Below are 57098 nucleotides of genomic sequence, written 5' to 3'. Positions count from 1 at the left end.
GTAAAACTAGACGAAATCGACCATCAGATATTGGATATGCTGATCGATAATACACGTACACCCTTTACCGATATTGCCAAAAAGCTTTTGATATCTGCTGGTACGGTACACGTTAGGGTGAAAAAAATGGAAGAATCCGGAATCATAAAAGGTTCCTCCCTTACTTTGGATTATGTCAAGCTGGGATATTCCTTCATTGCCTACGTAGGGATTTTTCTTGAAAAGACCCACCAGACCAAGTTTGTATTGGAGCGTCTTAACCAGATTCCGTATGTGACCGTGGCCCATATTACCACAGGAAAATTCAATATTTTCTGTAAGATCAGGGCCAAGGATACCACCCACGCCAAGAACATCATTTTTAAAATTGATGATATTGACGGCATCAGTAGAACAGAGACCATGATCTCGTTGGAAGAAAGTATCAACGATAAGAAACGTTTGATGCATACCATCTTCAACGAGCTGTAACCGGTTTAACATTTGGGCCATGCGAAGTTCAGAGTTACCTTCTTCTGAATACAATCCCTTTTACCATACCTATATCCTTGCTTTGGACAATGTGGGTCTCATGGAAGAATTGAACCATGGGAAAAAACTGTTTTTGTCCTTGTTGGATGACATCCCCAAAGAAAAACTTGGATATGCCTATGCCGAGGAGAAATGGACCTTGGCGGAAGTATTGTTGCACATCATTGATGCCGAAAGAGTTTTTCAGTACCGAGCCTTGCGATTTGCCCGAAATGATAAAACTCCATTGCCCGGTTTTGATCAGGACGATTATGTGCCCCACTCAAACGCCGCAAAGCGAACGGTAGAGGATTTAAGGGAAGAGTATGTGGCCGTGCGACAATCCACCATTTTATTGTTCAACTCCTTTGATGATGAAGCGTTGCAAAGATTGGGTGTTTCCAGTGGATCACCCTTGAGTGTCAGGGCCACCGGATTTATCATTAGTGGACATCAGGCGCATCATCTGAAAATTATCCGGGAGCGATATCTGTAACGTAAAAGTCTAGTATAGGCTGTCGTTTTCGTAATCCCCGTCGGAATCCGGTTCAAAATCAGCTTCGTTAAGGGAACTCTCATCGGTTTCCAAGACTTCTTCCTTGCCCAATTCTCTTTCAATGTTTTCTTCAAAGTTGGAAATGAAATTGGAAAGGCTCTTGCTGATTTTCACCAGATATATGGTGTCCTCAGTTCTTACCTCTACAGCTTCAATGACCTCGCCGTTTGTTTTTTTCAAGGAAATAATGTCGTCATCGCCATACCCATAAGGGTAGGAATCAATCAAAACAGCGGCCACCTTGTGGTCCAGCTTTTTGTAGTCAATGAGTATACGTTTCATAATGGATAGGTTTAATGCTATCCTAAACTATGAATTTTTAAAACCCATAAAACCAAAGAGTTGTGAACGGAATTATTTAGTATATGAAGTGATTATTCCTTGTAGTAAGCGAACGCTTTATAAAAGAGTTCCCCGGGTACTTTAACATCCGTAACGGCATCACCAATGGATTGGAGCAGCACAAAATTGATATCGCCATGGGAGTTCTTCTTGTCGTATTTGAGAAGCTTAAGGATGGCTTTAATATCGTCATCATCCAATTCAACGGGCTCAAAGTGCTGTGAGAATGTCTCTTTGATTTCTTGAACGGACAGTCTGGACAGGCCTTTCAATTCGTGGGAAAGGTAGCCTTCCAATATCATTCCTGCCGCAATGGCCTCACCATGAAGAAGGGTTTTCTTGTTGGGGTTCTCCAAACAATATGATTCTATGGCATGGCCCAAGGTATGACCAAAATTCAGGATTTTCCGAAGGCCTTGTTCTGTGGGATCCTGCAGGACCACATCATTCTTTAGGGCAATGGATCGCTGTATGCTCTTGGCATCGGTAAAATTGCCCTGCGTCTTGAGCTCGTCCCAGTATGGCGCATCTTTAATAAGTCCATGTTTCAGCATTTCGGCGTAGCCGCTGACCACTTGTCGGGGATCCAAGGTTTTTAAAAACTCAGTGAACACCAGTACCATTTGAGGCTGATTGATCACTCCAATTTGGTTTTTCAAGGCTCCAAGATCAACACCCGTTTTACCTCCTATGGAAGCGTCTACCATAGAAAGTAGGGTAGTGGGGATGTTGATAAAGTCGATTCCTCTTTTAAAGGTTGAGGCCACGAATCCTCCCAAATCGGTGATTACACCACCCCCCAAGTTGATCAATAGACTTTTTCGGTCGCCATCATGGCCGGACAATTTTTCCCAGATCTCCAAACAAGTCTGTATGTGCTTGTTTTCTTCTCCAGATTGAATTTCAAAAATGGAATCGATAGGGTGGTCCAGTATCTTTTTGAAGACAGGCAAACAATGCATTTTGGTGTTTTCATCCACCAAAAGAAATACCTTGGAATAGTTTTTCTTGGCAATATGCTGTCTTAGAGCAGCTTCTGCAAGCTCTCCTAAATGAACCTCGTACGATTGTGATTTAATGGATTCCATAATTCAAATTACACCGCTAAATAAAGATTATTTTTATTGATAATCTTCTAGATTGGCGACTTATATTTGGATCTTTAAAAGATTGCCAATAATGCGACCTAATTTTGAGAATACCGCAATAGCTTTCGAGCTAAAATCGGACTCCCAACTGGAGAGGGCTTATTTTTTATTCAGAATGATTGCCAACGAACCTTTGGTTCGGATTGGCTCTGCGGTGACCAATTTTGCCCTCAAGGCACATCTCCCGGTGGAAGGACTTATCAGGGCCACCGTTTTTGACCATTTTTGTGGAGGGGTCAATGAAAAGGACTGCCTGTCCGTAATTGACAATATGTACAGTAAAGGAGTGCATTCCATTTTGGATTATTCCGCCGAAGGCAAAGAAGTGGACAACCAGTTCGATTTTGCTGTGCAAAAGACCTTGGAAATCCTGGATTTTGTCAAGGAGAAAGACGCTATGCCTTTTGCCGTATTCAAACCAACAGGGTTTGGTCGTTTTAAGTTGTACGAGAAAAAAAGTGCCGGACAGCCATTGGATGAAAAGGAGACCGCGGAATGGGGTAGAATTGTAGATCGCTACGAAAAAGTCTGTAAAAAAGCCCATGCCTTAGGAGTTGCTTTGTTGATTGATGCCGAAGAAAGCTGGATGCAGGATGCCGCAGATGATCTAGCGTTGGACATGATGCGAAAATACAATAAGGAAAGTACCATCGTGTACAATACTTTCCAGATGTACCGCTGGGACCGAATGGACTATTTGAAAAAACTAAATGCCTTGGCCAAAGAAGAAGGTTTCAAGGTAGGGGCAAAAGTGGTTCGGGGTGCTTACATGGAAAAGGAAAATGACAGGGCCCACGAAAAAGGCTATGAAAGCCCCATTTGTAAATCCAAACAAGAAACAGACGAAAACTTTGATGCCGCCATCACTTTTGGCATGCAGCATTTGGACCGAATCACTTTATTTGCCGGGACCCATAATGAGAAAAGCTGCTTAATGCTGGTAGACTTAATGGAACAACACCAATTGGAACCTTCGAATACCAATATTTGGTTTGGGCAACTGTTTGGAATGAGTGACCATATTACCTACAACTTGGCCCAAGAGGGATACAATGTGGTAAAATATGTGCCTTATGGCCCCGTAAAGGATGTAATGCCCTATTTGATACGAAGGGCAGAGGAAAACACCTCAGTGGCCGGCCAAACCTCTAGAGAACTGGCATTGTTGCAAAAAGAACGAAAACGTAGAAAACTGGATTCCTAAAGGGCTTTTTCAATAGTTTTAATGACTACCTGTTCCGAGCAATTTTCAGCTTGCATCTGGTAGTCCTCACCATTTACTTCATGGAAAATAATATAAACCTTGCAAGGTTCTGCTTCGGTATCACTTTTTCCAAAATCCACATCACCATCGGTTAAAAAAGATGTGATCAATACCGTATCCTTGAACTGTTCAGGTAGATTTTCATCAAAGACCAAGGATTTGGACCGCATATCCTTAAGGACCCTGCAATTGGGGAAGTAACAAAACTCCAATCCTTCTTCCCCAGATTTTTTCTTTAAAAAGAAAACCAAAAAAACTATACCAATGGACAGCCCTACCAGGTACCATCCCAAACGCTGTAAAAAAGCCATTCGCCTTAAAAAATCAGAAAGTTAATATCACTATAGTTGAGTCCAAACCAGTCCCCAACCGATTTATTGGTCAAAATACCATGGTACATATAGAGCCCGTTTCGCAAACCTTTATCAAAATGCAGGGAATGTTCCAGTCCTCCATCTTCACCTATTTTGAGCAAATACGGTGTAAAGATATTACTTATTGAGATGGAAGAAGTCCTGGGGTAACGGGATGGAATATTGGGAACCCCATAGTGGATCACCCCAAACTTTTCCATAGTGGGTTTGTTGTGGCTCGTAATTTCGGAAGTTTCAAAACAGCCTCCCATATCAATGCTCACATCAATGATAACGGCACCTTTTTTCATGTTCTCCACCATGGAACTGGACACCACAACGGGGGAGCGGTTCTTTCCACGGGTTGCCCCAATGGCCACATCACAGCGTTTTAGGGCCTTGATAAGGTTTTTGGGTTGTATGGTAGAGGTGTATACCGTGCGGTTAAGATTGGTCTGCAGGGTTCGTAATTTTGTAATGGAATTGTCAAATACCTTAATGTTTGCACCCAATCCCAATGCGGACCTTGCGGCAAATTCACCTACTGTGCCCGCTCCAATGATGACTACTTCCACCGGGGGAACACCACTGATGCTTCCCAACATCAATCCATTGCCCTTGCTGGTCGCCGCCATCAGCTCCGAGGCAATCAAGATGGAGGAAATCCCTGCAATTTCACTCAATGAGCGTACGGCTGGGTAATTTCCGTCTTCGTCCCTAATATACTCGAATGCAATGGCCGTGAGTCGCTTTTTGGCCATGGCTTCAAAATATTCCTTACGCTGCGTTTTAATCTGCAATGCGGAAATCACAATGGTTTGGGGATTCAAAAGATCTATTTCCGACAGCGAGGGAGGCTCTACCTTGAGAATGATGGGACAAGAGAAAACTTTCTTGGTGTCCCGGGTTATTTCGGCCCCTGCATTGGTGTAATCGATATCGGTGAAATTGGAGGCTTCCCCGGCACCGGATTCCAATAAAACACGGTGGCCGTTAGCGGTAAGGGCATTCACGGCATCTGGGGTAAGACAGACACGTTTCTCTTGATACTGGTTCTCCTTTGGGATACCTATAAAGAGTTCACCCTTTTGTTTTAGCACTTCCAAGGTTTCTTCTTGGGGTAGGAGCTGTTGTTTGCTAAAGGGGGAGGATGGCTGGTTCATATATTGTAAATCTGAGTGTCATGCCATAGGCATTAAAACAAATTTACATTTTTTTTGAAAGGGTCTTCTGGCGTTGTTCCAGTTTCTCCCTTTCCTTTCGAAGTTCTTCTTTTTCCTTCAGTATGCGCAACTCGGCATCCATGGCATCCAAATCAATACCATGTACGTGTTTATCCACCAATTTCACCCTAATAAAGTATACTATGGGCGTTACCACCATGGTCACGGCCACCACATACATTACTTCGTTCTCATCAACAATATTGGAGTCAAAGGTGAGTACGGCAAACAGCTGGAAGCTGTACATGGAAATTGGAATAAGAATGGCATAATACCACCAATTCTTACAGGTCACGAACCATACCACCAGAAGCAATAAGGGCACAATTTTGTTGAAATAATAATAAAAAGCCTCCCCAACATCATCAAATCCATTGGCGCCAAACTCAATGCCCAAAAATGACCATGTTTCTGCACCTTCCGGCATGTATTTGTACCAGTAGAACAAGATGGGGGATACTGCGATCAGAAAGGCAAAAGCACCTTCCATGATCAGTTTCTTACGGATACTTTTTTTGTCACTCATCACTCATGATAACATAAAAAAGCTGATTTTATTGCAAAAAAAATGGCCCTATCATAAAATAGGACCATTTGTACTTCAGTTAAGATCGGAAAAAAATTACAGCTTTCTAATCTTAGACTTCTCGATACTAGTAGTTTGACTTTTGTCCAAATCTACTGTCGCAACCGCAACAGTCATAGCCAAAAAGGCAACACCTAGTAATCCAAAAAAAACTTTTTTAGTGTTCATCGTAAAAGAGTTTTTGGTTAATAAATGAATTCATCTACAGGACAAATGTAGGAAAATATTTCAACTCTACCTACGCTTCATCGATAAAATTGGCATTTTAACGTAAAAAAAATACACTTTATCGATTCATCGATGTCCTGCACAATAAACTGGTTTGAATATAGGAGGATTGGGCGTTAACAAACATTTAACTCGACTGAACGCGTATTTTCATCGATTAAATGCAGGAAAATGGGTACAGCATTGTCCGGAAGTAGGGAAGCAATTTTTTCGGGCCATTCAATGAAGACCCATACGCTTGGGTCCAAATAATCTTCAAAGCCCATACCCAAGGCTTCGCTCTCCTCGTTCAATCGATAAAAATCGAAATGATGGGCCAAAACCTTGCCTTGAACATCATGGTATTCGTTCACCAAACCAAAAGTTGGGCTACTGCCTGTGTCCACAGCTCCCAATTCTTTAAGCATGGCCTTCACAAGGGTGGTTTTTCCAGCTCCCATTTCGCCATAAAAACATAGTATTTTGTCCGGGGCGGCTTGCAGTACTTTTTGCGCTGCCAATTGAATCTCATCTAGGCTGAATGTAATCTTCAAGTCGGTATTATTTAGCGTCCAAAACTACAAAAGGAACAATCATTTCTTCCAAGGAGACCCCTCCATGTTGATAGGTATTTCTGTAATAACTTACATAATGGTTGAAATTGTTGGGGTAGGCAAAGAACAAATCGTTCTTGGCAAAGATATAGCTACTGCTCAAATTAATATTGGGCAAATGGATGTCCTGAGGCTTTTTTGAAGCCAATACATCCTTATCCTCATAAGTGAGGCTTTTTCCGGTCTTGTAGCGCAGATTAAGGCTGGTATCCCTGTCTCCGATCACTTTTGAAGGCTGCTTTACGTTGATGGTGCCATGGTCAGTGGTCAAAATCAGCTTCATACCCAGGCCTTGAGCCTGTTGGATAATCTCCAACAAGGGTGAATTCTTGAACCAACTGAGGGTAAGGGACCTGTAGGCCTTGTCATTGGACGCCAACTCTTTTACCACCTCCATTTCCGTTTTGGAGTGGGAGAGCATGTCCACAAAATTGTAGACCACCACGGTTAGGTCGTTGTCTTTTTGTGTCTTGAAATTTTGGGCCAACTGTTTCCCTTGTTTCAGGTTATTTATTTTATGGTACTCCCATTTTAGGTTTAGGCCCAAACGTTTTAATTGGGCTCCCAAAAAATCTGCTTCGAAAAGGTTCTTACCGCCTTCGTCCGTATCATTTTTCCACCAATTGGGATACTGCTTCTCCATGTCCAAGGGCATCAGGCCCGAAAAAATGGCATTCCGTGCATACTGCGTGGCCGTTGGTAAAATGCTGTAATAGGCAGATTCCTGTTTCTTTTTATAGTGGACAGCCAATGTTTCCTCAAAAGCCAACCATTGATCGTACCGAAGGTTGTCTATGACCACCAACAGGGTTTTGTTTCCTTCCAGTTCTGGTTGGATCTTATTCCTGAAAAGGGTATGCGACATAATGGGAGCATCCCCGTCCTGAAACCAACTCCGATAATTCTTGTCCACAAACTTTCCGAATTGTGAATTGGCCTCGGCCTTTTGTGATTCCAATATCTCAAACATCCCGGAATCCTCGATCTGTTCCAACTGAAGCTCCCAATAAATTAGTTTTTTATAGAGCTCCACCCATTCTTCAAACGAATTGATAGTGGACAGGTCCATTGCGATCTTTCTAAACTCTTGCTGATAATTTGCGGTGGTTTTCTCAGAGATCAACCGCGAGTTGTCCAAACTTTTTTTGAGGGACAGCAATATTTGGTTGGGATTTACCGGTTTGATGAGATAATCGGCAATTTTGGACCCAATGGCTTCATCCATGATATATTCCTCCTCACTCTTGGTGATCATTACCACAGGGATGGAAGCATCGTACTTCTTTATTTCATTCAAGGTCTCCAGACCGGATAGGCCGGGCATGTTCTCATCCAGGAACACGATGTCGAAAAAGGAATTTTTAAGCTCTTCAAGGGCATCTTGCCCACTTTGACTGGTAACTACTTTATAATTTTTGCCTTCCAGGAATAAAATGTGAGGTTTTAATAGATCGATCTCATCATCGACCCAAAGAATTGTTATCTTGTTCATATAGTAGTTATCTTTGTGGGATTAAAACAAAAATCCTTGGTAAAAACCAATAAGCTTAACGTTTTCAACGACCCAATTTACGGTTTTATTGGAACTCCAAACGAACTAATTTTTCAGTTGATCGCGCATCCTTACTTTCAAAGGCTGCGTAGGATTTCGCAAATGGGTATGTCCTTTTTGGTCTACCCTGGGGCACATCATACCCGATTTCACCATGCACTGGGTAGTATGCATCTTATGGATAGGGCTATTCAGGTCCTAAGGTTGAAAGGGGTGGATATCAATGAGAAAGAAGAGACCGGGCTGTTATGCGCCATTCTGTTGCATGATATTGGCCACGGCCCATTTTCACATGCCTTGGAAGGTTTTGTAGTGAAAGACCAAAGCCACGAAAAACTGTCCTTGCTGTTCATGGAAGAACTCAACCAGGAGTTCAATGGGGCTTTGGACACTGCCATAGCCATTTTTAAAAGGGATTATCCCAAGCCTTTCATGAATGAATTGGTATCAAGTCAATTGGACATGGACCGGTTGGACTACTTAAAGAGAGATAGTTTCTATGCCGGGGTTACGGAAGGGAATATCAATTCGGAACGGCTTATCTCCATGCTCAACGTGGTGGACGGAAGTTTAGTGTTGGAAGAAAAAGGGATTTACGCCGTGGAAAAGTTTTTAATGGCCCGAAGATTTATGTATTGGCAGGTGTATCTGCATAAAACAGGCTTGGTGGCAGAGCAGTTGTTGGTGCGCATCATGCAACGCGCCCGGGAGCTTTTGATCAAAGGAAGCCACTTGTCCGGTAGTGAGGCCCTCCTCTTCTTTTTGGGAGAGAACGAGCCCATGGAATTTAACCGTGAGGCATTGGCAAAGTTTGCCCAATTGGATGATGTGGACATTTTTGGGGCCATAAAATCATGGCAGTTCCATGAAGATTTTGTGCTTTCCAAAATGTGTGGCATGGTGCTCAATAGAAAATTGTTGCATATCAAAATAAAAAAACGCCCAGCCAACCCAGAAAAAATGCAATTAAAATTGGAAGAAGTCGTCCAGAAATACGATCTTTCAGAAGAAGACGCCTCCAACTTTGTTTTTCAGGGAGAAATTTCGAACAAGGCCTATAACAGTAATGGACAGGCCATACGCATTCTTAAAAAGAATGGAAGAATAACCGATGTGCTCAAAGAATCTGACCAACTCAGCCTTAAGGCACTTTCCAAGACCGTGACCAAATATTATAGCTGCTACCCTAAGGAAGCTGTTTAACAAATTTTGTTACTTTTGCACAAATGAAATTTACAGCTACCCAAATTGCCGGAATCTTAGAGGGGGAAGTTGAGGGAAATCCTCAAATCGCTGTACATAAATTATCCAAAATTGAAGAGGGCGAAAAAGGCTCCTTGACTTTTTTGGCGAATCCAAAGTATACCTCTTATATCTACTCCACAAAGGCATCCATAACCATTGTGAACAAGGATTTCATTCCAGAACAGTCCCTGTCCACCACATTGATAAAAGTAGAGGACGCCTACAAATCTTTTTCCAAGTTATTGGAATACTACAACCAAGTAAAGAACAATAAAGTGGGCGTGGAAAGCCCATCCTTTATTTCCGAAAGTTCCCGTTATGGGGAAGGATTTTATTTAGGAGCCTTTTCCTATCTGGGCGAAAATGTCAAGATTGGGGACAATGTAAAGGTCTACCCCAATGTATATATAGGAGATAATGTCACTATTGGTGACAACGTAATGATCTTTGCAGGTGCCAAAATATATTCCGAATCCATTATAGGTAACCATTGCACCATACATAGTGGTGTAATCATCGGTGCTGATGGTTTTGGATTTACCCCAAATGCCAACGGCGAGTATAGCAAAGTGCCACAGACCGGAAACGTTATCTTGGAAGATAATGTGGATGTAGGGGCAGGCACCACAATAGATCGGGCCACACTTGGATCTACCATTTTACGAAAAGGGGTAAAGTTGGACAACCAAATCCAGATTGCCCATAATGTTGAAATTGGTGAGCATACCGCCATTGCCGCACAAACGGGTATAGCAGGGTCTACTAAAATTGGAAAGCACTGCCTTATTGGTGGCCAAGTAGGCATCGTGGGGCATATTACCATAGGGGATAGGGTCAAGATACAAGCACAATCAGGGATTGGACGAAACGTGAAAGATGATGAAGTGCTGCAAGGATCACCCGCACTGAACTACGGCGACTTCAATAAATCATACGTACACTTCAAGAATTTACCAAAACTGGTGAATCAAATCTCCAACATAGAAAAAAAAGTTGAAGGTGAGCAAGACAAGTAATAAGCAACGCACCATTGAAAAGAAAGTAACCCTTGAGGGAGTGGGACTCCACACGGGGGAACATGTGACCATGAGCTTTTTACCTGCAAAGGAAAACCATGGTTTTGCATTCAAACGGGTAGATCTTGAGGGAGAACCCATTATTGAGGCCGATGCCAACTATGTGGTAAATACCCAAAGAGGCACCAATTTGGAAAAGAATGGCGTGAAAATCCAAACCTCGGAGCATGTTCTTGCTGCCCTGGTTGGGTTGGACATTGATAATGTGATGATCGAGTTGAATGCCCCAGAACCGCCTATCATGGATGGTTCTTCCAAGTTTTTTGTGAAAGCATTGGAAGAAGCTGGCATTGTGGAGCAGGATCAGGAGCGGGAGGAATACGTAGTAAAGGACGTTATTTCCTATAAAGATGAAGCTACTGGCAGTGAGATAACCGTAATCCCATCGGACCACTATCAGATTACCACCATGGTGGATTTTGGCACTAAAGTTTTGGGTACTCAAAATGCCACCTTGGAACATATTTCTGACTTTAAGGAGCAGATTGCCTCTGCCCGTACCTTTAGTTTCCTTCATGAACTGGAAATGCTGTTGGAACATGGCCTGATCAAAGGAGGAGACCTTAACAATGCCATTGTTTATGTGGACAAGGAAATTTCCGAGTCCACCATGAAAAAGTTGGAACAAGCTTTCAACAAAGAAAAACTATCGGTAAAACCCAATGGGATCTTGGACAATTTGACTTTACATTATCCCAATGAGGCCGCACGACATAAATTATTGGATGTAGTTGGGGATTTGGCTTTGGCCGGAACGCGGATTAGAGGAAAGGTCATTGCCAATAAGCCGGGCCATTTTGTGAACACCCAGTTTGCCAAAAAACTATCCAAAATCATCAAGATAGAGAAAAGGAACAAGGTTCCCACCTATGATTTGAACCAGACTCCTTTAATGGATGTGACCAAGATCATGGGGATGTTACCCCACCGTCCGCCCTTTTTGTTGGTGGATAAGATTCTGGAACTTTCCGACACCCATGTGGTAGGTGTAAAGAACGTGACCATGAACGAACCGTTCTTTGTGGGACACTTTCCTGGCGCACCGGTTATGCCCGGCGTACTTCAGGTAGAGGCCATGGCACAAACAGGAGGTATCCTGGTATTGAGCACTGTTCCGGACCCGGAAAACTATTTGACGTTCTTTATGAAAATAGACAACGTGAAGTTTAAACAACAGGTGGTACCCGGAGACACCTTAATCTTTAAATGCGATTTGATTTCTCCCATTCGCCGTGGCATTTGTCACATGCAGGCTTATGCCTATGCCAACGGCAGGTTGGTTTCGGAAGCCGAGCTTATGGCACAGATCGTTAAAACCAAAAACGCTGACGAATAGATGAACCAACCCTTAGCATATGTGCACCCAGGTGCCAAGATTGCCAAAAACGTGGTCATAGAGCCCTTCACCACCATTCACAATAATGTAACCATTGGTGAAGGCACTTGGATTGGCTCAAATGTAACTATCATGGAAGGGGCCCGTATTGGAAAAAACTGCAATATTTTTCCTGGGGCCATTATCTCCGCCATGCCCCAAGATTTAAAATATCAGGGGGAAGACACCACGGTCCATATTGGGGACAATACCACCATTAGGGAATGTGCCACTATCAACAAAGGGACCTCGGACCGTATGAAAACGGTTATCGGGAACAACTGCTTGATCATGGCTTATTGCCACGTAGCACACGATTGTGTTGTGGGCGATGGATGTATCTTCAGCAATAACTCCACTTTGGCCGGACACGTGACCATTGGTCAGAATGTAGTTTTGGCTGGAATGGTAGCCGTACACCAGTTTGTATCCATTGGAAACCATGCATTTGTGACAGGTGGTTCATTGGTACGAAAAGATGTACCACCCTTTGTGAAAGCGGCAAGGGAACCCTTGTCCTATGTAGGTATCAACTCCATAGGGCTTCGCAGAAGAGGGTTTGAAGCTGAAAAAATCAGGGAGATACAGAATATCTACAGAATATTATATCAAAAAAATTATAACAATTCCCAAGCGGCATCCATTATTGAAGCTGAAATGGAGGCAACTCCAGAACGTGATGAGATCCTTCAATTTATCAGGGATTCGCAACGCGGAATCATGAAAGGCTATTTTAGTTCAAATTAATCCTATGGCAAGTACTTCAGATATACGAAAAGGGTTGTGCATCCGATACAACCACGACATTTTTAAGATCATTGAATTCCTTCATGTAAAACCCGGAAAAGGCCCTGCCTTTGTCCGAACCAAATTAAAAAGTGTCACTACGGGAAAAGTAATAGACAATACCTTCTCCGCTGGGCATAAGATTGAAGATGTTAGGGTAGAGACCCGATCGTATCAATATCTTTATCCGGAAGGGGACACGTTCCACTTCATGAACACGGATGATTACAACCAGATTTCCCTGCAAAAAGACGCATTGGATGCTCCTGAGCTACTAAAAGAAGGTGAGGTAGTTACCATTATTTTCAACACCGAGGACAACATGCCACTTTCAGTGGAAATGCCCGCCAGTGTTATTTTGGAAGTAACCCATACCGAACCTGGGGTTAAGGGAAATACAGCCACCAACGCCACCAAACCGGCCACTGTGGAAACCGGTGCCCGTATCAATGTTCCTCTTTTTATCAATGAAGGCGACAAAATCAAAATCGATACGGAAAAAGGGGCCTACATGGAACGTGCTAAAGAATAACAAGCCATGAAATTCCCTAGGGCGTATACCTTAAAAGAAATTTCGGAGCTCATTGACTCGGAATTTGTGGGAGGGGAAACCTTTCCCATTTTTGGAATGAATGAAATCCATGTCGTGGAGGAAGGGGATATCGTATTTGTGGATCATCCCAAGTACTATGACAAAGCCCTTGAGTCCAAGGCATCCGTGGTACTCATCAATAAGGATGTGGAGTGCCCGGAAGGAAAAGCACTGTTGATTTCTGATGACCCTTTTAGGGATTTCAACAAGCTGACGAAGTTTTTCAGACCCTTCCAGAGTGCCAATACTTCCATAGCCGAAACAGCCGAAATAGGTGAGGGAACCATCATACAACCCAATGTTTTTATTGGCAACCATGTAAGAATTGGAAAACACTGTACCATCCATCCCAATGTGACCATTTATGACCATTGTGTTATTGGTGACCATGTTACCATACATTCCGGTACCGTGTTGGGTTCAGATGCCTTTTACTACAAGAATAGACCCGAAGGACTGGACAAATTGATATCTGGAGGTAGGGTAGTCGTTGAAGACCACGTAGATATTGGAGCAGCTTGTACCATTGATCGTGGGGTTACGGGAGACACCCTTATCAAAACAGGATCAAAACTGGACAATCAAATCCAAATTGGCCACGATACCGTGATTGGAAAAAAATGCATGATTGCTTCCCAAGTGGGCATCGCAGGATGCGTGGTAGTGGAAGACGAAGTTATCATGTGGGGGCAGGTAGGAGTGACCAGTGCAGCAACCATAGGAAAAAAGGCAATTATTTTGGCCCAAACAGGGGTTGCCAAATCCTTGGAAGGTGGTAAGACCTATTTTGGAAGCCCGGCAGAGGAAGCCCGTGATAAACTGAAGCAAATGGCTTTGGTAAAGAAAATCCCGGAAATCCTCGAAAAATTGAAAAAGATTTAATAAAACAATAGACAAAACGCATAGCATAGCCTATTTTTACACCTAATTAAGTTTAACATATGAGCGTCTTAGTAAACAAAGATTCAAAAATAATTGTACAAGGTTTTACCGGTAGCGAAGGAACATTCCACGCCGGACAAATGATTGAATACGGTACCAATGTAGTAGGAGGTGTGACCCCCGGAAAAGGTGGGCAGGAACACTTGGGAAAACCAGTTTTCAATACCGTTTTGGAAGCGGTTGAAAAAGTAGGTGCCGACACTACCATCATTTTTGTACCACCCGCCTTTGCTGCAGATGCCATTATGGAAGCCGCTGATGCCGGCATCAAGGTCATCATTACCATTACAGAAGGTATTCCTGTGGCCGATATGGTCAAGGCAAACGACTACATCAAGAATTTTGATTGTACTTTGATAGGCCCTAACTGTCCAGGTGTCATTACTCCCGGAGAGGCCAAAGTAGGTATCATGCCCGGTTTTGTATTCAAAAAAGGAAAAGTAGGGATTGTTTCCAAATCCGGAACACTTACCTATGAAGCTGCTGACCAAGTGGTACGTCAAGGATTGGGAATCACTACTGCCATTGGTATTGGTGGAGACCCCATCATTGGAACAACTACAAAAAAGGCAGTGGAACTATTGATCAATGATCCAGAAACCGAGTGTGTGGTCATGATTGGTGAGATTGGCGGACAATTGGAAGCCGAAGCGGCCAGGTGGTATAAAGAAAGTGGAAGCAAAAAGCCCATTATTGGGTTTATTGCCGGTGAAACGGCTCCTGCCGGACGTACCATGGGACACGCCGGTGCCATTGTAGGTGGTAGCGACGATACGGCCCAAGCCAAGAAAAGAATCATGCGCGAATGTGGCATCCACGTAGTGGATTCCCCAGCAGAAATTGGCGTAAAAGTAAAAGAAGTGGTTGGCTAAAACCAACCGTTAAAACTATTCTAAATCCCGTTTAAAGCGGGATTTTTTTTCGGCAAAACATAAAACAACAACTATATTTGGTTGATAACCATTCAAACACTATCAGCATATGAAACTTTTGGAAGGAAAAAACGTAATCATTACCGGGGCAAGCAGGGGAATTGGAAAAGGGATAGCCCAAATATTTGGACAACATGGTGCCAATGTGGCATTTACCTATAGCTCCAGTGAAGCTCCAGCTCTGGAATTGCAAAAAGAACTGGAAGACATGGGCGTAAAGGCCAAGGCTTACAAAAGCAATGCGGCCAGTTATGAGGATTCAGAAGCTTTGGTGGCCCAAGTCTTGGAAGATTTTGATGGAAGAATCGATGTATTGATCAACAATGCCGGAATCACCAAGGACAATTTATTGATGCGGATGGGAGAGGATGATTTTGATGCTGTGGTGGAAATCAACCTAAAATCCGTGTTCAACATGACCAAAGCGGTACAGCGCACCATGTTGAAACAACGAAAAGGTTCCATCATCAACATGAGCAGTGTGGTAGGAATCAAAGGAAATGCAGGACAGGCCAACTATGCCGCCTCAAAAGCTGGTATGATTGGATTCACAAAGTCCATAGCACTGGAATTGGGTTCACGGAATATCCGTTGCAATGCCATTGCACCAGGTTTCATTGAAACTGAAATGACCGATAAGTTGGATGAGAAAACCGTTCAGGGTTGGCGAGACGCCATTCCGTTGAAACGGGGAGGAAAACCTGAGGATGTGGCCAATGCCTGTCTATTTTTGGCCTCTGACCTTTCAGATTATGTTACCGGACAAGTGTTGAGCGTGGACGGTGGCATGCTAACATAAAATGCATGGAATTTAGCACGGTACTCCTTATTGTTCTTGCAGCGGTTGCCGCGCTATCCATGGTCCTTTATCAATACTTTTATAGAACCCCCAAAAAGGGTTCCTTGACAATAATACTGGCCACATTACGATTTTTCACCTTGTTCTGTGGCCTTTTGTTGTTGATCAATCCCAAGTTTATCAATAGGGACTATTTTTTGGAAAAGGCCAATCTCATACTGTTGGTAGACGATTCTTCATCCATTCAAGAGACCCAGTCCAAAAGCTCTATTTCAGAAATAACCCGGCGTCTCATGGAGAATCCTTCTCTTCAAGAACGCTTTTCCATTCATACCTATGCTTTTGGAAAAGATATCCGCCCCATGGACTCCCTTGGGTTCAATAAAAGAAACACCGATATTTCCAATGCGCTTTCCACGGTGGATGAGATTTTTGTGAACGGTACCAACGCTGTGGTTCTTTTATCGGACGGCAACCAAACTTTGGGTAGGGATTACGAGTATCTCAACTTGGGAAGCAATCTTTCCATAAATCCAGTTGTGGTAGGTGACACCACGAATTATGAGGATATTTCCATTGGCCTCATCAACACCAATACCTATGCATTTTTAAAGAATAGGTTTCCTGTGGAGGCCACTGTTCTGTACAACGGCCAGCAATCCGTTTCCAAGGACGTCACCATAGCCTTGGATGGCAAAGTGGTCCATAGGGAGCGGGTGGAACTCAATCAAACCCAAAACAGCCAGACCCTACATACCTTGGTTGAGGCCCAAAGCGTAGGCATGAAAACCATTGGCATTGAGGTGGAAACATTAGCCAACGAACGTAGTACCACTAACAATAGAAAGGAAACTGCCATTGAGGTCATTGATGAAAGAACCAATGTGGTAATAATTTCCGATATGCTCCATCCGGATATGGGGGCGTTAAAAAAAGCAATTGAATCCAATGAACAGCGTACCGTATCCATACATCCCCCAACCGTTTCCAACAACGTTTTGGAAGAGGCAGACTTGCTTATCCTGTACCAGCCCAACCGAAAGTTCAATGCTATATACGACCATATTTCAAAATCCGGTATAGGCGCCTTTACCATAACAGGCACCAAAACGGATTGGAATTTCCTGAACAGGGTGCAACAAAGTTTTCAGAAAGAGAACAATAATCAATCTGAAGATATTTTAGCCGTTCGCAACGCTACATTCCAGACTTTTGGTCTGGATGATTTCAATGTCAATGGATTTCCGCCATTAGAAGGTTATCTCGGGAATGTTGAATTGAAGAAAAGCGGGGAAATCATCCTCTACCAGCAGATTCGCGGTGTGGATTTGGGAAGTCCTCTATTTGCTGTTTTATCCGAAGGAAATCAAAAAGAAGCCGTTTTATTCGGGGAAAATCTCTGGAAATGGCGTGCCCAGACCTTCAGGAATGACCAAAGTTTCCAAAATTTTGATGCTTTTATAGGAAAGCTCATGGTGTATTTGAACAGTACAGGGCAACGAAATCGATTGGAACTCGACTACAACTTGGTCTTTGATAATGCCAGCTTGGCACAGATACGAGCCTCCTATTTCGATGAAAGTTATCAGTTTGACCCAAGTGCAAGCATAAACATCCAAGTAGAGGGGAAAGACAATGGTTTTACCCGTGAATCCCCCATGTTGTTGAAAGGCAATTTTTTTGAAGTGGATCTGGGTGATCTGGAAGCAGGGGAATACCAGTTCACAGTTACGGTAAAAGAAGCCAACCTAAAACAGTCTGGAAGCTTTAAAATTTTGGATTTTAACCCGGAAGATCAGTTCACTTCTTCCAATTATGGAAAATTGGGGCGATTGGCCGAGAAGACCGACGGGCACTTGTATTTCCCTAATAGTATTGACACCTTGTTCGAAGAACTGACCACTTCGCAACACTATGTCCCCACGCAAAAGAGCAAAGAGAATATTGTATCTTTAATAGATTTCCGTATCCTATTGGGATTGATGGTCCTTACCCTTGCTTTGGAGTGGTTCATCAGAAAGTACAACGGATTAATTTAAATGTTATAAAACCATGGATAGATTACCTAAGATTGCTTTACCGGCCTTAGCAGGCATTATTTTTCTGATCATATTTATTTCAAGATCTACAGTGACCATCGGTTCTGGGGAAGCCGGGGTTCTTTACAAATATTTTGGAGGAGGTGTGGTCACCGATGCTCCCCCCTTGGGCGAAGGATTCCACTTGGTTGCCCCTTGGAACAAAGTGTTTGTATATGAAGTTCGACAGCAAGAACAGCTTGAGAAAATGAACGTACTTTCCTCAAACGGTCTGGATATTAAACTCGAAGCCTCTGTTTGGTTCCAACCAAAATATGATGAGCTTGGTAAACTTCACCAAGAAAAAAGTGAACAATATATAGAACGAGTTTTGCTGCCGGCAATACGTTCTGCTGCCCGTAGCGTGGTAGGGCGATATACCCCGGAACAGTTGTATTCCAGCAAGCGGGATGCCATTCAACAGGAAATCTTTGAAGAAACCCAAAAAATTGTGGATGACCAATATATTCAATTGAATGAGGTTTTGGTACGTGATGTAACCCTGCCGCCTACTATCAAGGATGCTATCGAACGTAAGCTCAAGCAGGAACAAGAATCCTTGGAGTATGAATTTAGATTGGTCACTGCCCAAAAAGAAGCAGAAAAAGTTCGAATAGAAGCACAAGGAAAAGCTGATGCGAATAAGATTTTAAGTGCTTCCCTTACGGACAAGATATTGCAGGATAAAGGGATTGAAGCTACTTTAAAACTCGCCGAATCCCCCAATGCAAAAGTGGTAGTGGTAGGGTCTGGAGACGATGGTTTGCCCCTAATTTTGGGAAATAACTAAATAAGTCTTTTTTGATAAAAAAATATGTCCTACTTTTGATTCCATAATGAGAAACAAAAACGTACATCATCATTTTTACACTTGCTCTCAAGCGAGGTAGAGATGTATTGTTGTAATCAAAAATATATTCTAACCCGTTTGAGAAATCAAACGGGTTTTGTTTTTGTGCCCGTTTGGGTTGTCAAACACCAAAAAAAGAATAATGACAAAGATTAGGATTGCGGTTCAAAAAAGTGGCCGGTTAAATGAGGATTCCCTCGCAATTTTGAAGGATTGTGGTATTTCCATAGACAATGGAAAGGATCAGTTAAAAGCCACGGCCCGAAATTTCCCCTTGGAGGTGTTTTACCTTCGTAATGGGGATATTCCCCAGTACCTAAGGGATGGGGTAGTGGATATTGCCATCATTGGGGAAAATGTATTGGTGGAAAAAGGGCAGGACATTTCCGTGGTTGAAAAACTGAACTTTTCCAAATGCCGGGTCTCCTTGGCAGTTCCAAAGGGAGTAAAATACAACTCGGTAAAAGACTTGGAAGGAAAAAAAATAGCAACCTCGTATCCCAATACGGTAAATGGATATTTAAAATCCAAAGGCGTTACGGCAGATTTGCACATTATCAACGGTTCTGTGGAAATTGCCCCAAACATTGGATTGGCCGATGGTATCTGTGATATTGTTTCCAGTGGAAGTACCCTCTTCAAGAACAATTTAAAAGAGGTCGATGTGATCTTGACCAGTGAAGCCGTTTTGGCAGTATCGCCCACCATATCCGAAGAGCGCATGGAGATTTTGAAGAAAATCCAGTTTAGGATAAAGTCGGTGTTACAAGCCCGCCAAAACAAATATGTATTGCTGAACGCACCCAATGACAAGCTGGATGAGATCATTTCGCTTTTGCCTGGAATGCGTAGTCCAACGGTGCTCCCGCTTGCCGAGGAGGGGTGGAGTTCCGTACATTCAGTGATTACGAGAGATACCTTTTGGGAAGTCATCGATGCCCTCAAACAAGCTGGGGCCGAAGGAATTTTAGTATGTCCTATTGAAAAAATGGTACTGTAGTGAAGCGAATAGATTTTCCAGAAAGAGAAAATTGGGAAGGAATCTTAAAAAGACCCACCCAAACGGTATCCGATATTGAGGGTACGGTCAATGCCATCTTTGAAGAGGTGAAATCCGGAGGGGATGCCGTTGTCAAAAAATATACGGAACGCTTTGATGGGGTTGCCTTGAACAACTTTAAAGTGACTTCAGATGAAATACAAAAGGCATCCGAATCCGTTTCCGAGGATTTACAGCAAGCCATAAGCCTGGCACAAAGCAATATTGAAAAATTCCATGCGGCACAACGTACGGAAAGGGTAGAAGTGGAAACCATGCCCGGGGTATCCTGCTGGCAGGAAAAGCGTCCCATCCAAAAAGTTGGATTGTACATTCCGGGGGGGTCCGCGCCACTTTTTTCCACTATTTTGATGTTGGCCATTCCAGCCAAACTGGCGGGTTGTACAGAAATTGTACTTTGTACACCCCCAGACAAAAAAGGGGAAATCAACCCTGCCATTCTATATACCGCACAACTTTGCGGGGTAACCCAAATCTATAAGGTAGGTGGTATACAGGCCATTGCGGGAATGACCTTTGGAACGGAATCCATCCCTAAAGTCTATAAAATCTTTGGCCCAGGAAACCAATTTGTTACCGTGGCCAAGCAACTGGCCACCAAATATGGTGTGGCGATTGATATGCCTGCCGGACCAAGTGAACTTTTGGTGGTGGCAGATGATACAGCCAATCCAGCTTTTGTAGCGTCTGATTTGTTGAGTCAGGCCGAACATGGAGCCGATAGTCAGGTAATTTTGGTATCAACCTCAGAGAGTTTGATCAATGCCGTAGAGAATGAAATAGAAGCACAACTCAAGGTGTTGCCAAGGGCCTCCATTGCTGAGAAAGCTATTGCCAACAGCAAACTGATTCAGGTAAAGAATGACCAACAAGCCTTGGGTCTAATCAATGAATATGGCCCCGAACACTTTATCGTCTGTGTGGAAAATGAGGGTTTTTACCTTGAAGGTATCCAAAATGCCGGTTCGGTATTTATTGGAAACTATACCCCGGAAAGTGCTGGGGACTATGCTTCGGGGACCAATCACACCCTGCCCACCAATGGGTATGCCAAGCAGTACAGCGGAGTGAACCTGGATAGTTTTATGAAAAGCATGACCTTTCAAAAAATATCCGAAGAAGGCATAGATAGAATTGGAAGTGCCATAGAACTCATGGCCGAAGCGGAAGGCCTTCAAGCACACAAAAATGCAGTGACCCTAAGATTAAAACGTTCCAAGTGAAAGCTGTATTCAACATAAAAAATATGGTTAGGGAATCCGTAGACCAATTGAAACCCTATTCCTCCGCACGGGATGAGTATGTTTCGGACGGTTCTGAAATGATTTTCTTGGATGCCAACGAGAATCCATTTGAAAATGGTGTCAATCGCTATCCCGATCCCTCCCAACGAAGCCTAAAATCACTCTTGGCCGAACAAAAAGGAGTTTCTGAGAGCAACATGCTTCTGGGAAATGGCAGTGATGAAGTCTTGGATCTTATTTTTAGGGCATTTTGTGAACCCAATCGGGACAATATCATCACCTTGCCACCCACGTATGGCATGTACAAGGTTCTGGCAGGCATCAACGCGGTGGAGAACCGGGAAGTATTGCTGACGCCGGATTTTGAACCCAATGTTCCTGAAATCCTGAAAGCGGTGGATGACAAGACCAAACTGTTGTTCATTTGTTCCCCAAACAATCCCACGGGAAACACCTTTGCGGTGGATAAGGTGCAACAATTATTGGAATCTTTTCAAGGACTAGTGGTAATCGATGAAGCCTACATTGATTTTTCAGAAGAAGAGAGTTGGGTTGGCAAATTGACAGATTATCCCAATTTGATAGTGACCCAAACCCTTTCCAAAGCCTATGGTTTGGCGGGTATTAGACTGGGGATTTGTTATGCCTCGGAAGAAATTATTGCCATTTTAAACAAGATCAAACCACCCTATAATGTCAATCAGCTTACTCAGCAGCAAGCCTTGCAACGTTTGTTGAATCAAGATGCGGTTGCCACTGAAGTTGACCAGATATTGAGGGAACGGGCGTCATTGATTGAAGCCTTAAATACATTGGCTTTTGTACAGGAAATCTATCCCACCGATGCTAATTTTGTATTGGCCAAGGTGGATGATGCCAACAAGCGATATCAACAACTGTTGGAGCAAAAGGTAGTGGTGCGAAACAGAAGTACCCAACCCTTATGCGAAAATACCCTTCGGTTCACCGTTGGGACCCCAGAAGAGAACAAAACATTGATAGCCATTTTAAAACAACTACCATAATGGGCAAGAAAGTATTATTTATTGATCGTGACGGGACCATTATAAAGGAAACGGCAGACGAACAGATTGATGCATTTGAGAAGATGATTTTTTATCCCAAGGCGTTCACGTTTCTGGGGAAAATTGCCAAGGAATTGGATTATGAATTGGTCATGATCACCAACCAAGATGGTTTGGGTACGGATATTTTTCCAGAAGATACCTTTTGGCCGGTGCACAATTTTATCATGAAATCTTTTGAGAATGAAGGGGTGTTTTTTGACCAAGTGTTCATAGATCGTACCTTTCCCAAGGACAATGCCAACACCCGCAAACCCGGAACTGGCATGTTGACCTCATATTTTTCCGATGCATATGATTTGGGGAATTCCTTTGTGATCGGAGATCGATTGACCGATGTGGAATTGGCCAAAAACTTGGGTGCGAAGGGAATCTTCATCAATGACGATACCCATTTGGGAACAGGCGAGATTACGGTAAAGCGGGAAGAGCTGGACGAGTATATCGCCTTGGAGAGCAATGACTGGGAGAAAATCTATGAGTTTTTAAAACTCGAGAACCGTATTGGTGAAATTTCAAGAAAGACCAACGAAACGGATATCCAAATCAAATTGAACCTGGATGGAACTGGAAAAAGTGACATCCAAACCGGATTGGCCTTCTTTGATCATATGTTAGACCAATTGGCCCGGCACGGACAAATGGATTTGGACATCAAAGTAGATGGCGATTTGGAAGTGGACGAGCACCATACCATTGAGGATACAGCCATTGCTTTGGGGGAAGTTTTTTCAAAAGCCTTGGGCAATAAATTGGGCATAGAACGCTACGGTTTTTGCTTGCCCATGGACGATTGCTTGGCGCAGGTGGCCATAGATTTCGGCGGAAGGAATTGGCTGGTGTGGGATGCTGAGTTCAAAAGGGAAAAAGTAGGGGATATGCCTACCGAAATGTTCCTGCATTTCTTTAAATCCTTCACAGATGGAGCCAAGGCCAATTTGAACATCAAAGCCGAAGGTGACAATGAACACCACAAAATAGAGGCTATTTTCAAAGCTTTTGCCAAGTCCATTAAAATGGCCGTGAAGCGGGATGCAGAGAAGATGGTATTGCCCTCAACCAAGGGCATATTATAAACTAGGTCATTTCGAAGGAGTTTATGACTGAGAAATCTAGATTTCTCACCACGTTCGAAATGACAACATACACATTACTATAAATGAAGTTGGTGATAATCGATTACGGCGCAGGAAACATCCAAAGCATCAAGTTTGCCATACAACGCTTGGGGTTTGAAGCGGTCTTGAGCCATGATGCCGAAGAAATCCGGCAAGCGGACAAAGTTATTTTTCCCGGTGTGGGAGAGGCCAGTTCGGCGATGGCAAAGCTTCGGGACACTGGTTTGGACAAACTCATTCCCACGTTGAAGCAACCTGTTTTGGGCATTTGTCTTGGTATGCAACTCATGTGCAGCTCTTCGGAGGAAGGGAATACAACCGGTCTGGGCATTTTTGATTTGGACGTGGTTAAGTTTCCCAATAGCGTAAAAGTTCCCCAAATTGGGTGGAACCAGATTACAGAACTCCAATCCGATTTGTTCAAGGGAGTCCCTGAAAGGTCATATATCTACCTAGTGCATAGTTTTTATGCCCCAAAGGGTGAGGACACCATTGCAGAATCCGATTATGCATTGCCCTATAGTGCTGCATTGCAGAAAGATAATTTTTACGGGGTTCAATTCCACCCTGAGAAAAGTAGCGAGGTGGGCAGTACCATTTTGGAGAACTTTTTAACGGTGATTTGATCATGGAGTACTATATCTCATCGGACAAGGATAAATTGGATGTTCCCAAAATCCACCAAGAGGTGAAATCTACCTATTGGGGTGGCTATAGGACACCGGAAATAACTCAAAAGACCATTGATGCATGTTTGTGTTTCGGGGTATATTCCCATGAGGGTGAACAAGTGGGTTTTGCCCGTGTATTGACCGATAAAGTGGTTTTTGCCTACCTTATGGATGTCATCATTTTTGAACCACATAAAGGAAAAGGATTGGGTAAAAAGTTGGTAGCTACTATTCTGGAGCATCCAGATATCAAAGCGGTTCACACCGTTGGATTGAAGACCATGGATGCCCACGGACTTTATGAACCATTGGGATTTAAAAAGATAGGGGATTCCGCCATGTGGATGGCCATGGACAACGCTAAATATGATTACGAATGAGACTGATTCCAGCTATAGATATTATTGAAGGGAAATGTGTCCGTCTTTCCAAAGGCGACTACAATACCAAGAAAATTTACAATGAAGACCCCGTGGAAGTGGCCAAGGAATTCGAGGCCCATGGGATTCAAAACCTCCATTTGGTGGATTTGGATGGGGCGAAATCCAAGCATATCGTCAACCACAATGTATTGGAAAGCATTGCTTCCAAAACCAGCTTAAAGATTGACTTTGGGGGTGGTCTAAAAACCGATGAAGACCTTCACATCGCTTTTGAAAGTGGTGCCCATCAAATAACAGGAGGGAGCATTGCCGTTAAGAATTCGGACGTTTTTTTAGGTTGGTTGGAGAATTATGGTCCCAATAAAATCATTCTTGGAGCTGATGCCCAAGATGAAAAAGTGGCGGTTTCGGGCTGGCAGGAGGAATCCGATCAAGAATTGGTTCCTTTTATCCAGTCTTACCAAAAGCAGGGAATCCTATATGTGATCTGCACTGATATTGGCAAGGATGGCATGTTGGAAGGGCCTTCTTTCGAACTGTATAAAAAAATCATCTCCAAGACCATGAAACATGAAACCATGATTACAGGAAGTGGTGTAGAGGACAAAGAGGTAATCGGCATCAACCTTATTGCCAGTGGTGGTATTTCAACTTTTGACGAACTGCCCAAACTAGCTGAAATGGGCTGCGAGGGCACCATTATTGGCAAGGCCATCTATGAAAACCGAATCAGTTTAAAGCAATTGGAAGCTTATATTCTTCAAAATGGATAAGGAAAGACAACTTCAGGAAGAACTCATCTGGAATGCGGGCTATCGCATGGACGAAAGCCTTCGAATGATCACAATCTGTCTGGACCAACTTCCGGAGTCCGATATCTGGAAGAAGCCCAATGCATCGGCCAACAGCATAGGAAATCTTATCTTGCACCTTTGTGGCAACATTACCCAATACGGGATTGCCTCCATCCAGAATTTGGAGGATACCCGTTCACGTGATGAGGAGTTTTCTGTTTCGTCCGGGTTTACCAAGGCCGAGCTTATACAAAAGCTCAGTGATACCATTGATGAGGCCAAGAGGGCCTTTTATGAAGCTCCCTTGGAAGAATTGTTGCGAAGGAGGGCCGTACAGGGATTCCAATTTTCGGGAGTGGGCAATATCATCCATGTGACGGAACATTTATCCTATCATACCGGACAGATTGCCCTATGGACCAAATTGTTGAAGGATACCGATTTGGGGTTCTATAAGAATGTAGACTTGAATATTAAAAATGAATAGCGAAATCAAAGGTCATTCCGAACTTGTTTCGGAATCGCATAGCAATGCAGCAAAGCTTTGTTTACATAATGACAAATAAATATAGAACCTCATTCTATATTGGGGTTACTTCTGATTTGTACAAAAGGGTGATTGAACATTCTAAAGGAATTGGCTCAAAGCATACTAAAAGATATAATCTTACCGATTTGGTTTATTTTGAAACTTTTTCGGATATAAATAATGCCATTGCCCGCGAAAAACAATTGAAGAATTGACATCGAGACTGGAAAATTAATTTAATAAAAAATCTAAATCCAAAGTTGAAAACATTGGAGATTACTTAAATAATAAGACCCTGAAACAAGTTCAGGGTGACAGATAATTATGCTTACAAAACGTATCATACCCTGTTTGGACATCAAGGACGGAAGAACCGTAAAAGGCGTCAATTTTGTGGACTTGCGTGATGCAGGGGACCCTGTGGAACTGGCGGCCATCTACGCCCAAGAAGGAGCCGATGAGTTGGTGTTCTTGGACATTTCAGCCACCGAGGAGAAACGAAAGACCTTGGCGGAGCTGGTGTACCACGTTGCCGAAACCATCAACATTCCCTTTACCGTAGGTGGGGGCATCTCATCTGTTGAGGATGTGGACATCCTTCTGAAAAATGGCGCTGACAAGGTCTCCATCAATTCCTCTGCTGTAAAACGACCTGAACTAATCAATGAACTGGTGGCCAAATTTGGTTCCCAATGTATTGTGGTGGCCATAGACGCCAAACAAATTGATGGACAGTGGAAAGTACACTTGGTTGGCGGTAAAGTCCCCACGGAAATGGACCTTTTTGAATGGGCCAAGGAAGTGGAACAACGAGGTGCGGGGGAAATCCTGTTTACCTCCATGGACCACGATGGTACTAAAAATGGCTTTGCCAATGAGGCCCTGGCCAAATTATCCGAGTTGGTGAACATTCCTATCATTGCTTCGGGTGGAGCCGGGACCATTCTGCACTTTGCGGATACGTTTAAAGATGGAAAAGCGGATGCCGCTTTGGCTGCCAGTGTTTTTCACTTTAAGGAAATTGAAATAAAGGATTTAAAAAACGAACTGAAGGAAGAAGGAATTCCTGTTAGAATTTAGGATATGAAAATAGATTTCACCAAAAGCCCCGACGGACTGATACCAGCCATCATACAAGACGCAATTACCAAGAATGTCCTGATGTTGGGCTATATGGACCAAGAGGCCTTTGATACCACCCAAAAGACCCAAAAGGTGACTTTTTTCAGCCGCAGCAAGCAACGCTTATGGACCAAGGGGGAAGAAAGTGGTAATTTTTTGGAACTCGTCGATATAAAAAATGATTGCGACAACGATACCTTATTGGTATCCGTCAATCCGGTAGGGCCTACTTGCCACAAAGGAACCGATACCTGCTGGGCCGAGGAGAACACCCAAACCTATGGCTTTCTATCTACTTTGGAGCAAATCATTACCTCCAGAAAGAACGATCAGGAAAATCCGGATAGCTATGTGGCTTCCCTATTTCGAAAAGGCATCAACAAGATTGCCCAAAAGGTGGGTGAGGAAGCTGTGGAAACTGTGATCGAGGCCAAGGATAATGATGAAGAGTTGTTTTTGAATGAAAGTGCCGATTTGCTCTTCCACTATTTGATTCTGCTGCAGGCCAAGGGATATACTTTGGAAGATATTGTACAGACCCTTCAGAAACGGCACAGGTAAGTCATAGCGTTAAGTTTTCTTTAAACGCTGAGCCATTAGATCAAAATGCGTTAATTTTATGTAATGGCTATGAATACAAGAAAAGGGTTTCGTTTTACCACTTACGAAGCGCCGGACCAAACCCCGTTCGAAAAACTCTTTGAGATTTTTCAGGAACTCATTACACATACTTCGGGAGATGTGGAGGAAGCTTTGGACTGGCTCCGGGAGTTGGACAAGGAGTACGAACTTACCGATGACGACTATACCATTGATGATTTTATAGAGGACCTCAAGGCAAAGGGCTATATCCGAGAGGAATTTGATACGGATAACCCTGAAGGGGGACAAGGCGAGGAAGGTGATGAAGAAGGACCTAGAGGCGGTATCTTGTCCATCACTGCCAAATTGGAGCGTATGTTGCGCCAGCGGGCCTTGGACCAAATCTTCGGAAAACTCAAGCGTAGTGGTGCCGGGAACCATAGAACCGGAAAATCGGGAAGAGGCGATGAGCATACGGGAGAATTTCGGGAATATCGTTTTGGGGATGCCCTGGAACATATTTCCATGACCGAAAGTCTTAAAAATGCCCAAGTAAACCATGGACTGGACAGCTTCTCATTGAATGAGGATGACCTTGTAGTGGAAGACACCCAGCATAAGGCCCAGATGAGTACGGTCTTGATGATCGATATCAGCCATAGTATGATCCTCTACGGTGAAGACCGGATTACCCCGGCCAAGAAAGTGGCCATGGCCTTGGCGGAACTGATTACTACTCGATATCCAAAAGACACCTTGGATATTTTGGTATTTGGGAACGATGCTTGGCCCATTCCTATCAAGGATCTTCCCTACCTAAAGGTAGGACCTTACCATACGAATACCGTGGCTGGTCTGCAGTTGGCCATGGACATGCTCCGAAGAAAACGGAACACTAACAAACAGATTTTCATGATCACGGATGGAAAACCTTCCTGTCTAAGACTCCCCAATGGTGATTATTACAAAAACAGTGTTGGGCTGGATGATTATATTGTGGAAAAGTGCTATGCCATGGCACAGCAGGCCCGAAAGCTCCATATTCCCATCACCACATTCATGATTGCCCAAGACCCTTATTTGATGCAGTTTGTGAGGGAGTTTACCCAAGCCAACAGGGGCAAGGCGTTTTACACAGGTCTAAAAGGTCTGGGTGAAATGATTTTTGAGGACTACGAACAAAATCGGAAAAGACGAATCAAAGGATAACGATTTATATGAAATTAGATCATACCAAAATAAAGACCCTCGGGGAATTGAAAGCCGCTGGGTATCAGAGTAAGAGTATCAAAGATGAACTTCGAACCAACCTGTTGGGGAAAATTGCCAGAGGCGAGGAAACCTTTCAAGGGGTGTGGGGGTATGAAAACTCCGTGATCCCTGAATTGGAACGGGCCATATTGTCACGGCACAACATCAATCTATTGGGATTGCGCGGTCAGGCCAAAACCCGATTGGCCCGATTGATGGTGCAACTTTTGGACGAATGGATGCCTGTTGTGGCCGGTTCTGAAGTGCATGACGATCCTTTGCAGCCCATTTCCAGATATGCCACTGAACTCATCAAGGAAAAAGGAGATAAAACCCCAGTGGAATGGATTCACAGAGATGAGCGTTTCTATGAGAAGTTGGCTACTCCAGATGTTACTGTTGCGGACCTTATAGGTGATGTAGACCCCATAAAAGCGGCCAACCTCAAGCTTTCCTATGCGGATGATCGTGTAATCCATTTTGGAATGATTCCACGGGCCAACCGCTGTATTTTTGTAATCAATGAACTTCCAGATCTTCAAGCTAGGATTCAAGTGGCACTTTTCAATATCCTTCAAGAAGGGGATATCCAGATCAGGGGATTCAAGCTTCGACTTCCGTTAGACCTACAATTTGTTTTTACCGCCAATCCAGAGGATTATACCAATAGGGGCAGTATTGTTACCCCGCTAAAGGATAGGATAGGATCGCAGATTTTGACCCATTATCCGGAAACTATTGAAATCGCCAAAAAAATCACTCAGCAAGAAGCCCGTCTGGACCAACGACAATCCGAAGGAATCCATGTGCCCGATATCGCCATGGAAGTCCTGGAGCAAATCAGTTTTGAAGCGAGGAACAGTGAATATGTGGATGCCAAAAGTGGGGTAAGTGCCCGTATGAGCATTACCGCTTTTGAAAATTTGCTGAGTACCGCAGAACGTAGGGCCATAAAGTCCGGGAACGATAGGACCACAGTTCGTCTGAGTGATTTTATGGGAGTGATTCCTTCCATCACCGGGAAAATAGAACTGGTATACGAAGGTGAGCAGGAAGGGGCCGGCTTTGTGGCCGAAACCCTTGTGGAAGAAGCCATCAAATCCATATTCCCCCATTATTTTCCCAAGATTGACAAGCTACAGCGAAAAGATGCAGAAACAGAATATGATGAGCTTATCCATTGGTTTTTTGAAGGAGAAGGCTTTGACCTTTTGGATGAAGATACCGATGATGAGTATAGGTCCAAATTAGACTCTATTGCCCCATTGAAAACGCTTTTAAGGCAATATCAACCCGATATTTCAAAAGAAGACTCCTATTTTATAAAAGAGTTATTGCTCTGGGGCTTGGTGGCCCATAAAAAACTGAGCAAACACCGATTTGTCCAAGGGTACCAATTCAAGGATCTCTACGGAAGCTATATCCGGGGGCTATAGTCTATTGGCTATTGCCAGATGTTCAGGTTGTTATTGTAATCCTCAAAATTGTAGTGGCCTACATAGTTACGCCTATACCAAAACAGTGAAATCGTAAAAATGGGAAGCAAACTATACAGTACGAGCATGAGTAGGGCCATAGGTTTAAAGGTGGGTGGAATCACATGCCCAACAAGTTCTGGAAAAGAAGTCAGTGTCAGGACACTATCATATATCTTGAAGATATAAACAACCATGATGGCATAAAGCGCGTACTCTATGTTCCGCATCTTTGGATCGGGCAGTTCATCTTCCTTGATTTTGAACCAAATTACATAGAGGTATAGAAAATGTACTGTACTCAACAACGGGAAAATATAATTGTCAGGTTTCAGAAAATAGAATCTGTTGGTATAAACTCCGTAGAAGTTTAGGATGTTCAAAGCCAACAATATCACTAAGGTGATTAGGATATTGGTTTTCCAGGGTAAAATTTTGCTTACGTATTTCATAGGTCTTTTGAGATTGGGACACTCATTATGGTAACAAATAACGTGCATCCAAAACCAATATTTTAAACAAATCGATGAACCGTAAGCAATGTTGGATTATCATAATAATCTGACATAAAAAAGTCCAATTTTCGACCTTTCCCAGTCCTTAAATCCTTATCCAAGGGCACAACATATTGATACATAATCCCGTACCTAAAGAGTATTGCAATTTTTTGTACTTTGGATAAAACGCTTTTTTATGCAAAACTGGGTCTACATCACACTTATGATACTCGGGATATACGTTTTGCTGAGTGTCCTGTTGTATTACCTACAGGACTATTTTCTCTTTAAACCAGAAAAATTACCCAAGGATTTTCAGTTTTATTACGATAACCAAGAAATTGAGGAACACAACTTTGAGACCCGTGATGGAGCTACGATCAATGGTCTTCGATTTAAATCCAAAGACCCTAAAGGAGTGGTCTTCTATCTAAAAGGGAACTCCCGTAGCATTAAAGGCTGGGGGAAGTTTGCGGTGGATTTTACCCGCCATGGTTACGATGTGATCATGGTAGACTATCGTGGTTTCGGGAAGAGTACGGGACGTCGTACCCAAAAAGCCATTAAGCGTGATATGCAGGTAGTGTACAATAAGATCAAGGAGAAGGTGTCCGAAAAATATATAATTCTCTATGGACGCTCCATGGGTTCGGGTTTTGCGGCCAAACTGGCCTCCATGAACCAACCGCGCATGCTGATATTGGACGCGCCCTACTACAGCTTGAGCAAAGTAGCCAAAAAATTTATTCCGTTTATGCCGCTCTCCTTGCTGATAAAATTCCCCATGCCCACATACAAGTGGTTAAAGTACGTTAACTGCCCCATACATATCATCCACGGGACCGACGATAGACTCATTCCCTATAAAACCAGTGTGAAGCTGTCCAAAATAAAGCCTGGACTATCAAAACTATACACCGTGATAGGAGGGGGGCACAAGGATTTGAACAATTTTGAATCGTACCACAGCATGTTGGAGGAAATTATCACCAGTAAACCCACCAAAGTAAATCTGGAAGGATCCAGCATCAATGTAAAACACTCCTCAAAACGGGCCAATGCAAAAGCTTAAGCGTTTTGGTATTTTTACGGTTGTTATTTTGATGTTACTCACCGTCATGTTGTATTCATTTCAGGAAAAACTGATTTTTTTGCCCACCAAGCTAGCTCAAGACCATGTTTATGCCTTCAATGCCGATTTTGATGAAATCTTTCTTGATACCGCGGATGGAGCGCGTTTGAATGCCCTTCACTTTTACACGGACAACCCTAAAGGGTTGATCTTATACTTTCATGGAAATGCCGGGGACCTGTCGCGCTGGGGTGAAATCGTGTTGCCTTTTGTGGATTTGGGATATGAGGTATTGGTAATGGACTATCGCAGTTATGGCAAAAGCACCGGAAAACTCAGTGAGGATGCATTGTACCGAGATGCACAACTGTTCTATGCCTATGCAATGGAAAAATACCCAGAAGAACAACTCATTATTTACGGACGATCTTTGGGCACGGGCATCGCAAGTCAGTTGTCCTCCAAAAATCAACCACAAAAATTAATTTTGGAAACCCCTTTCCATAGTCTTTTGGATGTGGCCCAAGAACGTTTTCCCTTTCTACCGGTATCCTATCTATTACGCTATAGGGTTCCTTCGTATGTATTTTTGGAAAAAGTGGATTGTCCCATACGTATTTTTCATGGTACCACGGACAATGTGGTTTCTTATGGATCAGGCAAAAAATTGTATGAGTCCATCTCCAACAGCGATAAAAAAATGTATACCATACCCAATGGCAATCACAACAACTTAAGTGATTTTGAAATCTATTGGAATGGGATTAAAAAAGAATTGGCTCCCGTCTTAATCAAATAAATCCGAAGAAAGGTAACGGTCTCCTCGATCACAGACTATGGAAACAATGGTGCCCTCTTTCAAGGTACTGGCCAATCTAATGGCCGCGGCCGCGGCACCACCACTGCTCATGCCAGCAAAAATACCTTCCTCCTTGGCCAATCGCTTGGCCATTTCAGTGGCTTCTTGCTCACTGACCTCCAACACGGTATCCACTTTCTGCGGATTGAATATTTTGGGAAGATACGCTTCGGGCCATTTACGAATACCTGGAATCTTTGAATCATCGGTAGGCTGCACACCCACGATTTGTACCCCGGAATCTTGTTCCTTTAAATAGGTCGAGGTCCCCATAATGGTTCCCGTGGTACCCATACTGGATACGAAATGGGTGATCTCACCTTTGGTGTCCTGCCAGATTTCAGGCCCCGTGGTCTTGTAATGGGCCATCCAGTTATCATTGTTGGCAAACTGGTTGAGCATGATATAGCCTTCATCCCTGACCTTGGCCTCAGCATAGTCCCTGGCACCTTCAATCCCAACATCCGATGGGGTCAAAGTCACCTTGGCTCCGTAAGCGCGCATGGTCTGAACTCGCTCCTTGGTTGAGTTTTCAGGCATTACCAGTTCAATGTCAAGTCCATAGATTCCTGCAATCATGGCCAATGCTATGCCCGTATTGCCACTCGTGGCCTCAATCAGTTTGGATGCAGTGGAAAAATCCCCACGATCCAGCCCGCTCTTGATCATATTATAGGCAGGGCGGTCTTTGACACTTCCTCCAGGATTATTGCCTTCCAGCTTAAAAAATAGTTTTACGTTTGGGTTGGGGTTCAATACTTTGGATTCCACCATTGGGGTGTTTCCAATAAGATCTAGAATGCTATTGGACATTTGGGGCTGTCTTGATTTTAATTTCTGGAGTGTGATATACTGTTGAATTTGCAGGAACGGAAGCAGTAAGCCATGCGTTTCCACCTATGATCGAATTTTCTCCGATTACGGTTTCACCACCCAAAATGGTTGCATTGGCATAAATGGTAACGTTAGACATTATCGTAGGATGCCTTTTGGTCTTTTGGAGGTTTTTGGATACGTACAATGCTCCCAAGGTCACCCCTTGGTACAATTTAACATTATCGTGTATCACTGCAGTTTCCCCAATCACCACACCCGTGGCATGATCAATAAAGAACGATTTACCAATGGTAGCACCAGGATTGATATCCACACCGGTCTGTCTATGGGCATATTCCGTCATTAGCCTCGGAATCATGGGCACCCCTTGAATGTAGAGCTCATGGGCCAATCGATAAATGGAAATGGCATAAAAACCGGGATAGGCCATATAGATTTCCTGAAGGGAGAGTGAAGCTGGGTCACAATTAAGAATAGCCTCGGCATCCAGATTGAGTTTTTCCAAAATTCCGGGTAAGCTGCTTATGTAATTGTTCCAAAGTTCATTGCTCGGCCTTTCCAAATCCCAACAAGCCATATCCATCAGCCGGTCAAACTTTTTCTCCAACATTTCAAGGTTCACGGCCACCGGGGTATTGGAATCAAAAAGGGTATAAAAAAGTGTATCTGTGAAATCCTCGGTTTCTTGTTTTAACCTATAGTCCAAATAGGGCAATTTCTTATGCCTATTGAGCTCTGAAATTATTTTTTCCTTGTCCATACAACAATTATTGTCCTAAATTTAGACAAAACCTTACCTGTAGCCTTAGGAAATAGCTAACTTTAGTTTAAAAATAACATATTATCGATTAACCGTGACTGATTCCAAAATTTCCAAGAAAGTATTTGATTTTTTAGAAGAGTTGTCAAAAAACAACCACAAAGATTGGTTCGAGAAAAACAAAACTACTTTTAAAGCCCATGAAACCGAGGTGAAATCCTTCCTTTCAAACGTAAAGGAACGCTTGGAGCAACATGATGATATTGAGAAAATGAAACTGTTCCGGATCTATCGGGATGTTCGGTTTTCCAAGGATAAAACCCCGTATAAAACCCATTTTGCCGGGTCTTTTTCACGATTGGGTGCCCACTTAAGAGGTGGATACTATATCCATTTGCAGCCCGGCGGTTCCTTTTTGGCAACAGGATTTTGGGCGCCCAATAAAGACGACCTGTTCCGGATACGAAAGGAATTGGAAATGGATGCTTCGGATTTTAGGAAGGTCATCAGTGACCCGGATTTCACTAAAATCTGGGGGCAACTACAAGGCGATGCGGTAAAAACGGCCCCAAAAGGATTTGACAAGGAACACTCGGATATTGACTTGATCAAAAACAAGCAGTTCATCTTTGTTCGCAAGTTTACCGACAAGGAGGTGCTATCTCCTAATTTTGTGGATGAAGTTGACAAATCGTACCAAGCAATTAGGCCCTATTTCGATTTAATGAGCGATATTCTCACCACCAACCTCAATGGGGAATCAACCCTGAAATAACATCTCGTTTTCCAAAAGCTGGATTTGGTCCTTCAAACGCTCTATGACCATATTCATCATGCGTTTGTTCAAAGCGGAGGAATTTTTAATGTATTCCTGATATTCCTCAATGGTAAATTGCCCAATGACCATTCCCTTTAGAGAGTTCCTAAACTTGATGTCTTTTTGGATGGCCCGTTCAATATACTCCATCTTTTTCTCCAAGGAAAGGTCATGAAAAACGCCTTTGTGCTTGCCGATATAGTTCTTGAAAACCTCAATCAACAACAGGTTTTGAAGCTTGATGATAGGTCGCAAGGTTTGGTTTTGAAAACGTTCGTCCGCACTCATTTGATTGTTGAAATAAGACTGTAGAATTTCGGGGCGGAGGTCCAAAAGACTCTTAGATCGTGAATCCATGGCTGATAGTTTTACTAAAATTACACAATCGTCCACCGCTCATTTTTCGTTAGGCCGATAGTTGTTAACGATGTTATGAACATGCATTGCAAAGTTTTATTTAAGTACTTTTAGGGAGAATCAACAGCATGCATCTATGAACATCAAAGCATTTTTCATTACTATACTTGTCCTTTCGGCCATTTCCTGTAAAAATGAATCCAAGAAAGAGGATGTCCAAGTTTGGCGCACCAAAAAGTTGGCAGCGGAAAATGCCACCCATAACCAATTGCTCGATATTGAAAAAGAGCAGGGGTGGGAGCTGTTGTTCGACGGGGAAACCTTGAACGGTTGGCATGTGTACAATGCTGGTGCACCATCCGTCTGGGAAGTGAAAAACGGCGAACTCCATAGAAATGTGGAACTGGAATCCGAACACAATGAGGATTTGGTCACCGATAAAGCCTATGAAAACTATGAGCTGGTCTTGGAATGGAAAATCTCGGACCGTGGAAATAGCGGCATCTTTATCAACGTTCATGAGAAACCAGATGTTGGCACGGCCTATCAAACCGGGCCCGAGTACCAAATTCTGGACCCCAACCATATGGATCATGATGTGGCCGTTAAAAAATCAGGATGCCTGTATGGATTTTCCCCACAGAAAAATGAAGCTATTACAAAATCTGGCCAGTGGAACCAAACCCGTATCAAACAGGAAAATGGAAAAGTGGAATTCTATTTAAATGGTGTCCTTACCGCTGTGGAGGATTTTACCACTCCTGAGTGGAAAGAAAAAATCTCAGCGACCCATTTTAAAAGCTATCCCGAATTTGGTCAAGCCACCCAAGGGAAGATTACATTACAGGATTGGTATTTTGAGGTGTGGTTCCGTGACATCAAGATCAGGGAACTATAGACCACTATAGTTTATCGATTACATTTTTGAGCCTTTGCTGGATTTCATGCGCCACGGGGCCTAAGCTGTCATTCTTGACCGAAATCATGGAGGCGACAGGATCTACGGCAGCCACCTCGATATCCCCGTCCTCATTTTCCAAAACAACCACATTGCAAGGCAGAAAGAGACCAATTTTATCTTCCTGCTTCAATGCCTCATAGGCATAGGGCGGATTGCAGGCTCCCAAAATCTTATATTTCTTAAAGTCCACATCCAATTTCTTCTTCAGGGTCTGGGCAATATCTATTTCGGTCAGCACCCCAAAACCTTCGTTCTTCAGCTCAAGGGTTACCTTTTCAAGGGCTTTTTCAAAATCTTTCTCCTTCAAAATTTTACTGAAATAATAACTCATGGTCTTTTGTCTTTATGATGTACGTCTTGGCTTTAAGATACTCATCTTTTATGGATAATTTGTATGCCCTCTTTTTGGAAATAGTGTTCAACAGCTTCTTGGACAGCCTGCAACGAGCTGTATTTGGGTTGATATCCCAACAGCTTCCTTGCTTTTTCGATGCTGCCACACGGGCTGTGCGCAATGTGGTCCCATGTGAGTTCCCTATCCCTTTCACTAACACTCTTTTGCCATACCTCCCAAGGTTGAAACCGCAATTGGGGTACTTGCCCGAATAGCTTGGCCATTTCTTCCGCATAGCCCCTCAAGGTAAGTGCCTGCTCCGAAACTACATGGAAACTTTCCCCGATGGCACTTTCCCTGTTCGCTATGGCCTTGACAAAAGCCTGTGCCACATCGTCCGCATGCACATGATGAACCGTTTCCATCCCAAGGTTGGGCAAGGTGATTTCCTCTCCTTGGGCCAATCGTAGAAATACCTCCGGATTTAGATTTCCGGCCGGGTTCACGGGCAACCATCCCGGTCCCGTAATATGCCCTGGGTGGAGAATAGTAGCCGGAAAACCATATTCTTTATGAAAATTGAGCAAGTACTCCTCAATCTTTGCCTTGTTGATTCCGTATGTGCCGAAAGGATTCCGCTCTGCAGTCTCGGTGGTGGGCACTTGTACGGTATGCCCATGGACCCACATGGTACCACAGTGTAGAAAATGTTGCACTTTGCCCTTTAGGTTTTCTGCAAGATGTTGGGCACTCTGGGGGGTGAAACAAATCAAATCAATAACCACTTCGCCGTTCAGGGATACGATTTGAGCCCCAAAACCCCCGTGCTCTTCGGATTTTTCCCGATCAATGCCCACAAACTCCACGGATTGCCACGCTTCGTGATCGGCATAGGGCTGGGACTGCTGCCGACTTACACAGACCACTTCATGACCGGCTTCAACAAGTTTTGGCACCAAGTATGTGCCAATATGGCCAGTACCTCCAATCAGTATTACCTTCATTCTTATTTTTTTATTCCTTGATTCGGACCAAATCCAAATCTTGATAATCAAAGCTAAAATCCATATTCGGGGAAATCCCTTTCATCTGTATCCCGATTGGGGTTCCTGATGCATCCATTTCAAAAATGGCAAAGGCATCGCACTGCATATCCGTATAGGCCATTTTAACGGCAAAGGTGTTGTCCTCATAGTGGAACATTTCCCCGTTCAACTGCGGGGAATGTAGTGACCTGAACCAAAGTTTTCCGCCATGGTTTTCGATGGATACCTTTCCGAACCATTTATCTTCATAGGTTCCTAAAAAGGAGCTTGCACCCAGTTTTTTCACATCCGAGACCGTGGCACTTTCCCAAACGGTATCCAAAGTAGCATCAGCCTCGGCCTGCCCAGATTCCAGCTGTTGCTTGGCAGACGCCAGATAATCCCATCGGTCCTTACGTATCCATTCATCCCGAATGGCCGAACTTATGGTATGGTAGCTGTTGCCTCCGGGAGCCCCATTGGTGAGTACCACAACTGCCGAATTCAATTCGGGCACCATTACCACGGAGGACAACATGCCTGGTAGACCACCTGTATGGGAAATTATGGTATGGTCGTACCTATTGGAAATACGCCATCCAAGGCCATAGGCGCCAAAATGATATCTGTTATCCGGTTCCGGTCTGGGTTGAAAGCTGATAAAGGTATAAGGGCGCCACATTTCCGCTTGTCGCTCGGGACTGAAAATCTGCTTGTCCAAAGCTTCGCCGTATTTTCCTTGCTGCAATTGGGCCATGATCCATTTGGACATATCATGGACGCTGGAATAGATTCCGCCTGAGGCCACCAAAGGGCCTTCACCCTTTACGTAGCGCTCTACCTTTCTTACGTTTCCGTTCTCGGTGGAGTGGGCCGATGCCACGTTTTGGGTCGATTTCAATCGCTTATAACGAACCGCGGTCCTGTCCATGCCCAACGGACCTAAAATATTCCCTTCAATGAATTCATCATAACTCTGGCCGCTTACCCTGGCAATGACCTCGCCCGCCACAATGTAGAGCAGGTTGTCATAATCATATTTAGTACGAAAATCCGAAGTGGGTTTAAAATATTGAAAACTGTTGAGCACATCCTGAATTTTGTAATCAGCTCCCGGAGGGAAAAACATTAAATCCCCGGCACCGAGCCCCAATCCACTGCGATGCGTCAACAGGTCCACAATGGTAAAATTCTCCCGGACGTATGCATTGTACATGGTAAACTCCGGTATGTGTTGAACCACCCGATCATCCCATTTAAGTTTTCCCTGATCCACCAAAATGGCCAATGCGGCCGCGGTGAACGCCTTGGTATTAGATGCAATTTGGAAGAGGCTATGCTCATCCACCTTCTCTTTGGAATCAACCGAGAGTTTTCCGTATCCCTTGGAGTGGATAACTTTCCCATTTTCTATCACGGCCACGGCAAGGCCTACTTGGGACATCATTTCCATAGATCGGTTCACCAAGGAATCTATCTGCGGGGAGGTAAAGCCCTGTCCGAAAACGGCGGATATGGCCCATAACAAAAATAGGGGGAGGGTAATTTTGTTTTTCATGAGGTTTTTTAGCGGTTATTAAAATACGACAGGGTTCAAATGCGAATCTATGGTCTCGCCAATGGCCACTCCCGGGCACCAGGTTTCCCAATCGTTCTTTTGGCCGTCGTTCTCAGGTTTCTTCAAAATCATGTCCTTGTCCATATAGATCACGGTCATAACTTTTCGGGTTTCGCCAGAGGTGTTGGCCCCGGCCCGGTGGAAAATCCAACCGGAATGAAAACTGACCTCCCCAACATCAAAAGCTTCTATGGTGTGCGGAAAATTATTGATCTTCAGGTTTTTTTGGATCACTTGTTCACTCTCATCGCTGATGGACAGTTCGCGCCCCAACATTATTTCCTGACTACCTGCACTGAATTCCAGTGGGCCCATTTCCAAAGGTGTTTCTTGCAAGGGAATCCAGATGGTGATGGACTTGTCCGAAGACAACGGCCAGTAATATTGGTCTGCATGCCAAGGGGTGATTCCCCCGCCGGCCTCCTTGAACAGGGCCTGATCGTGGTAGATGCGAACCCCATCGACCTGCATGAGGTCTGCGGCGACCTTGGCCAACCGCTTGCTCAGGATCAGTTTTTTGATTTCCTCATCCTGCACCCAAAGATTGCACAGTTGCAAAAACGCCTTGCCGTAGGTATCCCGCTGATTGATGGGAACATCCACCTTGTTCAGTTCCGCAACCTTTATGGAAATGACGGCATTGAAATGCGCCACAATCTCAGGCGATAAAAAATCCTTGATCTTGATGAAGGCATTCTTTTGGTAAAAGTCCACCTGTTCTTTGGTCACCTGAAAAGGCTCATCCAATAGGCTTACATCCATATTTTTTTAGTTTTCTATCCTAATTCCTCCGCCAATCCAACAAGAAGTCCTTCGACCCCACGGATATAGCATAGACGATATATATTTTCATAATTGACCATGTCACCGACAAGCTCTGCACCTTTTTGGGTGAGTTTGACAACCAGTTCGTCCAGATTTTCAACGGTGAACATGACCCGTAAATATCCAAGGGAGTTGACAGGTGCTTTCCTATGATCGGAAATGGTTTCCGGCTTCAAAAATTTTGAAAGTTCCAACCGATTATGCCCATCCGGGGTGGCCATCATGGCAATTTCTACTTGTTGTTGCCCCAGTCCTGTAACCCTGCCAGTCCATTCTTCATCAATGGTGGCCCGTCCCTCAAGGCGCAGGCCAATGTCTTCGAAAAACGATATGGCATTATCCAAGGATTCCACAACAATTCCAACATTGTGCATTCGTGGGAGGTTGCTTTGGGTCATAGTCAGGCGTATTCTTTTATACTCGTTCTAGTTCTGTCTTAGTATTTTCTCCATTTTCCAGCCCTTGGCCAACTCATCCACCAGTTTGTCCAAATAGCGGACCTGTTGGGTCAGGGGATTGTCGATTTCCTCAATCCGATACCCACAGATCACCCCTGTAATGAGGCTTGCGTTGGGGTTCAAGTCCGCACCTTGGAAGAAGGCCTCAAAAGTGCTCTTGGCATCAATATGCTTTTGAATGGCCTCATCATCAAAGCCCGTGAGCCATGTGATCACCTCGTGCAGTTCTTCTTTGGTACGACCTTTTTTCTCCACCTTGGCCACGTAATGGGGATATACCCCGGCAAAGGTCAGTTTTGCGATCCGTTCGTTATGTTCTGGGGTGACTTTCATCTTACCTAATCTTTAACCTTGGGAGACACAATCCATTGGTTGCTTAAATGTAGGGATTTTGAAAGTATCTTGGAAGATGGTCACGGTCAGTTGCCCACCTTGCTTAGAATCTTCTCTTTTAGCTGGACAAAGTCTATCCAGTAAATATTACCAATTTCAACTTCATCATCATCTCCAGAGACACCGCGGTGAAAAAACAGGTACTTTCCATCGGGGGAGACACTTGCGGTCATTTCACAATGTTCCGTATTTACTTCGGGGCCCATATTATACGGTTCTGTCCAAGTCCCGTTCTGGTTAAAACTGATGTACAGGTCGCAGTCCCCAAACCCGTCTTCGCTTTCACCATCATAGATCATGTAGCTCTCATCCGGTGCAATGTAGGAATGGGCGATCCACTTTCCTGAGAAATTGATGTCCGTTGCCATGGTCTTGGCATCACCATAGCCGCTTGCTTCTTTATCGGAACTATAAATGACCCAATCCCCGGGCTTGTCGTCCTTCTCGCCAGAAGTAAAGTACAGGTTGCCGTTTTCCGAAGCGGTCAGGTACATGACCACCCGATCCACGAACGGACTGCCCAGAGGCTCGGGGGCGCTCCATCCTTTTGCGGTTTTTGTGCTGTACCATTGGTGCATCCCAGAGGCCTTGGTGGTATCCTTGAGGGGTCTTGTGGTCCCAAAATAGAGCAGCTTTCCAGTGGGGTCAATATGGGGTTCAAAATCCCAGCCCGCATCGGTGGAAAAAAAGGCCGGCTCCGGTTTGGACCATTGCCCATTTTCCAGTTTCATGGTGAAAATCTCATTATCGTCTTCCGGTTTTCTGCGTGTGAAGAACATTTCATCCATTTCTGGGCTAAAAGTGATGGCAAACTCAAAATCATCGGTAGAGACCACACCTTCCCCAAAGATCAGGGCAGTGTCCGTTGGGATTTGATCACTGAGCAGCGTAAGGTTCGACTTTTTTTCTGGCCCGCAGGATACGAGAAAAACTAGCAACAGGGCAAAAATAGGGTAGAAGGTGGATTGTTTCATTGTATGGTTATTTTGATTGATGTTGATGGTATTATCGCTGGTCCAACTTGGCTCTATGGCCCTGTATTTGCAGCATCTTCCCCGATCTGCGCTATTTTTTCCTGACAGATTTCCTCGGTAAGCTGCTTTAGTTGCAGCACTTTGTGCGACAGGTATTCCAGATCACCTTTGGTGATGTGGTACTCCTTCATGTTGTAACGGGCATCGATGTAGGCGCGTTTCAGCAGCTCAAAAAGGCGCTTGTGCTCCTCGGTCTGTTTGGGAAAAAGGTCGAAACGCTTGTCGCACATGGCCACCTTGATCCCCAAAGTCTCCAGATTGTGGTCCTTGGGCCGGTAATCCGTGAACACCAACAAAATGGTGGTGTAGTAGCGCTCCACGGCTTGATGAAGATCAAACGCAGCCTCATTCAATAAATCTTCGCTTATGCTGAACTCGTATTTTTTCAACGCATTGTTTGCACTGGGAAACCACTGGTCAAAATAGTCCTGGGCCTTGTCTTGGTACTGTTTTGGGGTGAGCTTTTTGGGCGATGCTAGTTGATGCTTGCCCGAATCGTACAGCACAATGCCCTCTTTCTTGATGTCCCTAAAAAAGTAGTTCCCCACCCGAAGGGCCTGGTTCAGGTGCTTGATCCCGTGAAAGATAAGGTTCACCGGGGTGGCCACTTGGCCCGTGGCGGTGAGCTCCGCCTTGATCTGGTCCTCTATACGGAACTTTTGTTGCAGGTCTTCATGGGTGAGCACCACGAGCAGGTCGTAATCGCTGCGGTACTCGTAGGTGATGCCCTGTTCCACATAGGTGTCCTCCACCCAGTTGCCGCGGGCGTAGCTGCCAAAGAGCAGTACCATTTCCACTTCCTTGAACCCGGATAGCAAAGCGGTGAGCTGGTGCAGCTCGGCCTGCTTGTGATCTGGGAGATGTGCCACGGTCTTGTTCAACGGTCAGGTGTTTGTGCCCGAAAGATAGGCATATTTGGGTTTGGGTGGTTTTTGGCTGGGGAGGTTGATTTGGTTACAAGATACAATTTTGCAGTAGTGGGGAGTACCGTTCTTTATTCTACTACAATTATTAAATTTGGTTTTGCACTTTTGCCACGCTGGATTATAACCAGTGCTGTACTCCATTTTTATTATCTCATATGATATAGGTAAATCGCAAAATTTAAAATTCGAGACATATCTGAATCACTTATTTTATCATATCTATCTAAATAATCCTTTTTCATTTTTTCGCTATCAAAGTCTGTAAATTCGGCAAAATTGGATTTCGAGGGATTAAAAAATTTTGATTTAGATTGAAGTCCAATCTCTCTGAACAAGTCATTTTTTAATTTTCTTACATATTCAATTCTTTCCTGGTCATATTTACCAAGCCCATAATATTTTAATTTCCGTTTAATTTTTTGCTCGGCTTCTTTGAGGTCAGAAAAGTCAAATTCATAAGCTAAATCACCAAAGCAGACATAGTCATATGTTGGTTCGCCTGTTTCTGCCATTATGATTTACCTTTAACTAGTTGTTCAATGTATTTTCCGTGATTTTCAAATCCATTTTTTTTTGGATTTTCCAAGTCAATCATTCCATCAGTTCCAGAGTCATAAATTTGCCAATTATGCTTTTTGGCTAATTCAATGAGGGCATAAATCCCATTTTCCCCATATAATGACAGCATAAAATTGCTTGAATGCTCATTGCTTACAAAATAGTCAATAGTAAAGTCAGCACCTACTATCTCCCTATAGTTATCTTTTTTGTTAATTCGATCAAATGAAGATTCTAAAATTCCACTAAAATTGGTCTGTTCCAATTGATTTTCATCCAATTCTACAACCGAATTAATCTTTTGTGTTGAATTAAACAGTATAATCTCCCAACTCATTTTCTCGATTTTCCTGAATATTGTACTACTTGTTCATATGCTAAACTTTCTTCAGCGTGCGCCACTATTTGTTTTGACTCATACCCAAGTTGTCCGTTTCTAAATGTAGGAATTTTCAAAAGATCATGCCCCATAAACCCAAAGTGGAAGTTTTCCTAAATATTGACCATAAAATTATATGTTTTTTCCTACTTGTTTCATAAGAATTACTATCTTAACAGGGAAACACTTAGTAAACACTTAATCATTGACATTATGAAAAAACAGATTTTCTTTTTCGCTATCCCCGTATTGCTTTTGGTAGGCCTGCTGTTCTTGAACACGCCCCGGGAAAGGGCCTTTAACGAGTTGCCGGAAAACCCCGAGACCGAACAGGCCTTTACGTTTCCCTGCGCATTCTGTGACGCGGAATTGGCCGCTTGCATAGCGGGAGGCTCGTTTACCGAGCAGGAATGCCAAGAGATGATGGCTTCCTGTTACGCGGAGTGCCAGCCCTAAGGTACAGCCAAGTATTTTTTGGGACAGTGCCCGGACCTATCGTTCAACCTGTACGTATTCCTTAAGGAATACCTCCCTTGTTTGACCATTAAACGGTAGGTTTGGGCGCTTGTTCTTTTATACCCAAGCCATTTGCCGATGGCTTTTTCTTTTTCACAGAATTTGTTTAACATTGGGCCTATAAGCAACGTTATGAAATTTGGCCAAGTAGACCACCCGGAACTTATTGATTTTACCATTCCGCCAGACCACCCGGACACCGCCGTGGTGCTGTCCCAATACAAGGGTGGGGGAGTGCCCAACGTGTATGTGGGCTGCGCCAAATGGAACCGGCAGGACCTCAAGAACTTTTACCCCCGTGGCACCAAGGACGAGCTGGAATACTACGCCACCCAGTTCAACAGTATTGAGTTGAACGCCACCTTTTACCGAATTTTTCCGGCAGAGCAATACCAAAAGTGGTACGACAAGACCCCGGAGAGTTTCAAGTTTTTTCCCAAAATGACCAATGCGGTGAGCCATTTGCGACGTCTCAACGACCAAGTTTATGGGATTGTGGACGAGTACTTGCAGGTAACCTCGCTCTTGAAGGAGAAATTGGGCACCATTTTCTTGCAGATGCACAACAACTTCAACCCCAAGAATTGGGACAGGGTAGTGCGCTTTGTGGAGTACTGGCCCAAGGAATTTCCCTTGGCACTCGAGTTCCGGCATACGGATTGGTTCACCGACGAAACAGTTTCGCAAGAACTTTACCATCTGTTGCAAGAGAACAACATGGCCAATGTTTTGGTGGACACGGCAGGTAGGCGGGACCTGATGCACATGAGGCTTACCAACAACGAGGCCTTTGTGCGCTACGTGGGCGCCAACCACGAAACGGATTACCCGCGACTGGACGATTGGGTGACCCGATTGACCGCTTGGAAGGAACTCGGATTGGAGAACATCCACTTTTTTGTGCACCAGAACCTAGAGCTGGCCTCGCCCTTGCTTTCGGCCTATTTTATTGAAAAGTTGAATCCCGCTTTGGGATGTGGGCTGGCCATCCCCAAGACCACCATCAGTCCGCAGGAGCGTTTGTTCTAGCCAATTTCAATTATGGAATCTTTGATGGCCAAAATTACAGAGTCCGTATTCCTTGATAATGAAATGTTTGAAATCCACAATTCCATGGTAAAGGAGTGCTAAAATGGGGCGTTCTGGACGTGATTTGGACTAATTTTGTACTGTAGATATAAACGCTAAACGTTACACTAATGCGATTTCACACTAGAAAATGGGTAAAACCAGAAGACCTGAACGCCAACGGGACCTTGTTTGGCGGTAGGGTGCTGGCATGGGTGGATGAAGAAGCCGCTCTGTATAGCATCATACAACTTGAAAACAAAAAAGTGGTCACCAAATACATGTCAGAAATCAATTTTATGAGCACCGCCGTTGAGGGCGATATCATTGAGATCGGAATCGATGTGATCAAATTTGGGGTGACCTCCATTTCTTTGAACTGCGAAGTGCGGAACAAAATGACCCGCGAGAGCATTGTTACCGTGGACAACATCATCATGGTGAACCTGGACGACCATGGCAACCCAAAGGCCCATGGCAAGACCAAGATAGAGTTCGTAAAAGACCGCTTGGCCCAAAAAGAAAAGGAAGAGAATTCCTAGGCCTTAATCCAAGGTTGCCGCAACGGCCTGTACCTCGTCCAAGACACGTAGGAGGTTACCGCCCCATAGTTTGGCGATTTCTTCTTCGGTATAACCACGTTTTACCAATTCCAAGGTTACGTTGAAGGTCTCGGAAGCATCGGACCAACCCTCGATACCGCCACCGCCATCAAAATCGGAGCTGATGCCCACGTGGTCAATCCCAATGAGTTTCACCATATAGTCGATATGGTCCACCAAGTCGGATACGTTCACCGCTGGGGGGACATTGGGGTCGTTCGCCGCCATTTCCTCACCCAATTTGGTCACTTTGGGATAGTTTTCCATGAATTCTTCTTGTTGATCTTTAGTAAGGGAGCCAAATTCCGACCGCTCGTACCAGTTCAATCCTAAAGAATCCGCCGCTTTTTGGTTGATACTTTTCATATAGGCTGCACGGGCATCGTTCTTTTCGGTGTTCAGGTACGAAGTGAAGGCCACTGTTTGGGCCACACCCCCGTTTTCCTTCAACAATAGGAGCAGTTCATCATCCAGATTACGGCTATGGTTGCAAAGTGCCCTGGCCGAAGAATGTGAAGCGATCACCGGCGCCTTGGACAGTTCTATCATCTGTTTTATGGCTTCCTTGGAAGGGTGGGAGATATCGATCATAATCCCTACGCGGTTCATTTCGGCAACGGCCTGTTTTCCCAACTCGCTGAGTCCGTTGTGCAGCCACACGCCGTCCGCTTCACCAGTGTTGGAATCACTGAACTGGCTATGTCCGTTATGGGCCAAGGAAATGTACCGTGCCCCACGCTTTTGATAATCTGCAATTTGGGAAAGGTCCTCCCCAATGGGATACGCATTTTCCACCCCGATCATGGCCGCTTTTTTGCCTGCCGCGGAAATCCTTCGCACATCGTCCGAAGTCAGGGCCAATTCTATCCGGTCCGGGGCATATTCTTCGCACAGTCTGTGGATGGCCTCGAACTTGGAAATGGCATTCTCCTTAGCCTTGGCATAGCCTTCGGCATTCAAGGAATCCTGTCCGGTGTAGACAATGAACCAGGCCACATCCAGACCACCTTCTTCCATCTTGGGCAAATTCACCTGGTTTTCCAGCTTTTGGGTATAGTTGATACTGTCCGTGAAGTTCCTCACGTTGATGTCCACATGGGTATCCACAGTAATCACGGTATCATGGATTCTTCGGGCTTTTTCTTCCATGGTCTCAGTTTTATCGGATTGTTTTTCGGCGCATGAAAAAAAGAGGCTCACAGCGCACAAAAGGGCAGCGTATTTCATAGTTGGTGGTTTACACCTACAAATAAAGCAATTTGACAACAAAATCCATGGGCTACATAACAATTAATTGTAATCCCTTGATCCAATGCGGATTTTTAGGTGATAATTCAATAATTGAACAAAATTTGGAAACTAGGGAACTACTCACGTATCTGGAAAAATTGGAAATCGGGCTCAGCAGCTTTTCGTATGAGGAATTGGGCGTTGTGGAGGCCGGTGAGCTGAAAAAATCATTTGAAGTCTTCAAACACGGACTTGAAAACAAGGTTTTTGGCGTTCCCGAGATGAAGCAATTGGAAAACATCTACAAAAAAGTGGGCATCCAAGGTTCGGAAACCCATATGGGAGAAACCGCCAACATGCCCAATGAGCTCAAAGAGTTCCTATCCCTGATCGATGCCATGGAGAATACCCGTTTGTCACATGAACAACAAAAGATTGCCAAAGCCATGAAACAAGTGGCCCAGCAGTTGGGCAAGGAGTTGCCCATGTCCCAGAACCTACAATTTATTGAGAAAGAACTAGAACCCGGCCATTTGGCCCATACCATCAACTTAAAGCCCATTTTACAGGATTGTATGGGGCAGATGGAACTCATGGAGGAGCTGGTTAGGCTCTTCCAACAAAACCTCATGGAATTTATTGGCAGCGTAAAGGTGCACTTGCAGAACGAGAATTTCAAGCAAGTGGACCTGGCCTGTCAGAAAGTCCGTCCCAGTTTGGAGATGATGAAGGCCAATGGTCTGTTGGAAATCGTAAAGGAAATCCTCATGCTCTGCAGAACGGACAACGACCCCAAGCACCACGCATTTCTGTACGACCAATTTGTAATGGAGTACCCCAAGGTACAGGAGCAGGTGGACTTTGAAATGGAAATCCTCCGAACCATGTAAACAAGACCCATGGAAAGCCAAACCCTTCCCGACTATCTTCAAAGTATTTTTCACCCGCTTTTAAAGCATGCCAAAGATATGGAGTGCAAACTAATGCTGTTGGATGAGATACTGGAGGTAGGGGACAAAAAGGAACTTCCCTTGCTCAAGGAACTGGAAAGCCATGACCATCCCAAGATCAGCAACAAAGCCTTTGAGATACGATCCCTACTTGAAACCAAGTTGGGAATAGACGGCGAAAGGGAACGGAGAAGGCTCCCCATGAGCCTGTGTTTCATCTATGATGAATTCAACATTCGTCCCAGCAAGATAGACCCAGACCTCGAGTTTGGGGTATCCTTGGACATCCTTGATTCGGAATAACCACTGAATCCACTTTCCCTTATCCCCATGATGGGACATTTCACAACTGCAACACCCATTTTCACCACAATTAATTGATAGACAATAATCTTTCCCATAGATTCACGTTAATAACATAGACCAACATCAAACCCTCGAATCATTATGTTATACGATACCTACGGAGAAGAATATTTGGCCTTCTTGCAAGAGCTCAACGAGATTTTGAGCATCAATGAACTGGCCGAACTTGATTATTTATAGTAAACCCCAAACGTTGCAATATGAAAAATCTTAACCACGAAAACACGGCGTATCTTAACTTTATTCAAGATTTGAACGATATGCTCGTCGATTTTGATATCAATCAACTGAGCTGCTCATAATAGTTTAAGTGGATATCATGGAAAAGGGGATGTTAAAAACATCCCCTTTTCTATTTTATACTGACATGGTGTTATCCCAAATACGACTTCAAAATTTTACTTTTCGAGGTGTGTCTCAGTTTGCGTATCGCTTTTTCCCTGATTTGTCGCACACGTTCCCGTGTCAGGTCAAAGGTGCTCCCAATCTCTTCCAAGGTCATGGAAGGTTGGTTCCCGATACCATAGTACAAACGCACCACATCTGCCTCACGAGGGGAGAGAGTGTCCAAGGCCCGGTTGATTTCCGTGTTCAGGGATTGGTGCATCAATCCATTGTCCGGCTTGGGTGAATCCCCGGTATTGATTACATCGTATAAGTTGGAGGTTTCCCCTTCCTTCAAAGGAGCGTCCATGGATACGTGTCTTCCTGTATTTCTTAAAGACTGCTTTACCTCGGAAACGGTCATGTCCAGCTCTTTGGCAATTTCTTCCGGGGAAGGTGGCCGCTCGTGGGCCTGCTCCAAATAAGAAAACGTCTTTTTGATTTTATTGATGGAACCAATTTTGTTCAAGGGGAGTCGTACCACCCGGGATTGTTCGGCAAGAGCCTGCAAAATGGACTGCCTGATCCACCAAACCGCGTAGGAGATGAACTTGAATCCACGGGTTTCATCAAAACGTTTGGCAGCCTTTACCAGTCCCACATTACCTTCGTTGATGAGATCGGGCAATTTCAACCCCTGGTTTTGATACTGCTTTGCCACAGATACCACAAACCTGAGATTGGCATTGGTCAGTTTTTCCAAGGCCAACTGGTCCCCGGCCCTAATACGTTGGGCAAGCTCCACCTCTTCTTGGGCAGTGATCAAATCAATCTTGCTGATGTCCTGAAGATATTTGTCCAAAGATTTGGATTCCCGGTTGGTGACCTGTTTGATGATTTTTAATTGCCTCATGCTCAAAAATGGTTTTCTAGGTGATACATAAGCTTACATTATACATTATAATAGCCTATTTTCCAAGCCCTAAATGTTATTGTTATCAAAATGTTATGAGCAACATCCCAAAAAGTTTCAGATTGTTCGCATTGTTGATAGTATCTTAATAGAAATGCGAACATAGGGTTCCACCTTACTGCAAAAAACTCCTAATTTTGCAAGGTTTGTTGATCAAGAACCAAAAACCCTTTTCTTTTGGAGGTAAAAAAAGCTGTAAACAAGAAAACATTATACAATTACCAACAGGAAGATCTTAGAAAAATCTTCAAGCATTTGGAAGAGCTCCCTGATGGCACAAATATCCTATACCAACTGCCAACAGGGGGTGGAAAGACCGTGGTCTTTTCCGAAATTACCCGGAAATACATCCAAAACACAGGCAAGAAAGTCATTGTCTTGACCCACAGGATCGAGCTGAGCAAGCAAACCTCCCATATGTTGCACGGTTTTGGAGTGGCCAATAAAGTTATCAGTAGCGAGGTCAAGGAACTGCACGATCAAGATGATTATATGTGCTTTGTGGCCATGGTGGAAACCCTGAACAATCGGTTACAGGAAGAAAAGGTCACCATCAACAATATTGGCCTGGTCATTATCGATGAGGCCCACTACAATTCGTTTCGAAAACTGTTCAAGTACTTTGACAAGGCCACCATCTTGGGGGTAACGGCAACTCCCCTGAGTTCCAATATTAAACTTCCCATGAAGGATCATTACAAGCATTTGATCATTGGGGAATCCATCAAGTCTTTGATTGAGAAACAGTTTCTGGCACGGGCCAATCTCTATAATTTTGATGTAAGCCTCAAGACGTTGAAGTTGGGCATCCATGGGGATTATACCGTAAAATCCTCTGACGAATTCTACGGAAACCACAGCATGCTGGGCAAACTATTGTCCGCCTACGAAGAAGTAGCCAAAGGCACCAAGACCTTGATCTTCAACAATGGAATCAATACCTCGCTATACGTTTACGAGACCTTTAAAAAAGCAGGGTACAACATTCGCCATCTGGACAACAAAAACACGGCCAACGAACGAAAGGAAATCCTGGAATGGTTTGCCGAAACCCCGGATGCCATCCTTACCTCGGTAAGTATCCTCACCACCGGTTTTGATGAGCCCAGTGTGCAATCCATCATCCTGAACAGGGCCACAAGGTCGCTCACCCTATATTTTCAGATGATAGGGAGGGGGTCAAGGATATTGCCCAACAAGGACGAGTTCAATGTAATAGATTTGGGTAACAACATCGCCCGTTTCGGACCTTGGGACACTCCCGTGGATTGGCAGGAAATCTTCCACTTTCCGGATTTTTATCTGGAGAATATTAAAAATGATGAGGAAATCGAGCGGGATTTCGTTTACGAAATGCCTGAAGAACTCCGTGCCAAATTCAGTAAATCCGACAACATTACTTTTGACATCAAGGAAGAATACAAGAAGGTCTTTGCCCAAGGCAAAAAATCCAAAGAGGTATTGGAGCGCAGCATAGAGCAACATGCCCAAATCTGTGTGGAAAACAGCGAGGATGTCTTCGATGCCCGAATCCTGGCCAAGGAACTCAAGGACGAGATCGCTTACAGGGTACGCCAATACTCCTATTGCATCATGAACAACACCAAAAACTACAAAGAGTGGTTAGAGGAGGACTATGAGCGTAAATTGCGTTCCAGCATTTCCAAAAAATTTGCCGCACTGATGTAACATGAAAAAGGCGCTGTTCATAGGTCATGTATGGCCAGAACCCAGTACCACGGCAGCAGGCCACCGAATGCTGCAGTTGCTGGACGCCTTTCAAAAGTTTGGGTATCAGATCACCTTTGCATCCACAGCCCAAAAAACGGAATATAGCCTTGATTTGGCCGGTATGGGTATTACTTCGGTCGATATTTTACTCAACCATTCCAGTTTTGATGTGTTTATCTCGGAACTGTCTCCGGATGTAGTGGTGTTTGACCGATTTATGGTAGAAGAGCAATTTGGGTGGCGTGTGGCCGAGTTCGCTCCCAAGGCCATCCGTATTTTGAACACCGAAGATCTTCATGGGCTGCGAAAGGCTAGGGAAGAGGCCCATAAAAAGCAGGAGCCTTTTGCTCTGGACCAATGGACCAACCATCCCACGACCCTGAGGGAACTGGCAAGCATCTATCGCTCGGACCTTTCCTTGATGATTTCCGGTTATGAGTTGACCATTTTACAGGAAACACTGAAGGTTCCAGAGAATTTGCTGCTACATCTTCCTTTTATGGTGAAAAGCATCTCAAAACAAGACTATCTCCAATGGCCCAATTTTGAAGATCGAAAGGATTTTGTTACTGTGGGCAATGGTAGACATGCCCCCAATGTGGACTCGATACAGGTTTTAAAAACCAAGATATGGCCCCTCATCCGAAAAGAATTGCCCGATGCCCAAATCCATGTGTACGGAGCCTATCTGCCTAAACAAATCAAGGAAATGCACCATCCCGAGCAGGGATTTCTCGTAAAAGGTTGGGGCGAAGATATCGGAGACATCATGGAAAGTGCCCGTTTGGTATTAGCACCAATCCAGTTTGGGGCAGGCATCAAAGGCAAATTGTTGGATGCCATGCTACATGGCGCCCCAAGCATCACTACGCCTATTGGGGCAGAAGGAATGCATGGTAATTTGCCTTGGAACGGAACCATTTGCCGAGATTGGGAATCCTTTGCCCAAGCAGCAATCAAGCTCTATCAGAACCCGGTCCAATGGAAAGAGGCACAAGCGGATGGAGTGGTATTGGTCAATACGCTATATGATAAAGAAAAGCTTCAAGACCAATTGCAACAGACTTTGGAAACATTACATCAAAACCTCGATGCCCATCGCGGTCAAAACTTTATCGGAAGACTATTGCAACATCACACTTTGGCTAGCAGCAAATATATGGCCAAGTGGATTGAGGCAAAAAATAGAAGATAGGTTAGATATCATTCCATTTTTTCCATTCGTTCTGTATACACTTTTTTCATCACTTGGGCTTTGCTTTTATCTTCTGCCACCGCGGAGGTGGTAAACATCATCACCCCACTGGATGTACCCGAAAGTCCACCTCTTAGCACCGTTTCAAACTCTTCTGCGGAAATCGTTTCTGGGCCGTTAAGGGCTTGAACTATAGGCCATACTTTTGGATATTCGCCCTTCTTGATGTTCAAGCGGTCACCGAACCAAAGAATGTTCTCTTTCACCCAATTGGGATCTCTTTCCATTCTTCCGTGGTAGACCATAGGTGAAAAAACATCAATGGTTTCCCGCAATAAATCATAATCCAATCCCAAGATACGTCGTCTTGCCCCATCGAATTCTTGATCGTCCCAAGGGCAATGATAGAGGCCAAGCAGAGCCTCAGGTTTAATCTCCTTGACAATGTTCTTCATTTCATAAGTCCAATCATAAATGACCTTGCAACGCCAATCCCGCCAGGTTGTATCATGTTGGTCAAGAATCCACTGGGCTTTTTCCGAAGTGGTTCCTTCAGGGATTTCAATGTTTGAATCATGAGAAAATTCATCCAGACAGTGATCACAGAAACAGGTTTCTGGCAATATGGGTTCAGGGTCCTCAAACTGGGCGTGCCAGTGCACATAATCCATCCAAACCCCATCCAAGTTAAACTCTAGCAGTAAATCCCGCAATTGATCAAAACGATACTTGCGGAAACCGGGTTCAGTAGGACAGACTCCCATGAACCACGTAGCAGCCTCTACTTTTTCACCTTTTTCATTGATCGCCCACGCTTCAGGGTTTTCTTCCACATACCCTTTCCCGTTCAACGTAGCAAATTCAGCATAAATTTTCAACCCCTCGGATTTAGCCCTATCCACCATTTCAGGATTTATGGACCCACTATGTACAAAAATGGCATTGACCCCAAGTTCATTAAGATCATACCCCTTTTCCCATAAAGGTTTTGGATTGCCATAAACGCCCCTTATTTGGACAGTTTCAGCAGCTTCAACAGGTTTTGGTTTTGGTTTACAGCTAAATAGTAATAATGGGGCCATGCACCATACCATATACCGATAAAAAAATTTGAGAATTGAATCCATGGATGTAAGTTTATGAAAGTGACACAAGGTTCTCATCTAGTCTCCTTGATAGCCAGGCCCATGCACCACACGCCCAGGAAATGCTCCGGTATGCTCCCCTTCCTTGAGCACTTGGGTACCGTTCACAAAAACATGTACCATTCCGGTGGCATATTGATGGGGCTTTTCAAAAGTGGCTTGATCTTGAATCTCTTCTGGATTGAACAAAACCACATCGGCATAATGGCCTTGGGTCAATGCGCCACGCTTTTTGATCTTCAAATTGGTAGCGGGTTGGGTAGTGAGCTTATAAATGGCTTCCTCAAGTGATATTACTTTTTCGTCCCTGACATATTTACCCAACAGACGTGAGAAATTGCCATAGGCCCTAGGGTGGGTGCTCGATTTCAAGAAAACACCCTCAGCAGCCATGGACTGCGCATCGGAACCAAAGCTCATCCACGGCAGGGCAATCTGTTTTTTTACATTCTCCTCGGACATTAAAAAGTAGATGGTCCCTACGCGGCTACCGTCTTGAACCACCAAGTCCATTGCGGTTTCTTCCGGGGAAAGATTTCGCATTTCAGCTACCTCCTTCAAGGTTTTCCCTGTCAGGTATTTTAAGGAATCACTCTTAAAGCCCACCAAAAGGATTTTAGCCGGGTCGCCTGCAGCTTGCATCAGACTTTCCCATTCATCGGTAGGGGTCGTCATTTCTTGCATCACCTTTTTTCGGATGGCGGGATCCTGCAAACGTTCCGCCCATTTCTCGTACCCACCTTCCTGTACCCATGGGGGCATGGACGCATCCAATCCTGTGGCTCCCGCTACATAATTATACATGTCAGCCGTAATGCTCAGGCCCTTTGCCCTTGCCGAATCAACTTTAGCCACCACGGCATCAAACTTGCCCCAATTTTCCTTTCCACTTTGTTTTAGGTGATAGACTTCGGCCCGTATGCCTGCTTCATGCGCTATTTGAATCAATTCGTCCAAGCTTTCTAAAAGTCGGCCCCCTTCACTTCTCAAGTGACTGATATACATGCCGTCATAAGCGGAGGCAACCTTGCAAAGTTCTATAAGTTCCTCTGTACTGGAATAAAAGGCCGGGGCATAGATCAACGAAGAGCCCACTCCCAAAGCACCCTCTTCCATAGCCTGTTTTACCATTAATTTCATGGAGTCCATTTCCTCTGGGGTGGGTTCCCTATCATCATACCCCACGGTGTTGACCCGCAGGGTGGTGGCCCCCACAAAGGAGGCTACATTGGGGGAAATGCCTTTGGACGTAAGGAATTCCAGATATTCGTTCAATGTGGTCCAGGATACATCATATTTGATGTCGCCCTGACTTTCTTGCTCTTGTTCTCTCATTTCCTCACTCAAAGGTCCCATGGACACTCCTTCGCCAAAAACTTCCAAGGTAACCCCCTGTTTGATATCCCCCATGGACCTACCGTCCTCGATAAGGGATTCCACCGCCCAACTCAACATATTGATAAACCCCGGGGCGACCACCAAATCGGAAGCATCAATCTCGGTATCTCCCGTTGCGTTCTTCAAATCACCCATCGCGGCAATCGTATCAGCATTGATTCCCAAATCGCCAACATAGGAAGGATTACCAGAACCATCCATGATACGCCCATTTTTGATAAGTACATCAAATTTTTGGGGTTTTGAGCAATTAACCAATAACAAGGAAATTAGGATAAAAGAAACTGGGAGGTTGATTCGCATAATTGGATCATTTAGTGAAAGATACCAATTTAGTGATTTTTATGCTGATGTATTCAATACCCATACTCAGGTCATAAAAAAGAAATTAAAGGAACTTTATAGATTCCTTAATGTGACCAAAGTCGATATTGTGGTAGGGTCTGAAAATTTAAAAATGCCGTACTTTGTGACATCAAATACTTCTTTATGAAATCACCCAACTGGCAGACTGCCCTAGAATTTGAGGATATCACCTATAAAAAAAGTGATGGTGTGGCACGCATCGCATTCAATCGACCTAATGTGCGCAATGCGTTCCGTCCAAAAACCACCAGTGAACTTTATCAAGCCTTCTATGATGCCCAGGAAGACACCTCCATTGGGGTAGTGTTGTTATCTGCCGAAGGACCTTCTACGAAGGATGGAAAGTGGGCCTTTTGCAGTGGGGGCGACCAAAAAGCCAGGGGCCATCAAGGCTACGTGGGCGAAGATGGCTATCACCGTTTGAATATTTTGGAGGTGCAACGCCTTATCCGTTTTATGCCCAAGGTGGTAATTGCCGTGGTACCCGGTTGGGCCGTTGGGGGAGGGCATAGCCTGCACGTGGTGTGCGATATGACCTTGGCCAGTAAGGAGCATGCCATTTTTAAACAGACTGATGCCGATGTGACCAGTTTTGATGGAGGATACGGGTCAGCTTATCTGGCCAAAATGGTTGGACAAAAGAAAGCTAGGGAAATTTTCTTCTTGGGTCGTAACTATACCGCCCAAGCTGCCTATGAAATGGGTATGGTGAACGCGGTTGTTCCCCATGAAGAATTGGAAGACACCGCCTACGAATGGGCCCAAGAGATATTGGAAAAATCACCCACCTCAATTAAAATGCTCAAGTTTGCCATGAACCTTACCGATGATGGCATGGTGGGACAACAGGTCTTTGCAGGAGAGGCTACTCGATTGGCCTATATGACCGAAGAAGCCAAGGAAGGTCGAAATGCATTCTTGGAGAAGCGGAAACCCAACTTTGGAAAGAACAACTGGATTCCATAAACCAATGGACAATGTTCAATAAGCAATTACAAGTACTTGATTTAGTCCAGAACAAACAAAAAACAACTCTTATAATACTAGATTCTTCCTCCTTGTTTGGAAAGCGATGAGGTGATTCGAGAAATTCGCGTCAACCATTTTTCCAAAGGTCTTAAACCAAAAAGAGCCTTGCCACTTGGGTCAAGACTCTTTTACGAGAACACTATATGAAAAT

At 44.2% G+C, this 57098-nt stretch carries 63 protein-coding genes (1 of these 63 running past the window's edge); 38 read left to right on the top strand and 25 right to left on the bottom strand.

What is annotated here, in order from left to right; genetic code table 11:
* Together DN53_RS10840 and DN53_RS10835 are read left to right on the top strand one after the other, a co-directional pair.
* Positions 1-471 carry the 3' portion of an Lrp/AsnC family transcriptional regulator gene (locus tag DN53_RS10840; RefSeq protein WP_116218835.1) on the top strand. Its footprint begins 9 nt before the window's first position, so 471 of the gene's 480 nt are visible here — the last part of the coding sequence; its start codon lies beyond the left edge, outside the window; it ends in the stop codon at positions 469-471.
* A 19-nt stretch (positions 472-490) separates the two neighbouring features.
* The gene (locus DN53_RS10835) at positions 491-1006 is read left to right on the top strand and encodes a DinB family protein (protein ID WP_129654310.1); all 516 of its coding nucleotides are present in this window, start codon (positions 491-493) and stop codon (positions 1004-1006) included.
* A gap of 9 nt (positions 1007-1015) precedes the next feature.
* Here the strand turns inward: DN53_RS10835 and DN53_RS10830 are convergent, their stop codons facing one another.
* Both DN53_RS10830 and aroB read right to left on the bottom strand, forming a co-directional pair.
* Positions 1016-1348: a hypothetical protein gene (locus DN53_RS10830; protein ID WP_129654309.1), complete on the bottom strand. Its 333-nt coding sequence runs from the start codon at positions 1346-1348 to the stop codon at positions 1016-1018.
* Positions 1349-1440: 92 nt separating this feature from the next.
* Positions 1441-2496, bottom strand: coding sequence for a 3-dehydroquinate synthase (gene aroB, locus DN53_RS10825; RefSeq protein ID WP_129654308.1), 1056 nt, complete (start codon positions 2494-2496; stop codon positions 1441-1443).
* Positions 2497-2587: 91 nt separating this feature from the next.
* On the opposite strand from aroB, the gene DN53_RS10820 reads away from it, so the two are divergent.
* On the top strand, positions 2588-3760 hold the full coding sequence (locus DN53_RS10820; RefSeq protein WP_129654307.1) for a proline dehydrogenase family protein: 1173 nt from the start codon (positions 2588-2590) through the stop codon (positions 3758-3760).
* On the opposite strand, the gene DN53_RS10815 is transcribed toward DN53_RS10820, so the two are convergent.
* From DN53_RS10815 to porX, 5 genes are all read right to left on the bottom strand, one after another.
* Entirely contained in the window at positions 3757-4131 is a 375-nt protein-coding gene (locus DN53_RS10815; protein ID WP_129654306.1) for a DUF4258 domain-containing protein, read from the bottom strand. The genes DN53_RS10820 and DN53_RS10815 overlap by 4 nt on opposite strands.
* A gap of 5 nt (positions 4132-4136) precedes the next feature.
* The gene (locus DN53_RS10810) at positions 4137-5336 is read right to left on the bottom strand and encodes an alanine dehydrogenase (RefSeq protein WP_129654305.1); all 1200 of its coding nucleotides are present in this window, start codon (positions 5334-5336) and stop codon (positions 4137-4139) included.
* Positions 5337-5379: 43 nt separating this feature from the next.
* Positions 5380-5922, bottom strand: coding sequence for a hypothetical protein (locus tag DN53_RS10805; RefSeq protein WP_129654304.1), 543 nt, complete (start codon positions 5920-5922; stop codon positions 5380-5382).
* 404 nt (positions 5923-6326) lie between these two features.
* Positions 6327-6743: a tRNA (adenosine(37)-N6)-threonylcarbamoyltransferase complex ATPase subunit type 1 TsaE gene (gene tsaE, locus DN53_RS10800; RefSeq protein WP_129654303.1), complete on the bottom strand. Its 417-nt coding sequence runs from the start codon at positions 6741-6743 to the stop codon at positions 6327-6329.
* 7 nt (positions 6744-6750) lie between these two features.
* Positions 6751-8295 (bottom strand): T9SS response regulator signal transducer PorX, encoded by a 1545-nt coding sequence (gene porX / locus DN53_RS10795; RefSeq protein WP_129654302.1) that lies wholly within the window; start codon positions 8293-8295, stop codon positions 6751-6753.
* 36 nt (positions 8296-8331) lie between these two features.
* On the opposite strand from porX, the gene DN53_RS10790 reads away from it, so the two are divergent.
* From DN53_RS10790 to DN53_RS10680, 23 genes are all read left to right on the top strand, one after another.
* Positions 8332-9558, top strand: coding sequence for an HD domain-containing protein (locus tag DN53_RS10790; RefSeq protein ID WP_129654301.1), 1227 nt, complete (start codon positions 8332-8334; stop codon positions 9556-9558).
* Positions 9559-9581: 23 nt separating this feature from the next.
* Entirely contained in the window at positions 9582-10616 is a 1035-nt protein-coding gene (gene lpxD / locus DN53_RS10785; protein WP_129654300.1) for a UDP-3-O-(3-hydroxymyristoyl)glucosamine N-acyltransferase, read from the top strand.
* On the top strand, positions 10600-12012 hold the full coding sequence (locus DN53_RS10780) for a bifunctional UDP-3-O-[3-hydroxymyristoyl] N-acetylglucosamine deacetylase/3-hydroxyacyl-ACP dehydratase (protein ID WP_129654299.1): 1413 nt from the start codon (positions 10600-10602) through the stop codon (positions 12010-12012). The genes lpxD and DN53_RS10780 overlap by 17 nt, the downstream gene beginning before the upstream one ends.
* Positions 12013-12798 (top strand): acyl-ACP--UDP-N-acetylglucosamine O-acyltransferase, encoded by a 786-nt coding sequence (lpxA, locus tag DN53_RS10775; RefSeq protein WP_129654298.1) that lies wholly within the window; start codon positions 12013-12015, stop codon positions 12796-12798.
* 4 nt (positions 12799-12802) lie between these two features.
* Positions 12803-13369: an elongation factor P gene (efp, locus tag DN53_RS10770; protein WP_129654297.1), complete on the top strand. Its 567-nt coding sequence runs from the start codon at positions 12803-12805 to the stop codon at positions 13367-13369.
* Positions 13370-13375: 6 nt separating this feature from the next.
* Entirely contained in the window at positions 13376-14311 is a 936-nt protein-coding gene (locus tag DN53_RS10765) for a UDP-3-O-(3-hydroxymyristoyl)glucosamine N-acyltransferase (protein ID WP_129654296.1), read from the top strand.
* A 59-nt stretch (positions 14312-14370) separates the two neighbouring features.
* A complete protein-coding gene (sucD, locus tag DN53_RS10760) occupies positions 14371-15243 on the top strand; it encodes a succinate--CoA ligase subunit alpha (protein ID WP_116218822.1) in 873 nt (290 codons plus the stop codon).
* Between the two features lie 109 nt (positions 15244-15352).
* Positions 15353-16102, top strand: a complete 750-nt coding sequence (gene fabG, locus DN53_RS10755; protein WP_129654295.1) for a 3-oxoacyl-[acyl-carrier-protein] reductase — start codon at positions 15353-15355, stop codon at positions 16100-16102.
* Positions 16103-16107: 5 nt separating this feature from the next.
* Positions 16108-18141, top strand: a complete 2034-nt coding sequence (locus DN53_RS10750) for a vWA domain-containing protein (RefSeq protein ID WP_129654294.1) — start codon at positions 16108-16110, stop codon at positions 18139-18141.
* 13 nt (positions 18142-18154) lie between these two features.
* Positions 18155-18970 (top strand): prohibitin family protein, encoded by an 816-nt coding sequence (locus tag DN53_RS10745; protein WP_129654293.1) that lies wholly within the window; start codon positions 18155-18157, stop codon positions 18968-18970.
* 202 nt (positions 18971-19172) lie between these two features.
* Positions 19173-20030 carry an ATP phosphoribosyltransferase gene (gene hisG / locus DN53_RS10740; RefSeq protein ID WP_129654292.1) on the top strand — a complete coding sequence of 286 codons (858 nt, stop codon included), beginning with the start codon at positions 19173-19175 and terminating at the stop codon, positions 20028-20030.
* Positions 20030-21313 (top strand): histidinol dehydrogenase, encoded by a 1284-nt coding sequence (gene hisD, locus DN53_RS10735; RefSeq protein WP_129654291.1) that lies wholly within the window; start codon positions 20030-20032, stop codon positions 21311-21313. Before hisG ends, hisD begins: the two co-directional genes overlap by 1 nt.
* Before the next feature lie 23 nt (positions 21314-21336).
* Positions 21337-22359 carry a histidinol-phosphate transaminase gene (gene hisC, locus DN53_RS10730; RefSeq protein ID WP_207211117.1) on the top strand — a complete coding sequence of 341 codons (1023 nt, stop codon included), beginning with the start codon at positions 21337-21339 and terminating at the stop codon, positions 22357-22359.
* Positions 22359-23495 (top strand): bifunctional histidinol-phosphatase/imidazoleglycerol-phosphate dehydratase HisB, encoded by a 1137-nt coding sequence (gene hisB, locus DN53_RS10725; protein WP_129654289.1) that lies wholly within the window; start codon positions 22359-22361, stop codon positions 23493-23495. Before hisC ends, hisB begins: the two co-directional genes overlap by 1 nt.
* An 83-nt stretch (positions 23496-23578) precedes the next feature.
* Positions 23579-24163: an imidazole glycerol phosphate synthase subunit HisH gene (hisH, locus tag DN53_RS10720; RefSeq protein ID WP_129654288.1), complete on the top strand. Its 585-nt coding sequence runs from the start codon at positions 23579-23581 to the stop codon at positions 24161-24163.
* Between the two features lie 2 nt (positions 24164-24165).
* Positions 24166-24588, top strand: coding sequence for a GNAT family N-acetyltransferase (locus tag DN53_RS10715; protein ID WP_129654287.1), 423 nt, complete (start codon positions 24166-24168; stop codon positions 24586-24588).
* On the top strand, positions 24585-25364 hold the full coding sequence (locus DN53_RS10710) for a 1-(5-phosphoribosyl)-5-[(5-phosphoribosylamino)methylideneamino]imidazole-4-carboxamide isomerase (protein ID WP_129654286.1): 780 nt from the start codon (positions 24585-24587) through the stop codon (positions 25362-25364). The genes DN53_RS10715 and DN53_RS10710 overlap by 4 nt, the downstream gene beginning before the upstream one ends.
* Complete coding sequence (locus DN53_RS10705) at positions 25357-25872, top strand: DinB family protein (protein WP_129654285.1); 516 nt, start codon at positions 25357-25359, stop codon at positions 25870-25872. The genes DN53_RS10710 and DN53_RS10705 overlap by 8 nt, the downstream gene beginning before the upstream one ends.
* A 44-nt stretch (positions 25873-25916) precedes the next feature.
* Positions 25917-26129, top strand: coding sequence for a GIY-YIG nuclease family protein (locus tag DN53_RS10700; RefSeq protein ID WP_129654284.1), 213 nt, complete (start codon positions 25917-25919; stop codon positions 26127-26129).
* 109 nt (positions 26130-26238) lie between these two features.
* The gene (hisF, locus tag DN53_RS10695) at positions 26239-26994 is read left to right on the top strand and encodes an imidazole glycerol phosphate synthase subunit HisF (RefSeq protein WP_129654283.1); all 756 of its coding nucleotides are present in this window, start codon (positions 26239-26241) and stop codon (positions 26992-26994) included.
* Positions 26995-26997: 3 nt separating this feature from the next.
* Positions 26998-27597, top strand: coding sequence for a bifunctional phosphoribosyl-AMP cyclohydrolase/phosphoribosyl-ATP diphosphatase HisIE (gene hisIE, locus DN53_RS10690; protein WP_129654282.1), 600 nt, complete (start codon positions 26998-27000; stop codon positions 27595-27597).
* A gap of 63 nt (positions 27598-27660) precedes the next feature.
* On the top strand, positions 27661-28827 hold the full coding sequence (locus DN53_RS10685) for a vWA domain-containing protein (RefSeq protein WP_129654281.1): 1167 nt from the start codon (positions 27661-27663) through the stop codon (positions 28825-28827).
* A gap of 8 nt (positions 28828-28835) precedes the next feature.
* Positions 28836-30305, top strand: coding sequence for a MoxR family ATPase (locus tag DN53_RS10680; RefSeq protein WP_129654280.1), 1470 nt, complete (start codon positions 28836-28838; stop codon positions 30303-30305).
* An 8-nt stretch (positions 30306-30313) separates the two neighbouring features.
* Here DN53_RS10680 and DN53_RS10675 read toward each other — a convergent pair whose 3' ends face one another.
* Positions 30314-30796 (bottom strand): hypothetical protein, encoded by a 483-nt coding sequence (locus tag DN53_RS10675; RefSeq protein ID WP_242502119.1) that lies wholly within the window; start codon positions 30794-30796, stop codon positions 30314-30316.
* 241 nt (positions 30797-31037) lie between these two features.
* Between DN53_RS10675 and DN53_RS10670 the strand changes: the two genes are divergently transcribed.
* Positions 31038-31913, top strand: coding sequence for an alpha/beta hydrolase (locus DN53_RS10670; protein ID WP_129654278.1), 876 nt, complete (start codon positions 31038-31040; stop codon positions 31911-31913).
* Positions 31900-32712: an alpha/beta hydrolase gene (locus tag DN53_RS10665; protein ID WP_129654277.1), complete on the top strand. Its 813-nt coding sequence runs from the start codon at positions 31900-31902 to the stop codon at positions 32710-32712. Before DN53_RS10670 ends, DN53_RS10665 begins: the two co-directional genes overlap by 14 nt.
* On the opposite strand, the gene cysM is transcribed toward DN53_RS10665, so the two are convergent.
* Positions 32701-33585: a cysteine synthase CysM gene (gene cysM / locus DN53_RS10660; RefSeq protein WP_129654276.1), complete on the bottom strand. Its 885-nt coding sequence runs from the start codon at positions 33583-33585 to the stop codon at positions 32701-32703. The genes DN53_RS10665 and cysM overlap by 12 nt on opposite strands.
* The gene (gene epsC / locus DN53_RS10655; RefSeq protein ID WP_129654275.1) at positions 33575-34369 is read right to left on the bottom strand and encodes a serine O-acetyltransferase EpsC; all 795 of its coding nucleotides are present in this window, start codon (positions 34367-34369) and stop codon (positions 33575-33577) included. Before epsC ends, cysM begins: the two co-directional genes overlap by 11 nt.
* Positions 34370-34463: 94 nt before the next feature.
* Here epsC and DN53_RS10650 point away from each other — a divergent pair, with 94 nt between their 5' ends.
* Positions 34464-35144, top strand: a complete 681-nt coding sequence (locus DN53_RS10650) for a DUF2461 domain-containing protein (RefSeq protein ID WP_129654274.1) — start codon at positions 34464-34466, stop codon at positions 35142-35144.
* On the opposite strand, the gene DN53_RS10645 is transcribed toward DN53_RS10650, so the two are convergent.
* A complete protein-coding gene (locus DN53_RS10645; RefSeq protein WP_129654273.1) occupies positions 35130-35543 on the bottom strand; it encodes a glyoxalase in 414 nt (137 codons plus the stop codon). The genes DN53_RS10650 and DN53_RS10645 overlap by 15 nt on opposite strands.
* A gap of 136 nt (positions 35544-35679) precedes the next feature.
* On the opposite strand from DN53_RS10645, the gene DN53_RS10640 reads away from it, so the two are divergent.
* Positions 35680-36441, top strand: coding sequence for a 3-keto-disaccharide hydrolase (locus DN53_RS10640; protein ID WP_129654272.1), 762 nt, complete (start codon positions 35680-35682; stop codon positions 36439-36441).
* 4 nt (positions 36442-36445) lie between these two features.
* On the opposite strand, the gene DN53_RS10635 is transcribed toward DN53_RS10640, so the two are convergent.
* The 10 genes from DN53_RS10635 to DN53_RS10590 form a co-directional block, all read right to left on the bottom strand.
* Complete coding sequence (locus DN53_RS10635; protein WP_129654271.1) at positions 36446-36835, bottom strand: DUF302 domain-containing protein; 390 nt, start codon at positions 36833-36835, stop codon at positions 36446-36448.
* A 41-nt stretch (positions 36836-36876) separates the two neighbouring features.
* Positions 36877-37842 carry an NAD-dependent epimerase/dehydratase family protein gene (locus DN53_RS10630; protein WP_129654270.1) on the bottom strand — a complete coding sequence of 322 codons (966 nt, stop codon included), beginning with the start codon at positions 37840-37842 and terminating at the stop codon, positions 36877-36879.
* Between the two features lie 10 nt (positions 37843-37852).
* Positions 37853-39421 (bottom strand): serine hydrolase, encoded by a 1569-nt coding sequence (locus DN53_RS10625; RefSeq protein ID WP_129654269.1) that lies wholly within the window; start codon positions 39419-39421, stop codon positions 37853-37855.
* A gap of 18 nt (positions 39422-39439) precedes the next feature.
* The gene (locus DN53_RS10620; RefSeq protein ID WP_129654268.1) at positions 39440-40243 is read right to left on the bottom strand and encodes a phytanoyl-CoA dioxygenase family protein; all 804 of its coding nucleotides are present in this window, start codon (positions 40241-40243) and stop codon (positions 39440-39442) included.
* 14 nt (positions 40244-40257) lie between these two features.
* Positions 40258-40704 (bottom strand): VOC family protein, encoded by a 447-nt coding sequence (locus DN53_RS10615; RefSeq protein WP_129654267.1) that lies wholly within the window; start codon positions 40702-40704, stop codon positions 40258-40260.
* A 27-nt stretch (positions 40705-40731) separates the two neighbouring features.
* Positions 40732-41097: a DUF2200 domain-containing protein gene (locus DN53_RS10610; protein WP_129654266.1), complete on the bottom strand. Its 366-nt coding sequence runs from the start codon at positions 41095-41097 to the stop codon at positions 40732-40734.
* An 86-nt stretch (positions 41098-41183) separates the two neighbouring features.
* The gene (locus DN53_RS10605) at positions 41184-42131 is read right to left on the bottom strand and encodes a TolB-like translocation protein (RefSeq protein ID WP_129654265.1); all 948 of its coding nucleotides are present in this window, start codon (positions 42129-42131) and stop codon (positions 41184-41186) included.
* A gap of 53 nt (positions 42132-42184) precedes the next feature.
* Complete coding sequence (locus DN53_RS10600) at positions 42185-43072, bottom strand: HEPN domain-containing protein (RefSeq protein WP_129654264.1); 888 nt, start codon at positions 43070-43072, stop codon at positions 42185-42187.
* 191 nt (positions 43073-43263) lie between these two features.
* Complete coding sequence (locus DN53_RS10595; RefSeq protein WP_116218791.1) at positions 43264-43629, bottom strand: hypothetical protein; 366 nt, start codon at positions 43627-43629, stop codon at positions 43264-43266.
* A complete protein-coding gene (locus DN53_RS10590; RefSeq protein ID WP_129654263.1) occupies positions 43629-44012 on the bottom strand; it encodes a hypothetical protein in 384 nt (127 codons plus the stop codon). Before DN53_RS10590 ends, DN53_RS10595 begins: the two co-directional genes overlap by 1 nt.
* Before the next feature lie 255 nt (positions 44013-44267).
* Between DN53_RS10590 and DN53_RS10585 the strand changes: the two genes are divergently transcribed.
* From DN53_RS10585 to DN53_RS10575, 3 genes are all read left to right on the top strand, one after another.
* Entirely contained in the window at positions 44268-44510 is a 243-nt protein-coding gene (locus DN53_RS10585) for a hypothetical protein (protein ID WP_129654262.1), read from the top strand.
* Between the two features lie 192 nt (positions 44511-44702).
* The gene (locus DN53_RS10580) at positions 44703-45599 is read left to right on the top strand and encodes a DUF72 domain-containing protein (RefSeq protein ID WP_129654261.1); all 897 of its coding nucleotides are present in this window, start codon (positions 44703-44705) and stop codon (positions 45597-45599) included.
* A gap of 170 nt (positions 45600-45769) precedes the next feature.
* Entirely contained in the window at positions 45770-46180 is a 411-nt protein-coding gene (locus tag DN53_RS10575) for an acyl-CoA thioesterase (protein WP_129654260.1), read from the top strand.
* 3 nt (positions 46181-46183) lie between these two features.
* Here the strand turns inward: DN53_RS10575 and DN53_RS10570 are convergent, their stop codons facing one another.
* On the bottom strand, positions 46184-47467 hold the full coding sequence (locus DN53_RS10570) for a dipeptidase (RefSeq protein ID WP_129654259.1): 1284 nt from the start codon (positions 47465-47467) through the stop codon (positions 46184-46186).
* Between the two features lie 125 nt (positions 47468-47592).
* On the opposite strand from DN53_RS10570, the gene DN53_RS10565 reads away from it, so the two are divergent.
* Both DN53_RS10565 and DN53_RS10560 read left to right on the top strand, forming a co-directional pair.
* Positions 47593-48360, top strand: a complete 768-nt coding sequence (locus DN53_RS10565; protein ID WP_129654258.1) for a hypothetical protein — start codon at positions 47593-47595, stop codon at positions 48358-48360.
* A gap of 9 nt (positions 48361-48369) precedes the next feature.
* Entirely contained in the window at positions 48370-48723 is a 354-nt protein-coding gene (locus DN53_RS10560; RefSeq protein WP_129654257.1) for a hypothetical protein, read from the top strand.
* A gap of 436 nt (positions 48724-49159) precedes the next feature.
* Here the strand turns inward: DN53_RS10560 and DN53_RS10555 are convergent, their stop codons facing one another.
* Positions 49160-50023 carry a sigma-70 family RNA polymerase sigma factor gene (locus tag DN53_RS10555; protein ID WP_129654256.1) on the bottom strand — a complete coding sequence of 288 codons (864 nt, stop codon included), beginning with the start codon at positions 50021-50023 and terminating at the stop codon, positions 49160-49162.
* Positions 50024-50260: 237 nt separating this feature from the next.
* Between DN53_RS10555 and DN53_RS10550 the strand changes: the two genes are divergently transcribed.
* Entirely contained in the window at positions 50261-51772 is a 1512-nt protein-coding gene (locus DN53_RS10550) for a DEAD/DEAH box helicase (RefSeq protein ID WP_129654255.1), read from the top strand.
* Position 51773: 1 nt separating this feature from the next.
* On the top strand, positions 51774-53009 hold the full coding sequence (locus tag DN53_RS10545; RefSeq protein WP_129654254.1) for a glycosyltransferase: 1236 nt from the start codon (positions 51774-51776) through the stop codon (positions 53007-53009).
* Positions 53010-53017: 8 nt separating this feature from the next.
* On the opposite strand, the gene DN53_RS10540 is transcribed toward DN53_RS10545, so the two are convergent.
* Positions 53018-54136, bottom strand: coding sequence for a hypothetical protein (locus tag DN53_RS10540; protein ID WP_129654253.1), 1119 nt, complete (start codon positions 54134-54136; stop codon positions 53018-53020).
* 36 nt (positions 54137-54172) lie between these two features.
* The gene (locus DN53_RS10535) at positions 54173-55855 is read right to left on the bottom strand and encodes an N-acyl-D-amino-acid deacylase family protein (RefSeq protein WP_129654252.1); all 1683 of its coding nucleotides are present in this window, start codon (positions 55853-55855) and stop codon (positions 54173-54175) included.
* A 186-nt stretch (positions 55856-56041) separates the two neighbouring features.
* Between DN53_RS10535 and DN53_RS10530 the strand changes: the two genes are divergently transcribed.
* Positions 56042-56884, top strand: coding sequence for a 1,4-dihydroxy-2-naphthoyl-CoA synthase (locus DN53_RS10530; RefSeq protein WP_129654251.1), 843 nt, complete (start codon positions 56042-56044; stop codon positions 56882-56884).
* The last annotated feature ends 214 nt before the right edge of the window (positions 56885-57098 follow it).

The sequence above is a fragment of the Flagellimonas olearia genome (assembly GCF_004150225.1).
GTDB classification, from domain to species: Bacteria; Bacteroidota; Bacteroidia; order Flavobacteriales; family Flavobacteriaceae; genus Flagellimonas; species Flagellimonas olearia.
This window is presented reverse-complemented; position numbering and strand designations above follow the sequence as displayed.

What these genes read in the sequence shown, in the direction of transcription:
- DN53_RS10835 (WP_129654310.1), top strand. Translation starts at nt 491, where the DNA reads ATGCGAAGTTCAGAGTTACCTTCTTCTGAATACAATCCCTTTTACCAT.
- DN53_RS10830 (WP_129654309.1), bottom strand. Translation starts at nt 1,348, where the DNA reads ATGAAACGTATACTCATTGACTACAAAAAGCTGGACCACAAGGTGGCC.
- aroB (WP_129654308.1), bottom strand. Translation starts at nt 2,496, where the DNA reads ATGGAATCCATTAAATCACAATCGTACGAGGTTCATTTAGGAGAGCTT.
- DN53_RS10820 (WP_129654307.1), top strand. Translation starts at nt 2,588, where the DNA reads ATGCGACCTAATTTTGAGAATACCGCAATAGCTTTCGAGCTAAAATCG.
- DN53_RS10815 (WP_129654306.1), bottom strand. Translation starts at nt 4,131, where the DNA reads ATGGCTTTTTTACAGCGTTTGGGATGGTACCTGGTAGGGCTGTCCATT.
- DN53_RS10810 (WP_129654305.1), bottom strand. Translation starts at nt 5,336, where the DNA reads ATGAACCAGCCATCCTCCCCCTTTAGCAAACAACAGCTCCTACCCCAA.
- DN53_RS10805 (WP_129654304.1), bottom strand. Translation starts at nt 5,922, where the DNA reads ATGAGTGACAAAAAAAGTATCCGTAAGAAACTGATCATGGAAGGTGCT.
- porX (WP_129654302.1), bottom strand. Translation starts at nt 8,295, where the DNA reads ATGAACAAGATAACAATTCTTTGGGTCGATGATGAGATCGATCTATTA.
- lpxD (WP_129654300.1), top strand. Translation starts at nt 9,582, where the DNA reads ATGAAATTTACAGCTACCCAAATTGCCGGAATCTTAGAGGGGGAAGTT.
- lpxA (WP_129654298.1), top strand. Translation starts at nt 12,013, where the DNA reads ATGAACCAACCCTTAGCATATGTGCACCCAGGTGCCAAGATTGCCAAA.
- efp (WP_129654297.1), top strand. Translation starts at nt 12,803, where the DNA reads ATGGCAAGTACTTCAGATATACGAAAAGGGTTGTGCATCCGATACAAC.
- DN53_RS10765 (WP_129654296.1), top strand. Translation starts at nt 13,376, where the DNA reads ATGAAATTCCCTAGGGCGTATACCTTAAAAGAAATTTCGGAGCTCATT.
- sucD (WP_116218822.1), top strand. Translation starts at nt 14,371, where the DNA reads ATGAGCGTCTTAGTAAACAAAGATTCAAAAATAATTGTACAAGGTTTT.
- fabG (WP_129654295.1), top strand. Translation starts at nt 15,353, where the DNA reads ATGAAACTTTTGGAAGGAAAAAACGTAATCATTACCGGGGCAAGCAGG.
- DN53_RS10750 (WP_129654294.1), top strand. Translation starts at nt 16,108, where the DNA reads ATGGAATTTAGCACGGTACTCCTTATTGTTCTTGCAGCGGTTGCCGCG.
- DN53_RS10745 (WP_129654293.1), top strand. Translation starts at nt 18,155, where the DNA reads ATGGATAGATTACCTAAGATTGCTTTACCGGCCTTAGCAGGCATTATT.
- hisG (WP_129654292.1), top strand. Translation starts at nt 19,173, where the DNA reads ATGACAAAGATTAGGATTGCGGTTCAAAAAAGTGGCCGGTTAAATGAG.
- hisC (WP_207211117.1), top strand. Translation starts at nt 21,337, where the DNA reads ATGGTTAGGGAATCCGTAGACCAATTGAAACCCTATTCCTCCGCACGG.
- hisB (WP_129654289.1), top strand. Translation starts at nt 22,359, where the DNA reads ATGGGCAAGAAAGTATTATTTATTGATCGTGACGGGACCATTATAAAG.
- hisH (WP_129654288.1), top strand. Translation starts at nt 23,579, where the DNA reads ATGAAGTTGGTGATAATCGATTACGGCGCAGGAAACATCCAAAGCATC.
- DN53_RS10715 (WP_129654287.1), top strand. Translation starts at nt 24,166, where the DNA reads ATGGAGTACTATATCTCATCGGACAAGGATAAATTGGATGTTCCCAAA.
- DN53_RS10710 (WP_129654286.1), top strand. Translation starts at nt 24,585, where the DNA reads ATGAGACTGATTCCAGCTATAGATATTATTGAAGGGAAATGTGTCCGT.
- DN53_RS10705 (WP_129654285.1), top strand. Translation starts at nt 25,357, where the DNA reads ATGGATAAGGAAAGACAACTTCAGGAAGAACTCATCTGGAATGCGGGC.
- DN53_RS10700 (WP_129654284.1), top strand. Translation starts at nt 25,917, where the DNA reads ATGCAGCAAAGCTTTGTTTACATAATGACAAATAAATATAGAACCTCA.
- hisF (WP_129654283.1), top strand. Translation starts at nt 26,239, where the DNA reads ATGCTTACAAAACGTATCATACCCTGTTTGGACATCAAGGACGGAAGA.
- hisIE (WP_129654282.1), top strand. Translation starts at nt 26,998, where the DNA reads ATGAAAATAGATTTCACCAAAAGCCCCGACGGACTGATACCAGCCATC.
- DN53_RS10685 (WP_129654281.1), top strand. Translation starts at nt 27,661, where the DNA reads ATGGCTATGAATACAAGAAAAGGGTTTCGTTTTACCACTTACGAAGCG.
- DN53_RS10680 (WP_129654280.1), top strand. Translation starts at nt 28,836, where the DNA reads ATGAAATTAGATCATACCAAAATAAAGACCCTCGGGGAATTGAAAGCC.
- DN53_RS10675 (WP_242502119.1), bottom strand. Translation starts at nt 30,796, where the DNA reads ATGAAATACGTAAGCAAAATTTTACCCTGGAAAACCAATATCCTAATC.
- DN53_RS10670 (WP_129654278.1), top strand. Translation starts at nt 31,038, where the DNA reads ATGCAAAACTGGGTCTACATCACACTTATGATACTCGGGATATACGTT.
- DN53_RS10665 (WP_129654277.1), top strand. Translation starts at nt 31,900, where the DNA reads ATGCAAAAGCTTAAGCGTTTTGGTATTTTTACGGTTGTTATTTTGATG.
- cysM (WP_129654276.1), bottom strand. Translation starts at nt 33,585, where the DNA reads ATGTCCAATAGCATTCTAGATCTTATTGGAAACACCCCAATGGTGGAA.
- epsC (WP_129654275.1), bottom strand. Translation starts at nt 34,369, where the DNA reads ATGGACAAGGAAAAAATAATTTCAGAGCTCAATAGGCATAAGAAATTG.
- DN53_RS10645 (WP_129654273.1), bottom strand. Translation starts at nt 35,543, where the DNA reads ATGGATTCACGATCTAAGAGTCTTTTGGACCTCCGCCCCGAAATTCTA.
- DN53_RS10640 (WP_129654272.1), top strand. Translation starts at nt 35,680, where the DNA reads ATGAACATCAAAGCATTTTTCATTACTATACTTGTCCTTTCGGCCATT.
- DN53_RS10635 (WP_129654271.1), bottom strand. Translation starts at nt 36,835, where the DNA reads ATGAGTTATTATTTCAGTAAAATTTTGAAGGAGAAAGATTTTGAAAAA.
- DN53_RS10630 (WP_129654270.1), bottom strand. Translation starts at nt 37,842, where the DNA reads ATGAAGGTAATACTGATTGGAGGTACTGGCCATATTGGCACATACTTG.
- DN53_RS10625 (WP_129654269.1), bottom strand. Translation starts at nt 39,421, where the DNA reads ATGAAAAACAAAATTACCCTCCCCCTATTTTTGTTATGGGCCATATCC.
- DN53_RS10620 (WP_129654268.1), bottom strand. Translation starts at nt 40,243, where the DNA reads ATGGATGTAAGCCTATTGGATGAGCCTTTTCAGGTGACCAAAGAACAG.
- DN53_RS10615 (WP_129654267.1), bottom strand. Translation starts at nt 40,704, where the DNA reads ATGACCCAAAGCAACCTCCCACGAATGCACAATGTTGGAATTGTTGTG.
- DN53_RS10610 (WP_129654266.1), bottom strand. Translation starts at nt 41,097, where the DNA reads ATGAAAGTCACCCCAGAACATAACGAACGGATCGCAAAACTGACCTTT.
- DN53_RS10605 (WP_129654265.1), bottom strand. Translation starts at nt 42,131, where the DNA reads ATGAAACAATCCACCTTCTACCCTATTTTTGCCCTGTTGCTAGTTTTT.
- DN53_RS10595 (WP_116218791.1), bottom strand. Translation starts at nt 43,629, where the DNA reads ATGGCAGAAACAGGCGAACCAACATATGACTATGTCTGCTTTGGTGAT.
- DN53_RS10590 (WP_129654263.1), bottom strand. Translation starts at nt 44,012, where the DNA reads ATGAGTTGGGAGATTATACTGTTTAATTCAACACAAAAGATTAATTCG.
- DN53_RS10585 (WP_129654262.1), top strand. Translation starts at nt 44,268, where the DNA reads ATGAAAAAACAGATTTTCTTTTTCGCTATCCCCGTATTGCTTTTGGTA.
- DN53_RS10580 (WP_129654261.1), top strand. Translation starts at nt 44,703, where the DNA reads ATGAAATTTGGCCAAGTAGACCACCCGGAACTTATTGATTTTACCATT.
- DN53_RS10575 (WP_129654260.1), top strand. Translation starts at nt 45,770, where the DNA reads ATGCGATTTCACACTAGAAAATGGGTAAAACCAGAAGACCTGAACGCC.
- DN53_RS10570 (WP_129654259.1), bottom strand. Translation starts at nt 47,467, where the DNA reads ATGAAATACGCTGCCCTTTTGTGCGCTGTGAGCCTCTTTTTTTCATGC.
- DN53_RS10560 (WP_129654257.1), top strand. Translation starts at nt 48,370, where the DNA reads ATGGAAAGCCAAACCCTTCCCGACTATCTTCAAAGTATTTTTCACCCG.
- DN53_RS10555 (WP_129654256.1), bottom strand. Translation starts at nt 50,023, where the DNA reads ATGAGGCAATTAAAAATCATCAAACAGGTCACCAACCGGGAATCCAAA.
- DN53_RS10545 (WP_129654254.1), top strand. Translation starts at nt 51,774, where the DNA reads ATGAAAAAGGCGCTGTTCATAGGTCATGTATGGCCAGAACCCAGTACC.
- DN53_RS10540 (WP_129654253.1), bottom strand. Translation starts at nt 54,136, where the DNA reads ATGGATTCAATTCTCAAATTTTTTTATCGGTATATGGTATGGTGCATG.
- DN53_RS10535 (WP_129654252.1), bottom strand. Translation starts at nt 55,855, where the DNA reads ATGCGAATCAACCTCCCAGTTTCTTTTATCCTAATTTCCTTGTTATTG.
- DN53_RS10530 (WP_129654251.1), top strand. Translation starts at nt 56,042, where the DNA reads ATGAAATCACCCAACTGGCAGACTGCCCTAGAATTTGAGGATATCACC.